We start from the raw sequence: 57,671 nt of genomic DNA, 5'->3' as shown, positions 1-57,671 counted from the left end.
AGATAGTTGCAACATTAACAAAGATTTAGCTTTTTTTCTATTATTGGAAAAGACACAGTAATATTAGCAAAGCTATAAGGTAATCAACTGATAGGTTATAGGCATAGGCCTAAAGTAAGAATTTGCTGCTATGTATTGTCATTTAATTTATTAAATTGAATGTCAGATTTTGTTTTCACTATTGAGGATAATCCCGATGCCAACGATGTTGGCGTTTTAATTAGCAAAATCGTTAACTTTAATAACAATAGCCAACAATATGAAGATATTGCTTATCCTCTAAGCGTTTTCATGCGAGATGCTAAAGCCGAAATTGTTGGTGGTCTAGTTGGGAAAATACATTGGGGATGGTTGTTTGTATCTCACCTGTGGGTAGATGAGACGTTGCGAGGTCAAGGTTATGGAAAGCAACTTCTACTCCAAGCTGAACAAGCCGCCAAGCAACGCGGTTGTAATTACGCTTATCTCGATACTTTTAGTTTTCAAGCCCTGGGCTTTTACCAAAGTTTGGGATACCAAATATTTGGCGTTCTAGAGAACTTCCCCCCTGGACATCAAAGATATTTCTTGCAAAAACAAATTTAGAAACTCCCTGCCATTATTTAAAATTCAGTAGCGTTAGCCTCTCATAGAGATGCTGCAAGCCATAGCAGTAGCCACATAGGTTAGGACATTGAGGAAACACAAAATCTTAATAATAAGCAGGTTTTGAACCTGTCACCCTCCGGGTTCGCCAGTTCCCTACGGCGGGAAACCCGCCTACAGGACTGGACTCACCTGTCCCCTGTCATATTACGAATTGTTTCCACCTCCGCTACAGTCAAGCTGAGGACTTGTGCAACCTGTTCTTGACTCATTCCCATCTCTAGTAACTGGAGTACAGCATTTAATCTAGCTTGGCGTTCAGCATCAGCCCGTTGTTGTTCAGCATCAGCCCGTTGTTGTTCAGCATCAGCCCGTTGTTGTTCAGCATTAGCCCGTCGCTGCTGTGCTTCCTCTGGTAGCTGAACTACATTACCCGCCTCATCGTAAAACCTTAGCCAAACAGCATTGTCATCTTCTACTTGACCTTGCCAAGTCCCCACCCACAAGCCTAAACTCTGACTCCACAACCAGCCTTGGGGGTTGGGGGTAATTGGTTGGTAGCCTTTATCACTATCTAAATGCCAACCTTGCAAGGAATTAACTTTGAACGGATGAAATACGAAATAATCTTTAGTTTTAAATACTTGTTCGTAGAGACGTTTTTTCTCTCCCAAATCGTTAGCTTCTGTTGAGTCGGAAAGTAATTCCACAATCATATCGGGATACCGACCATTTTCTTCCCAGACTACCCAACCCAACCTTATGGGATCATTTTCTACATCTAGAACTACAAAAAAGTCAGGGCCTTTAAAATCTCTATTTCTTGCCTGTTTACTGCTGTAGTAAATAAACATATTCCCGCCAGCAAAAAAATCCGTTCGTTCTGCCCAATGATGTTTGAGTGAACGAATTAATAAATTCATGGCGATGCGGTGGCGGTTACTTTCCAAGGGTTCTCCGTCGTCAAAAATTAAATCCGTGGGTGGCATGGGGGGTTCCCAGTCCAAGGATTCTACTGTAGGGTCTTGGGGTAGTTGCGTAGTTTCCATTGACATAAAGTCTACTCCCAAAAGAGGTAATTGGTAATTGGTAATTGGTAATTGGTAATTGGTAATTGGTAATTCTAAAATGTCTTACTTAACATATCCTGGTTTTATGGGCAATTCCTACCTATGTAATATATTTATTTTTGTTGACAGTTAACTGTTAACTGTCAACGGTCAATTTGGCTAAAGAGATGATGCACAAGAGGTCAATTTTGTTTGGAGAAATCCTTTTAAAATCCGTTTAAGAGAGTCCTTTTTAATCAGCTTGATAGCGTGATTTGCATCTAACCATCGTCGGTATCTTTTATCAGCCTCTGGATAATAATCGCTTACTTTCGCGACTGGTAATAAATACATTTTAACTCGGTAGACTTTGCCTCCTTTACGATACTTATAACTACCCAATTCATTATCATCTACCTCGCCAATGACTCCGGCTTCTTCCCAAGCTTCTTTGGCGGCTGATGCAGGGGGAGTCATACCATTCACGATCCCACCTTTGGGAATTACCCAATCTTGGAGATCGCGTGTTGTAATCAACAGTATCTCAATCCTGCCATCACGTTCTCTATAAGGAATCACTCCAGACTGCTTCAACACCTTGTTTATCTTTCTTCTCACGGGAATTGCCTCTAAGTAATAATTTTGACGTACAATTTTTACTTTGAAATATCAGGCACAGATTCAGGGTAAATTTTTGTTAATTTATGTTTTAGCTTATTAACTTTAATATAGTCATTAGTCCATAGTCTATAGTCAACAGTCCCCCTTCACCTTTCCCCTTTCCCCTTTCCCCTTCACCTTTCCCCCTTCCCTCACACTGGCTTTTGATCCAAACGAGTCGCCTGTTCCAGGGCGGCTTTTTCTTTAGCCCTGTGGGCGTATGCTTGTAATTGAGTGCGATCGCAAGCTGTGATAATGCTTAAATTTTCTAGACTCATCCCTCGCATTAACATCTCTACGCGCCAGGTATGTTTTGCTTGGTCAATTTCTGGGGGTTGTCCTTGGGGCGTTAATAATCTTTGAGTCCAGAATTGCCAACAGGCTAAAACCTCAGATTCAGATATGGGTTCCCCTGTGGCATTAATAAACATGGCTGCATAATTATCCTTACGAGTTTTCAACCATTTAGTTAAGGGATTATCTGTATAAGAACCATAGCGTTTACCCAAAATCCACTGATTTACAGGGACTTGGCGGACGAATCCGGGGATGGTAATCTGCAAAAAGTGACCCTGAGAATCATAAATTTGGTGGTTTCGTTGTAAGTTAACTATTTCTGCCGCAGATAAGCCAGACGCGAATAAAATGTATGCGATCGCGTAATCCTGTATACTTGATTTTCTGGCTACTCTAATAATTTCGTGGACTAAAGCAGCAGGTAAATCCGCTACTTCTTGATTTGCATCTCTTCTTTCTAAGCTATTGTGAGCTAATTTCATTGCGGGTGACATCGCCCCGTGCAGAAATAACCCCACCAAATTTTCTAAAAAATCGTCCCGACTTTCCCACAATTGATGAAATTCACTTGTCAACTCAATCACGGCGTATCCTAAAATCATCCCGTTGAGTAAACTGGCTAATTTTTCTGCGGGTAAATAGGCGTTTAAATCTCCCTGTTTAATGACTGTGGCTAAGTATTGGGCTACATAACGGTTAGCCTCTGTTAAGCCTCGTCCCAAGGCGCGGCGATTTTCTGTTGGAAATTGGTCAGCTTCACCTACTACAGACCTGACCAAATCTGGAACCCGTTCTAATGCTTGTAAGCTATCACTTGCGTAGTCTTTTAAAGCTTGATAAACATCCCCCGGAGGATTAGCCCGTTGTACAAGAGACTCACCTAAATTGATAAAAGCTGCTGATTCTTCCAATACAGCCAACAGCAATCCATGTTTATTCCCAAAATTTCGGAACAGCGTCACTTCATTGACTGCGGCTTTTTCAGCGATTTGGCGGGTGGTAGTTGCACTAACTCCCTGAGCAGTAAATAATTCCAATGCAGCTTGAATCAAGCGTTGGCGAGCTGAAAGCGGTTGAGGGGCCATAAATAAAATGCAAGTGCTACTTGCACAAAAACAAAAAGAGGTGCTAGGATGACGAATGTAAGTGATACTTGCTCTAATTTACTGTAACGCATGAGTCTAGATAGGTAATACCAATTCGCCAAAAGAAAATTACAAACACTTAATCACGAATTGGTCAATTCCTGTTGGACATTGAAAAGCACCAGAGACAAGAGCAAATCGCACCCTGATCCATTAATAGGAATTGTTATGACCGCAAAACATCTGGCGATCGCCCCTGATGCAGAGAAACCATTGCGTATACGTTGGTTAAACGTGATATTCTTTACTGCCTTTCACGTTTTAGCTTTGTTGGCTCCTTGGTTTTTTTCCTGGTCAGCCTTGGGTTTGCTGTTGTTCCTTCACTGGTTGTTTGGCAGCATTGGTATTTGCTTAGGGTATCACAGATTACTTAGTCACAAGAGTTTTCAAGTACCCAAATGGTTGGAATATGCGATCGCCACTATCGGCGCATTAGCTATGCAGGGAGGGCCGATTTTTTGGGTTGGGGGACACCGCCAGCACCACGCCCACACCGAAGATGTCAACTTAGATCCATATTCTGCCGAGCGTGGGTTTTGGTGGAGCCATATGTTATGGATTTTATATCCCCGGTCGGAATTTTTTGACTTTGAAATCTATCAAAAGTATGCACCTGACTTAGCTAGACAACCTTTCTATCGTTGGTTAGATCGTTACTTCCTCTTGTTGCAAATTCCTTTAGCATTGCTGCTTTATGCTGTAGGAGGTTGGTCATTTGTAATTTATGGAGTAGTTCTCAGAGCAGTATTATTGTGGCATTCCACCTGGTTTGTCAACTCTGCCACCCATATGTGGGGTTATCGCACCTTTAACGCTGATGACAATGCACGGAATTTGTGGTGGGTATCTATCGTTACCTATGGTGAAGGTTGGCACAACAACCATCACACCTACCCTAACGTCGCCAAAGCTGGGTTTCAGTGGTGGGAAATTGACGTAACTTGGTGGAGTATTAAATTATTACAGACTCTAGGTTTAGCGAAGAAAGTAGTTTTACCACCAGCAAAAAGTTTAGCAATTCAAAATACCCTACGGGAAGGTAAACCTACAAAATTCAAAATTCAAAATTAAAGACATTTTGCCTACGGTACACTACGTGAACATTCGGGTGAGTTAAAGCCCGAATAAAATCAAACTCTTTCATGATTGAGCAACCAACGCTTGCGTTCTAGCCCCCCTGCGTATCCTGTGAGTAAATTATTAGCCCCAATTACTCGATGACAAGGAAGAACAATTGCAATTGGATTAAGTGAGTTTGCCAAGCCGACAGCACGAGAAGCAGTCGGCTTATTAACTTTCGCTGCTAGCTGACCATAAGAAATAGTAGTTCCCCAGGGAATAGTTAGCAGCGCAAGCCACACTTGCTGTTGAAAAGGAGTTCCGCCAGTATCTACTGGCGTGGCAAGGCTAAAATAGTGCAATAAGTTTCCTCTCTAACCTCTGTGTCTCTGTGCCTCTGTGGTTAATTAATGCAACATTTTAGTCGTGTCAGTCCACTACGGTAATATTATCTAAGCTGTAGCGATCGCCTTCCAGATAACCTTGAACTAGGCTACTAAATCCCTGTGGATTCTGCGTCTGTTGAAAATAAAACCTAGAATAGCGTTTTTGCAAGAGTTTCCCCATTCTTTGCACACAATCAGCAAAATCAAGAGCGCAAAGTTTTTCCCCATCAGAAACAATTAAAATCGTGCCGATTGGTGAATTGATTTTGTCAATTAAGAGCTTCACCGAGTCTACCACGCGACTAGTCTTAAGGTAGTTCATTTTACGTAATCTTTATGGCATAAATATAGTGAGCAAATGTAAATATTTTTAGTTAATTACATACAAAATTTATATGCAATATCCCCCAGCACCTTGGACAGTAAAAGGTTATGCTATCCAAACTCTGCATTTAGTCAACATTGACCAAGTACGCTCACTCATTCCCCCAGAGTTAAACCTATTTTCTGTATGGCCTAGTAAAACAATCGCTAGTGTGTATTTATCCTATTACAGTTCTGAGTCAGTAATGGAATACAGCGAGTTAATTGTCGCTTTAGCTGTGACGGCTGATAATGGAAAATTGGGTGGTTGGATTCCTTACATTTATGTAGATAATGAGAATTCTGTCGCTGGTGGTCGAGAAATTTGGGGTCTACCAAAAGAACTGGCAGAATTTACTTGGCAAGAAAAATCCGTCACAGTCCGCCAAGGAAACCAACATCTGTGTACTTTGAACTATGGTCAAACCAGCTTCGCATGGCGACAAAAATTAGCTGCACCCGGTTTTAGTAAGCTAGATAATGATTTGTTAACCTTTACTGCTAATTTTGAAGGTTTATTTGGTTTTGTCGGCTCTAGTTTAATAGTTCCTAGTGAAAGTCCTTTTGCTGGCGTAGGTTTAGGTCAACCTTTTCTCACTGTGCGTTGCGATCAACTGATTCTACAAGTAGACGCACCAAAATACGGCAGAGTGTTGACAGTTAACAGTTAACAGTTATCAGTTAACAGTTATCAGTTGTCAGTTGTTCCTTCCCCTTTCCCCCTTCCTTTCAAGGGCAGGTTTTTTACACTTCGACCTAAAAACACTGATTTTAGGGTGTAGGGGTATAAGGGTGTAGGGGTGTAGGGGTAGATGAAAGTCTGATAATGAGCGTGAATCTTATAGTCCTCACTTATTACTTTATGAAAAACCTGCCCTTAAGAGTTTCCCCCTTCCCCCTTTCCCCTTTCCCCTTCCCCCTTTCCCCTACTTTGGATAAAACCCAACATCCTCACCCTGACCAGCGTGAACTAATGCTAACTTTTTGTAACGTTGGGCGTGTTCGATGAGGTCGGCGGCTTCTTCTGGGGTGACAGGTCTTAAAACTTTACCGGGAAGACCCACAACTAGAGATAAGGGAGGTATATTCTTAGTTACTACCGAGCCAGCACCTATGATGCTACCAGCACCTACACGGACTCCATTTAAAATGACTGCGCCGATGCCTATTAAACAGCCACGCTCAATGTGGGCAGAATGGATGACAGCACGGTGTCCTACTGTTACATGATCTTCCAAAACTGTGGGAAAACCTGGATCACCGTGTAAAATTGCTCCATCTTGAATATTTGTGCATTCACCAATGTCAATGCTTTCCACATCTGCCCTAACTACTGCACCGTACCAAATGCTTGCACCTGCTGCTATTTTGACGGAACCCATAACAACAGCGTTGGCGGCGATGAAGGCGGCTTGAGAAAAATCGGGAGAAGGCCAGTAAGAAGAGGTAGACACGATAGAATATGAATAAGGTACCCAGGAACACTGGAATAACTCCATCCTTGGAGGCTGGTTGCAAAACCAGAATATCACAGTGTCCAACCTCTCAGTTGAGGAAGACAACGGTGAAATTGTTTCTCTTGCAATACCCTATCGGTGCAGCAGTGAACAAATCCCCCAAATTGGTGGAGCCGAAGTGTAAAATCCAACGCACTGGTGCTGGTGAATACGAGACTATGTTTGTACGCACTTCATGATGAATCCAGGCTTGCAGTACCCTATATTTGGCCCTGATATTCAGTGTCCCCATTGTCGCCAAACGATTCCGGCGCTGACACTGACAGATACCTATTTGTGTCCCCGACATGGCGCTTTTGAAGCTAATCCCAAAACGGGAGAGTTAGTTCATCTACAGTCCGGTCGCCATTGGCGGAGATGGAATAACGAATGGTATCGACAGCATACTCATCCCGATGGGATTCGCTTTGAAATCCACGAAGCCTTAGATAAGCTATACACCCAAGGCTATCGAGCTACAAAGGTAATTATTGCCAAGCGTTATCAGGAATTGATGAGCGGTTATTTAGAACGCAGCACTCCTTGGCGTTCTGGACAGCCGGAAACCTCATCGGCAAGATTATACGGCTTACCTGTAGAATTTAGTCCCGACTCAACAGAAGACCCCTGCTGGGAAGTGATTAATTTCGATTTGGATAAAGAACCGGGTGTTCCTGTGCGCTACCCTTATTTCCGATTATTTGAATAAGAGTCCATAGTCCATAGTCCACAGTCAACAGTCCAGAGTCCACAGTTAATAATAAAAATCTGTTTAACTCACCAATGACTAATGACTATGGACTAATGACTAATGACTAATGACTAATTTATGCACCACGCCTCTATTCGGACTGCGAATATCCATCGAGCGATCGCCTTCTATGAAATACTAGGCTTTACGGTTTGTGAACGCTTCACAACAGGCTATACCCTAGCTTGCTGGATGGAAGGATTAGGCGGCAGAATTGAACTTATCCAAATTCCTGAACCTAAACCAGCAGCTGATGCTTTTGCAGATGAGCATTATGTGGGTTATTATCACCTGTCATTCGATTTAACTGAAGCTACACCAGATTTACCTGGATGGTTGACAAATTTACAAGAATGTGTATCACAAGTAGCGGAATTATCGCCGTTGAAGATACTTTTAGAACCGACACAGCAGCAGATAGGCGATCGCATTTTTGAAGTGGCTTTTATTGCTGACACCGATGGCTTACCACTAGAATTTATTAGAGTTTTAAAGTAGGGTAATTGGTAATTGGTAATTGGTAATTGGTAATTACCTATTCGCTACCCGTTACCAACTCAACCAACCAGATCGTCAGTCATTCGCAGGACTTGATATTATATCTGTCCTAACCTCTGTGGCGACTGCTTTCAGTAAAATAAGTTAACTTAATTGTATTTTGATATACAAGATGTGGTTTTTTTTGTCACCTGCGCTTCAAAGCATTAAACTGGGTTTGTTCATAAAAAACGAATAAACTCAACACATCAGTTAAATAAATGTCTGCATTTTCCGTCTTCTACCGTTACCGTTTTTATGTGTTATTTTTAAGTGTTTTTTTAATTACAATATTATCGTTTAGTAATAAGCCTACTGAAACTCAATACAAAACCACATTGATTCCAGACAATTCCCAAACAACATTAGTGACGCAAAATCCCCATCAATTTCAATTAACAGAAAATGTCCACAAGACAGTGCTGGACAATGGTTTAACCGTATTAATCAAGGAAGTAAATACTGTACCAATTGTGAGTGTACAGGTGTGGTACAAATTTGGTTCACGCCACGAAGAACCAGGAGACAACGGTATCGCCCATCAACTAGAACACATGATGTTCAAAGGGACACAAAGCCGTCCCACTCAATTTGGCACTTTATTTAGTGCTTTAGGTAGCGACTCTAACGCCTTCACCAGCTATGACCAAACAGCATATTATAGCACAGTAGAACGAGAAAAGCTAAAAGCGGTGCTAGTGCTGGAAGCAGACAGAATGCAAAATGCGGTCATTGACGCGGAAAAACTAGCCAGTGAGAAGCGAGTAGTCATTTCCGAGTTACAGGGTTACGAAAATAGCCCAGAATATCGGCTTAATCGTGCAGTGATGCAAACCGTATTTCCTCATCATCCTTATGGCTTACCTGTTGGCGGTACAAAAGCGGATGTAGAAAACTTTCAAGTTGAGCAAGTACAAAAATACTACCAAAAATATTATAGTCCTGATAATGCCGTCTTAATCATAGTCGGTGACTGCCAAGCCGAAAAAACCTTGGCAATGGTAAAAGAGATATTTGGTAATATACCTAAGCGTCAACAGTTATCAGTTATCAGTTATCAGTTATCAGTTATCAGTCAACAGTCCATAGTCAATAGTCAACAGTCAATAGTCAACAGTCAACAGTCCATAGTCCATAGTTCTCCCTCATCTCCCCCCACTCCCTCATCTCCCTCATCTCCCTCATCTCCCCCCACTCCCTCATCTCCCTCATCTCCCTCATCTTCCCCCACTCCCCTCATCCTCCGCGAACCGGGTGGCGCAGCACTACTGCAAGTGATTTACCCAGTACCACAGGTGACTCACCCAGATATACCAGCTTTAGAGGTTGTCGATTACATCTTGAGCGAGGGGCGTAATTCTCGACTGTATCAGGCGTTGGTAGAATCGGGTTTAGCTAGTGAAGTGGAAGCTTCTGTTGGCGGTTTGCAACAAGCTGGTTGGTATGAGTTGCAGGTGACGGCAGATCCAGACCAAGATGTAGGTAAAATTGATTTGGTGTTGGATAAAGCGATCGCTAATCTTGCCCGCACCGGTGTAAAATCAGAGGAATTAGCCAGAGCAAAAAGACAGTTAGAAGCTGCCACTATTTTGAGTTATCGCACCATCACTGATCAAGCTACGCAGTTAGGTAATGATGAGACAACTGCTGGTGATTATCGCTTTACTGACCATTATTTAGCAGCGATTAGACAAGTTAGTTCCCAAGATGTGGTGCGTGTAGTTAATAAATATTTACAGAAATCTCAACGGAAAGTAGGTATTTTTACACCCACATCATATCAGCAGCATCAAGTTAATAGCAAAAAGCCCACACAACATACACAAGAAAACCTCACTAGCGGCTCATCTGTGGCATCATCTGAGGTGATGAAGTATTTACCATCTCTAGATGCTACAGATACTAGCCAGCACAAATCACGAGTAAGTTTACCACAGCAGTTTACTTTAGCTAATGGGTTGCAGGTATTTTTACTACCCGATAAAAGTACACCCACTGTCACCTTGAGTGGCTACATCAAAGCTGGTACAGAATTTGACCCAGATGGACAGGCTGGTTTAGCCACTTTAGTAGCAGATAGCTTGATGAGTGGGACTAAGACTAAAAATGCTTTCACCCTAGCGCAAGTTTTAGATGACAGGGGTATAACTTTAGACTTTGCCGCTTATCGGAATGGGATGAGTATCCAAGGGGATAGTTTAGCTGAAGATTTTCCAGTATTGATTCAGACATTAGCTGATACGCTGCAAAACAGCACATTCCCCCAAAAAGAACTGGAACTAAATCGCCAACAGGCTTTAACTGCGTTGAAAATGGAATTAGATGACCCCGCAGAAGTTGCGAGAAGGGTATTTGTACAATCAATTTATCCGCAAAAACATCCCCTACATGAGTTTCCCACGGTGGAGAGTTTACGCAAGCTTCGCCGTCAGGATGTGATTGCTTTTAATCAAAAATATTATCGCCCAGATACTACCGTGTTGGTGCTGGTGGGAGATTTTGCACCTCAGCAAGTGCGATCGCAAATTGCCGCCGAGTTTAGTAATTGGCAAGCCACAGGGGAACCACCAACTATACAATATCCCCAAGTACCGTTACCAAAAACTATCACGCGAGTAAATCCCGTTCTCCCTGGGAAAACTCAAGCCGTTACCTACATAGGTTATGCAGGTATTAACCGCCAAGACCCCAGATTTTACGCGGCGCTGGTGTTAAACCAAATTTTGGGGGGGGATACCTTATCTAGTAGATTAGGTGCGCAAGTGCGCGATCGCCAAGGTTTAACTTACGGTATTTATAGCGACTTCCTAGCAGAGAGAGATTATGGTACATTCTGGATTGAAATGCAAACCAGTCCTGAAGATGCGAAGGCTGCGATCGCCAGTACCCAACAAGTGCTGACACAAATTAACCAAAAAGGTGTGACTGCATCCGAACTAGACACAGCTAAACGCACCTTAATCGGTAATTATAACGTATCCTTGGCAGACCCAGAAGAATTAACCCATAGAATCTTGATGAATCATATCTATGGGCTAGATCAGAGCGAACTGCACTCTTATAATCAGAAAATTGAGCAAGTCACCCTAGCCGAAGTTAATCAAGCAGCCCGTGAGTTACTCCACCCAGAACAAATGGTAGTAGTCACAGTAGGGACAGTTGACAGTTGACAGTTATCAGTTATCAGTTACCAGTTATCAGTTATCAGGTGACAGATGACAGGTGACAGGTGAAAAAGATTAAAGCCTTCCCCCTTCCCCTTTCCCCCTTCCCCCTTCCCCCTTTCCCCTACTCACACTCCCGTTTAGTGACAAAATGACGGTAGCGAAACATAGCTTCTAATTGCGCTTGCACTAGCCAACCGCTCACAAACTCTATTGTCTCACCACCAGGCATTAGGTATGTAATATCGTCAGTCAGCCTGGTTTGACCATTTTCTGACTCAAATCGATGGTGATGTATCCAATATTCAAAAGGCCCAGATATTTGTGTATCGGTAAACAAGCGATATTTCTCACACTGAGTATGACGCGCTAACCAAGTTAAGGGAACAGGGCCAAGGAATAACTTAAATTCTGTAATTGCGCCTACTTCTAAGCCTCCCTCTCGGCGGACTACTCGCACTGGTTGCCAAGGTGGGGTTAGTAGTTGTAAAATATCCGGTCTTTCGTGGAATTTCCAAACTACTTCCGGTGGCGCGTTAATTAGTGAGGAATGTTGAAAGTGCAGCATGGAAAGAAAAACCTAATCTCAACCTTCATATTCTGTATCAATTTCGATGTCTAGGGTATCTTCGTCAACCCGCACATATAAAATATTTGGACGACAGCAAACTTGGCAGTCTTCAACGTAAGATTGTTGTCCACCTGCACTTAAATCAATAAAAGTCAAGTTTGGTTCACCACAATATGCACAGTAAAATTCGGCTGTATTTTGCATTCAATTTCTAACTATTAATTTAATGGCTGTAGTTCTTCCTGGGAAATGACTAGTAGCTTCAGCCAAATGCTTTAGTAGTGTAGACTGTGGTAGCGGCCCTTGCAAGTGGCTCCAAGGTAGAACTTGCTCGGTTGACCAATTTTGATGCACATAAAATTCTAAGTCAGGGATTTGACCTTTGAGTTGTTTGAAGGCGCGTTTGTAACTCCCCAAGGAGTCGCCAAAGTTGCGGGTGAGTTCCAGCAGTTGGGAGATACGGCGATCGCCTCTAGATATCAAAGCCTGGATTATAGACCAATTATAACTTTCTGGGCGAAAATCTATACCTTGGGGTTTTAACTGTTTCTGCAAAAATTGTAAGCGCTTCTCTGCTTGGCGATTTACTCCATACCATTGAAATGGTGTATGGGCTTTGGGTACAAAGGTACTACAACCCAAAGTTAGCCGCAACCCTGGCGCAGCCTTTTTCACACTCCGCATCATCGCCACCGTTGCGTCTAAATCTTCTGCTTCTTCTCCTGGTATTCCCACCATGCCGTAGAGTTTCAAACCTGTCAAACCCCCAGCTTTAGCATTGACGGCGGCTTGGATGATTTCGTCGTTGTGGAGTTTTTTGTTAACGATTTGCCGGACTTTTTCTGAACCACTTTCTACAGCAATAGTAAGCGATCGCGTGTCTCGTTTTGCCAAAGTTGCCGCTAGCTGTTCTGTCACTGTATTTGTACGTACTGAGGCAATACTGAGGCGCACATCATCATATTTTGGTTGACTAATATAATCCAGCAAAGCAGAAAATTCTGGATGCTGAGTTACAGAAGCACCCAATAACCCCAAACGATTTGTTACTTGTAAACCTTTCTCAATAGCTGGAATTAGGGAACCTGCTAAACTAGCAGTTCTAAAAGGTAATGTTAAGTAACTAGCCAAACAGAAGCGGCACATTTCTGGACAACTCCGCACCACTTCCACCATGAAAATATTTTCCCAAGCCGCCTTTTCGGTGACTACAGTCGAGGCTGATAGGGTGTTTCCCCGGTAAGTCTGCTTTTGCACCACCGCCGGAATTTCCCCAGAAATTGGTTTAATAGAACTTATCGCCCCATCTGCTGCTGCATACTCCACCGCATATAAACTCGGAACATAAATTCCCGGTACTTGTGCGAGTGCTTGCAGTTGAGTTTGCCTAGAAGCATTCCTCACTTCTTTATAAGCATCAATAAAATCACCTAAAAGGTTTTCGCCATCCCCCAACAAAATCACATCAAAAAAATCAGCAAAAGGTTCCGGGTTAGCTGTGAGAACAGGCCCGCCACCGAAAATAATCGGCTGAGAATCATCACGATTAATTGCTTGAATAGGAATTGATAAAGATTCCAGCAAATTGAGAATATTTACATAATCTAGTTCCCAAGAAATGGAAAATCCCACAATTTCTGGATTTCGTTGTAATGGTTCGGAAGTATCAGTAAATAATCGGCTCACCTGGACATCACTACGCATTGCCAAAGTCGCCCACACTACCTGATATCCTAAGCTAGTAATACCCACCGTATACTCATTGGGGAAAGCAAATATCATTGGTATGGCGTTGCTTTCAGGCGTAGCGGGTGTAAATAACAGGCGTTCAGAACTAAATAAGGAAGATGTCACAGGTGTTGTATTAAGACATATCTATCTATATTTAATTTTAAGCCATAAAATTATAAAATTTAAAACTAAAGTTATACTGTTAGCTAGAATAATTGGTAAGGCGTTGAGGATAATTCCATAAATTAACCACAAAACAAGACCACTCATAAAAGCAATCAGCATGATGAAAGAGACATCTTTTGCTGACTTTGTTTTCCATGTCCGCCACACTTGCGGTAAAAAGGCAATTGTGGTTAATGTTGCTGCAACTATGCCTAAAATTGTCACAAAATCCATGCAATAAAATTGTCCATTGAATTAATATTGACCTAGTTAAATGATGATTGTGATTTTGGCAATGAAAAATTTATTTGCCATGTCCATACAGATTTATTCTCAGGTTGTGATGTAGCGATCGCTCTCATAATCCCTGTTTGATCCCAGAACATCACATAAATAAACTGACATTGCAGATACATTAGCAAGAAATTCGACAAATATCAAACTCTCCCTCATCAGGCGGACTATGATTAGCTTTTGCACTCTAATGTCATCATATAAACATAAGTTATTATTCTTACATTATATATGCTAGTATTTACTGAATTTTGCAGATGTTATGGTCATATTTCAATAAATCGCTAGTAAAACTGTAACGAGAGTATGATAACTCACCTTAGCTACTTCTCCACTGTGATACCATTTCACAAAAAATATTATATAGATGCAAACCCCCAAACCTAAGCTAAGTCTCACTTTCTTAATGAGCAAATTTTGAATTGGTATGAGGGTTTTAAGAAAGGCCACCAGAAGGAAAAACTTAACTTATATAGCTAGACAGGAAATTAGTTCATGAAACGCTTGATTGTCTTGGCAACTGGAATCGATGGCTCACCGAAAAAATGGAACTTATTACTGAAACAACTGAAAGAGGAAGAAGAATTTTCTGGTAGCGACTGGCTAGTCTTTACCCATTACGGTTCCTGGAATTTGCGTGCATTGAAAACTTTCTTCACACATTCAATTGAGACATTATCGTTAGAACTGAAAGCAGAAATCGAACAATGTTGGATCGAGTCAATTGCTAGTGGCGAACCCTACGAAGATGTGATTTGTATTGGTCATAGTGTTGGCGGATTGATGATCAGACAAGCTTATTTAGTAGCGGCTGGAGCTTACCCCAATATACCTAGCAGTGAGATCCATTGGACAGAAAAAGTCAGTCGTTTTGTTTTACTTGCATCAATTAATAGAGGCTTTGAACCTGAGAATTTTTTGGTATCTGCACTAGTCAATTTTTCCAGTGTTACAGGTTGGTTACCTAGCTTGCACGAAACCGTTCAAGGTTCAGCTTTCGTTACTAATTTAAGAATCAGTTGGATTCGCTATTTCTCCAATATGAAAAAGCCAGAGCCAGTAATGATTCAAGTGCTTGGTACTCAGGATGGAGTCGTCAAAAGGACTGACAGTATCGATATTCAGGCATTTCCTAATGGCGTGCAATTGGATATCCCTGGTGCAAAGCATGATGACTTTTATTATCCAAAAGGGCGTAATTCTGAAGCTTTGGCAGAATGGAATTTAAGATACAAATTGCTGAAGTGGGCAATTTTTCAATATGACCCGCAAAAATCTCAACTCATCCCTACCGAGCTTCAAGGGAACGTAACTGTTGATCCCGGAGAGCATATAACTAAAACTACAACTGTATTTATCGTTCACGGTATACGAGATAGTAATAGTGGGTGGGTAGGTCAGTTAGAAGAGCAAATCAGAATGCGTACCAATGGAAAAGTAGCAGTAGTGCGCTCTACCTATGGTTATTTCTCGGCATTTAATTTTTTCTTTCCTTGGCTAAGAAGGCGAAATATTAGATGGTTTCAAGACCAGTATAGTTATCGTTTTGCCTTAAATCCTCAAGCAGAATTTCATTTTATTGGACACAGCAACGGAACTTATATTCTGGGAGAGAGTTTAAAGAGAGTCCCAGCAATGAAGTTTAAGCGAATTTACTTAGCAGGTAGCGTGCTACCTCGTGAATACCCTTGGCAGGAGCGCTTTGATTTAGGTCAAGTTGAGGAACTGCGTAATGATAGGAGTTGTTGGGATTGGCCTGTTGGTTTGCTTTGCAGTGGGTTACGTGGAATAGGTATGAAAGACATTGGTACAGGTGGATTTGATGGTTTTCACTTTGACGATGACAGAACTGAAGAAGTTTACTATTACCAGGGTGGGCATGGAGAACCACTTGCACAGGAAAACCAGACTAGTATTCTTGCATTCACGTTAGACGGAGATCGTACTCGTCCTTCTCATCTCCCGGAAATCGCACAAATATCCGCCAAATTTCAATGGATTTCACGAGCTGCCCCCTACTTTGCGCCATTATTGTTATTATTGGTCTTGTTTATAGCATTTATATGGGTATGGTGGATTTTTCAGGGTTTTGTATGGAATAGTTTAGCATTTTGGCTCAAGCTCCTCATATCGTTCATAATTATATATTTGGCCTATGCTTTGGCTAAAACGGGTTGATTTGAGCAGTCCCATCTCGCTAACCTACAAAACAAGATACACAAAGCAAGATAGGAATATCAACGCTGCTATTAACCGCCAAAGGCTAGAACTATGAATGTTGACAAGTCAGTAGCGTCTCGTAGAGAGGCTACTGGCTTGAGCTAGGGGGGATCGAAAGACTTTGAAGACACGCTCTAGAGGTTTGTAACGAAATTGATTGCTGTGGAAGCGATCGCAGTAATCTTATTAAAAAACCCAACTGTATTACAAAAAAAGATATACCTAAAACTGATGACTAATGATTAATGAGTTAAGTGCTATTGTCTTAGCGGGTGGTCAAAGTTCCCGTATGGGACAGGATAAAGCTTTGATATCTGTGAATGGTGTGCCGTTGTTGCAATTTGTCTGTAATATTGCGGCAAGTTGTGCTAATAAAGTTTATATAGTCACCCCTTGGCCGGAACGCTATCAGCATTTAGTTTTACCCAGGTGCGAATTTATTCGAGAAGTTCCCTCTAACTCTGATGCGACGACTCACGGCCCTTTAGTTGGCTTTGCTCAAGGGTTAGCAGAGGTAAAATCTGAATGGGTATTGCTGTTAGCTTGCGATTTACCTAAATTACGGGTTGAGGTTTTGCAAGATTGGGCTGCTAGTCTTGAGATTGTACCAGAAGATGCAATAGCAGCCTTAGCCCATCACGCCAAAGGCTGGGAACCCTTATGTGGTTTCTATCGCCGTCGCTGTTTACCGCAATTATTAGATTTTATCAATCAAGGCGGGCGTTCTTTTCAGCAATGGTTAAATAACCATTCTGTACAACTGTTATCTTTACCTACGCCAGAAGTATTATTTAATTGTAATACGCCAGAAGATTTGATTTATTTGCAAGAATAAGTTTGTAGTGGGGACTTTAGTCCTCAAAAAAGAAAGGACTGAAGTCCTGACTACGAACTTTTAATTCTTTACATTGTATCACACTATGAGTTGGAGAATTGAGGCTTTGCAACTTCCTACCCTGCAAAGAGGTTCTGAAGGCCGAAATGTCACTGTTTGGCAAAGATTCCTATTAGATAATGATTTTCCCATTGGTGCGGTAGATGGTGATTTTGGCAATATTACTGATAAAGCTACCCGTGAGTATCAAACTAAAAATGGTTTGAGGGTGACGGGAATTGTCGATATTACTACTTATGAAAAAGCATTAGCACAAGAGTTTGCAGTATATATTGCTTTTTATGCCAATGGAGTGAAGAGACTTTTAGCTTATCTCAATTTTGGCGATAATGAAGTCAAAGATTTACAAAAAAGTTTAACTGCGATCGCCACTTTAAATCCCCCCTTAGTAGCTGATGGTGATTTCGGCAATAATAGTATTAGAGGATTAGCAGAAGCTTACAAAAAAAGAGATGTAAATTTTCCTGCTGATTTAACTCAACAACTTTCTAACGCCACAAAAGCCAAACTCGGTGATGATTTTACACCAGCTATAGACAACATTACTGAGTATGCTAAACGATTAAGACAACGCCTCAGTGGTAGAAATTGGGTGAATTTTTTCCCCGACAGAGATGCAATTGATGATTTAGCTTCCCCTTTCCGCCAGAGAGTACAAGCATTTGAACTTGCTTTACAAGATGCAGGCGCTACTATCAGTATAGCCTCCGTATTGCGTCCTCCAGAACGGGCTTATTTAATGCACTACGCTTTTAGAATTAGTAGAAATGAAATTGCTGCCCAAAATGTCCCACCCATGCCTAATGTAGATATTAATTGGGTACATTACAACAACGCCATTTCTATTCAAGCAGCCAGCGAAATGGTGTCTGCTTATAATATTGCTTTTCGTCCCGCGCTAACTTCTCGCCATACCAGAGGTTTAGCCATTGACTGGGAAATCTCTTGGACAGGAACATTAAAAGTGAAAAATGCTAATGGCAATATAGTTAATATTAATGAGCCGAGAACAAGCTACGAAAACCCTACATTATGGGATGTGGGACGCTCTTATGGTGTAATTAAACTAGCAAGCGATCGCCCCCATTGGTCTAGTGATGGGCATTAGATTCAGTTGACAGTTGACAGTTGACAGTTGACAGTTATCATTAGCAACTCTCCCTCATCTCCTCTTTCCCCTCCTCTTAGGGGCTAGGGGTGGGTTACTCCCTCATCTCCCAGTTGGTGAGTTTCGACTACGCTCAACTACCGCGCAGTCAAACCACATCTTCCCCACTAGCCCTTATTGCGAAAATCTACAAAATATCAACTTTAGTAAACAAACGCTGGCTTACCCTAAATTAGGTGCTAACTTAAATATCAAGACACCAAACAAAACCAAAGTTAAAGGGTAAATGACTCGGTGTCTCCCGTCATCAGCCCAAGCAAATTTCAGCATATTTTGATGTACTGTGGCAAAAAGCTTAAAGCAGGCAAAGCCAAATCCCAAAGCGGAAAAACAGAGATTGCTGAGTTTGTGAATTGTTAAGTCCACCCTATTTGTAAACTTTCTCAACTACTCTCTTATTAAATTAACCACTTTGAAATCCTGTGAATTTGAAGAACCTGGTCTACCTAGACCAGGTTTTTCAATATTTTAGTGTTTTGCAGATGAAGAAATGGTAAAGTATTATAAATAATGCAAGGAGTGTCATAATTTACGCTTGAGTCTCTAGTGAGAAAACTAGGATAACGCTACCATCTAAGATGGCGTACTCAAGAACCGAAATATTTTATTTAGGGTACTTTATGCACTTTAAATAATCTAAACAAGCCCACAGACGTGGGCTGCTTTTTTATTACCCTGTTTATTACCCTGTGGGTGTCAGTGGTCAGTAGTCTGTTGATCAGCCCTTGTATCTAGTCTACTACCTCACTGGTAAAGGTACTGTGTTGCATTGGCAAAGACTTTGTGATGACCGAAGTTCTGCACGGAAGAAACTTCCACCGAGAGTTCTCTGTGAATCCCCGTGCTTAGAGATGATTTATAAAGTAAACCTTAAATTGTAGTAGTGGACTGTCTAGACTATAAATTTGAAAAAAATCGAACGCAGATAAACGCAGATAAACGCAGATGAACAAGATGATAGATTGTTGGCTAATGCACAAAATTAGTCCGGTCACGCCACTACTTAATATTTACTTTATAAATAGCCTCTTAGGTAACATATTTCTTAAGCTAAGGCACGATTAACAAATTTCTTGTAATATCAAAAGACAAATCCCAAAATTGATATTTTCTGAAAATCCTATCAAAATGAATACTACTCAGAAATTGCGACTAGCTATAGTTGGGCCTTACCCAATTAATCCTAGCAAAGTTACAGGTGGCATTCAGGCTGTAGTCAAAAACTTAGTTAATGGTCTTAAGCATTTTGAAGATTTAGAAATTCATATAGTTACCGTAGACTTTGATCGGCAAGAACAATTAGTTTCTCAACCCGGTATAACGATTCATGTCAAACAAGCAGTCCAGGGAATTAGTCAACTTGCCTTTTATTATCAAGAACGTCAGTGGTTGATTCGCACTATAGAGAGGATTTGCCCTGACATAGTTCATGTTCATGGAACAAACTTCTACGGCTATGCTGCACAAAACTGGAGTTTTCCTACTGTCTTTACTATACATGGGATTTTGCAAAAGGAAGGTAGGCTTGACTATACAGAGGTAGGAATATTTCACCAGATTTATAGGAAAATTAAAGGTTATTTCAATATTTCTTTTGAAGTAAAGACACTAAAACATATTCACCATGTGATTGTTATTTCACCCTATGTTAGTGAAATGCTCAATAATTTTCCAATTCCTAAACATTACTGTATTAGTAATCCTGTGGATGAGGCTTACTTTCAATTAGAAGACTATTCCCAGCCCTATCGGATACTTTTTGCAGGTACTATTAATGTCCGTAAGGGAATACTCACCCTCATCAAATCCATAGAATTAGTTCGCCAAGTATATCCTGATGTAGAGTTACATTTAGCAGGAAATGTGCTTGAGCCTGAATATGAGAAATTGCTGCATTCTTACGTTGAAAACAATAAACTGGAAAAGCAAATTATTTTTCGGGGACATCTTCATGATGAGGAACTTTATCAGGCTTTTGCTGAGTGTCAGATGTTAGTTCTGCCTTCTCAAGAAGAAGTTTCACCTATGGTAGTGCAGCAAGCAATGGCCGCAGGTAAGCCAGTAGTTGCCACCGCAGTCGGCGGAGTACCTTATATAGTTGAGGAAGGAAGTTCTGGTCTGTTAGTGCCTTTTGGCGACCCTCAAGCGCTAAGTCAAGCTATTCTCAGGCTTTTAGCTAATCCACACCAAGCAAAGCTTTTAGGCGCTAGGGGTCGTGAGATTGCTAGCGATCGCTTTCGCATAGCATCCATTTGTAGCCAAACTCGTGCTGTTTATTATGAGTTAGTTAACTCATAACAAATAATTTACACGTTGAATATCTCAAAATCTCTCTTAGAGTACTTGACAAACTTATAGTTATTAATTGTATAGATAATTGATTTATTATTTATAAAATTTTTTAATGTAAAAAATATTATTTTAAAGAAAATCATAGTAATATAAGTTGAGAAAATTAAATTCAGAAAAAATTAATTACATCAGTCAGAATATTTCTGTTTGAAGTAGCTTTATTTTTTAATAGCAAAATATTCAATGATTTACAACCTTCTTTTATGTCTGGGTGATAGCCTAACTTTTGGTGCAAGAGACAGATATATGCGGAATTATCCGCTAGAACTTGCTAAAGAATTATCAGAACTTACATCTGAAGAATGGTATTGCATTACAGAAGCCGTTAATGGCATAACATCATCTGAAGTAGCGAGAACAGCTTACTCTATTGTTAGTAAATACCCAGATGTTTATGGAGTAATACTTCTCATAGGAACTAATGATAGTCGTAACAAGTTTCCAGTAGATATGTATATTGATAACGTTAAGCAAATAATACGTGTCTGTCGGATTTGCCGCAAGAAAGTATATCTCTTATCCATACCTCCTTTTTTCTATCATAGACATTTTTTGTGGTATGACAAGCAAGCAAGATTACTAATAGATGAATACAATGCAAAACTGTCCGAAATAGAAAATGTTACATTTATAGATTTACATAAACATATAGAAGAAAACGACCTTATAGATGGCGTTCACTTCACCCACGAAGCCAATATTAAAATAGCTAAATTTTTAGCTAAATCACTTTTAACCACATAAAACTATCAAATCCTAAATTTAAATTATGTCAACTATTCAAGAGCTTTCAATAGATGGACTAGACCTATCTGGTGCAAAAGCTTTGGTAACAGGCGGCGCTGGTTTTGTCGGTTCTCATTTAGTTGATTCACTAATTGAAATAGGTTGTCAAGTCAGGATATTGGATAATCTTTCTACAGGCAAAGCGGATAATATTAATAGCCAAGCTGAGTTTTTACTTGGTGATGTACGTAATCCAGAAGATGTCAAGTCTGCTGTAGAAGGAGTTGATTTTGTATTTCATCAAGCAGCACAGATTAATCCGGCAAAAGCTGTCCAAGATCCCATGTTTGATTTTGAAGTAAATGCAAAAGGAACATTGAATTTACTTTTCGCAGCACACAAAACAGGAGTCAAAAAATTTTTATTAGCCTCTACAAATCTATACGGTGATGCTACCAGTCCAACTCCTAAAGTTAGTGAGTCTTTACCGATTCTAGCAATGTCTAATTCGTTACTTTCACCTTATGCAGCCAGTAAAGCATCAGCAGAGGCTTATTTGAAAGTATTTAATGACGAGTTTAATTTACCAACAGTAAGACTAAGATATACTAATATTTATGGCCCCAGACAACAGTATCAAGGAGGTTCTGGAGTCCTAGCAATATTCACAGAACGAGCATTGCGAAATCAGCCGCTAAGTATTTTTGGTTCAGGTAATCAATCTCGTGATTTTGTTTATGTAAAAGACGTTGTTAGAGCTAATATTCAAGCAGCATTATCCAATCAAGCTAATGGGCAGAGTTTTAATATCGGTTCAGGTAAAGATACCACAGTAATAGAACTAGCAAGAAAAATAATTTACTTAACTAAATCGCAAAGTTTAATTGAATATTTGCCTACAAGAGTAGCTGACTTTCAAGAAGTGAATGTAGACATCACCAAGGCTAAAGATTTAATAAGATGGCAACCTTTAGTTTCCCTTGATGTAGGATTAACCAATTACATTGAGTGGTTATCGGCATCATGCTTAATTACTGAAAAAACTACCAAATAATATCATGTCCGCTTAATCACTTATCATATCTTCGGGGTTGGTAATCGGTAATTGGTAATTGCTAATGGTAGAAAACAATTACCTATTAGCTATTACCCATTACCGACCAAAACAACCATATTATAAGTAATTAGCCGAACTTGATATAATAGGTAAAGATATTATTGTCTAAGAGTAGTACCTCAGTAGATTGGGAAAGGCTATAAGAGATGACTAAATAGATGATAAAGCTGTAGATATTCAGTTTGTAGTAAGAGTTTTAGCCATTTCTAAGGACTAAAGTCCTTACTACAAACTTGAATTATTTACACTGTTTTACTTATGATTGAGAAATTGATAAAACCCAGTCTCGTAAAAGTGGGTTTACCTGATCTGGAACTTCATCATGGGGACAATGACCAGCCCTGAGAAAATGTTCTGTGAGTTCTGGATAATATAGGCGAAACTTTTGAGAACGTTCTTTAGCATTCATCCAAGGATCAGCCTCACCCCACAACAGCAATAGCGGACAAGTTAATTGCTTTAATAAAACATCAACTTTTTCCCCTTGAGGACTGCTAAAAACTGAGACAAATACATCCAAAGCACCAGCATCGTAAGCAGGACGGGCAATTTCTTCTACTAATTGGTCTGTGATTGCACTTTTATCAAGATATACCTTTTCTAAAGTTTGACGAATTACCCAACCTTGACGGACGTATTGAAATAAGAAGAATTGGGCTAAGGGTTGTTGAAAAATCCACTTAATACTATCACCTAAAAGTTTTTGTATAGGGGATGGTTGCTTGGGAGGTTGGATTTGTGATTGTAAAGCTTCTGGTTCCGATGTAGACTGAGTTTCGCTAAATGGCCCTGCGCTATTCAGTAATACTACACCAGCCACACTCTCAGAACGTTGAGATGCAGTACATAAGCAAGCATAACCACCGAGGGAATTACCCGCTAACACTGCTTTTTGACCGATGACTTCACTGATAAAATCGTGCAGTTGGTCACGCCACAAATCACCGCTATACTGCAACTTGGGTTTAGCTGAACGCCCAAAACCTAAAAGGTCGATCGCAAATACTTCAAAATCATTACACAATCCTGTGATATTCTTACGCCAGTGGTCTGTAGAAGCACCAAAGCCATGCACCAATAACAACGGTGGACGCTGTGGATGCTTTTCTCCCGCACGCACGTAGTAAATTTTATGCCCTCGCCACTGCCAATATTGTCCAGGTATCGGTTTTGTAGAAGGCGCTGTAGTTGCCTGCATATTCCTAAGAAATGTTAAGTAGCTTTTAATAATTGTAGAGTAGGTATTGGGGAAAGGGGAAAGGGGAAAGGGGAAAATAACAACTGATAACTGATAACTGATAACTGATAACTGATAACTGATAACTGATAACTGATAACTGATAACTGATAACTGATAACTGATAACTGATAACTGACTAAAACAATGATTACAGGCAAAACTAAACTATTAGGGGTAATTGGACATCCGGTGGAACATTCGCTCTCCCCGGTGATGCACAATGCAGCGTTAGCACAATTGGGATTAGATTATGTATATCTGCCTTTTCCCATAGCACCGGATAATCTAGAGGTGGCGATCGCAGGTTTAGCTAGTATTGGTGTAGAAGGGTTTAGTGTGACCATTCCCCATAAACAAGCTATCATTCCTCTACTTGATGAAATTAGCCCCATCGCCCAAGCTATCGGTGCGGTAAATACTGTTACCCGTCGAGATAATCAATGGGTGGGGACGAACACGGATATAGAAGGGTTTATTTCTCCTTTACAAACCACCTATAAGCAAGATTGGAGTCAAAAGACGGCTGTAATTTTAGGTAATGGTGGCGCTGCTAGGGCTGTGGTTGCAGGTTGTCATCAATTGGGTTTTGCAGAAATTCATGTCGTAGGGCGAAATGTGCAACGCTTAGAAGAATTTCGCCACAGTTGGGAAAATTCACCCATTGGGGAGAATTTACAGGTGCATAGCTGGGATCATTTAGCAAAGCTGATTCCGCAAGCTAACCTATTGGTAAATACAACGCCGATAGGAATGTATCCTAAAATTGATGAGTCGCCCTTGAGTAGTGAGGCATTGACAGATTTACCAGCAGGTGCTATTGCCTATGATTTAATCTATATTCCGCAACCGACGCAATTTCTACAAAAAGCCCAACAACAAGGCGCAATTGCTATAGACGGTTTAGAAATGTTAGTTCAGCAAGGTGTCGCCGCTTTAAAAATCTGGTTACAACAGGACAATATACCTGTGGATGTCATGCGTCAAGCATTGAAAAAACAACTAGGTTTGGGAGAATAGTCAGTTGACAGTTGACAGTTGACAGTTGTTATTCTCCTCTGCTCCCCCAGTCCCCAGTCCCCAGTCTCTAACATTACTTCTTCGGCCAGCGCCAATTGTAGCGATTCCAATCGTAAACGCCTTGGATTTCATACTCAGCGCCATTATAAAAGCGGACAACGCAGTTAGTAGCCTCACTAACTTCATTCATTTGAATGACGGTGGCGAGAAACCATTCGCGTTTGCAGGGGCCATCATCTTGTACCCATTCCCAAAGGGCATTGGAAACTTCAATGCGATCGCCTATCCTTAATTTCAGTGCATCCCCAAAATAAGCATACTTGTCAAAATGATACGACTCAACACTGTTTAACCACTGCAACCCATATCTTTCCCGAATAAACTGCACATTTCCTGAATCTTGGTTATGTAGCCAGTCGTTGAGTAATTGTACCTTCCAAGTACGGTTTTGTTGTTCTTCTGTTTTCACAAACGCTAAAAATACTTCTAATTCCTCCGGTGTCAGTTCATCCAAAGGATTGAGAGTATCTGACTTACCAGACAGAGATTTTCCTTTAACTTCCTCAACCAATTGCAATAATATCTCTTTCTGCCTATCAGTGAGAGGACAGCTAGCCGCATCACAACGCTTAAAAGCTTTTTGCAAGACCGTAGCAATCTCATCTGGAGTCATAACTTAAAATTGCGACAAGGGTATAATTTCATAATTATTACAAAAGTCAATAAAAGTCATTAGTCATTAGTCCATAGTCATTAGTCCATAGTCCGAAAAAAGGGGAAGAGGTAAGGGGTAAAGGGTTGAATTTTTCCCTTTCCCCTTTCCCCTTTCCTCTTTCTTCCACCCTACGGGAAGCAAGCTACATCTCCCCCACTGCCCACTCCCCGTTATACAGTTTAAGTATGTATCCTTGCTACCTTATACAGATATGCAAAAGAAAAACAGTAGAGCAATAATATTGAATGTTCAGCCTGTAGTTAGAGGCAAATATTCACGAATGATTGCAAGTATCATCATGTCCTGCCTCATAGCATTTATCTCATGGGTATGGACTCCGCCGGCTCTGGCGTTAACCCAAATTAAACTATTTGACCTTTCCTACAGTGAATGTCCAGCAGAATTGGCGAAGGGTGCTGTTACTAGTGGCGGAAGTGCGGCGGCGGCTAATTGCTTTATTGTGACTGGGAAAGCCGAAAATGGCACTTATAAAACTGTCTACGATGCAGATATATTCGGGCGCATTTATGATGCGAATAACGACCCGATAATACAAAACCGCACCCGTCTTGGTTCTATTGCTGAAGTTCCACCAGGAATTAGTGATTTTGAATTAAGAATTTCTGTACCTGCAAATCAGCCTTTACCTTTAAAGCTGAAGCAATTTAAAGCTTCTGGGTTTAGCGCCCAAGTGCGGCGATAAGGTTTTAGTAAGAATAATTTTAATTAGGGTGGCTAAGTCCACCCTAATTTATCTCGACGATCAAACACTTGCAGAGTTAATACGCTCCCAACAAGCGCAAAAGATAAGGGTTGGTGAGAAGTCCACTGACTACATTAAGTGCAAGAAAGGCCAGGATGGGAGAAAAATCCATACCACCCAAGGGGGGAATAATTGAGCGAAATAGATTTAAGTAGGGGTCAGTTATTTGGCTTAAAGCGGCAAATGGTTGATTGTACCAGTTGATTTGGGGGAACCAAGTCAACAGAACTCGGATAATCAGCAAATAGCTGTAAATGCTGATAAAGGTTATGAGTGTCTGAATCAGTAAAATCATTGATGGTTTGGTTTCCTGCTAAGTGTCAAAAGCGGTCTTATTTGATTTTAATTTAGTCTATGCTACGACGTATGTAGATAATTGCCGCGTTAACCGCCATTATTCAGGAACGGGGCGTGAGAAACTGAACTTCCAGCCTGTTCCCTGTTCCCTATCCCCTGTCCCCTGCTATAAATTTAAGCATCTTTGTTGAGTGAGCGATCGCCACTTGATTGACTAGGGCTACCATTAACATTTCCCAGATGCTTCCTCACATCGTCTATGGTAGCGTTAAGTTGGGCAATTTTATCTTCTAGCGATCGCCTTGCTAATTCCATGTCTTGGTTATCCTCATCTGAGGATAGCATTTGACGGCGTTTGCTTGACACTTTCTTACTTTCACCTGAGCCATTGATCAAGTCTTTCTCGTCTTCTGGCAATTCTTCATCCCGTCGGGAAGCAATCACGGCTCCTAGAATACCACCGACTACGCCGCCGAATACCGCCCCTGCAAAAAAACCGGTGGCAAAACCATCACGCTGATTCATAATACCGCCTTGAAGAAATTTTAATATGAGTTAAGTTATGTTCCTTTCTTAGCTGCATACTAGCTCATGTCCCAAAAATGCGATCGCCTGCATCACCCAAGCCTGGCACGATAAAGCCTTTGTCATTTACCGTTTCATCAATTGTGGCAGTGTAAACTATCAACCCAGAATAAGCCGCATTCAATTTTTGCAAGGCTGGAGGTGCTGCTACTACTGAAACAATTCTAACTAAAGATGGCTCTACACCACGCTGGGTTAACTCCGACATAGCTTTCATAATAGATCCGCCCGTCGCCAGCATCGGATCGGTAATTAACACCCTGGTTTGCGGGTCAAATTTATCTGGTAATTTGTTGAGGTAACAGGAAGCTGCCAATGTCTCCTCATTCCGTACTAAGCCCAGATGGTAAATTGAAGCCAAAGGTAGTACCGTTTGCGCCCCCTCTAATAAGCCTAACCCTGCCCGCAGTATTGGCACGACTGCCACAGGCACTTGGGGGTTAATTACCGTCGCTGCACAGACATCTAAGGGCGTTTGTACTGTCGTTTCTTCTGTAGGCAACCATTCCCGCGCCGCTTCATAAGTTAGCCATCTACCCAACTCGGTGATAGCGCTACGAAATAAGACTGAAGGTGTGGCAGCATCACGGGCAACTGCCAGCCAGTGCTTAATCAGAGGATGGGGAGGAACGTAAACACGCAGTTGTACCGTCATAGCCGGATATAGCCACTTTTTCTATGAGAACTGAAACATCATCATACTCTTTCTTGCAATTCGTAATTCATAATTCGTAATTTGTATTTCTTAATTGATGAGATTGTGCGATCGCCAACGGCGGGTGAGCTTATCGCACCTCAGCCATGAGAATTTAATGCAAAAAATTTTCATTAGTAGTTGACAGCTATTCTCAATCAGGGTTATATTATTAATCAGTGTTCTCCTCTCTTTAAGGATCGGCAGACGGGATTAGCCGGCGGTAGCAGGCTCGTCCCTCTTTTTTGTGTAAGTAGAAACACAGATATAGCAGGGGACAGGGGACAGTTAAATACGTTGGTGAAACACCACACCAATTAATGGAAGGCGTATTTCGGCGCTTCTTTATCCCCCCATACGCCGTCAGGACTGATAACTGATAACTGATAACTGATAACTGATAACTGATAACTGATAACTGATAACTGATAACTGATAACTGATAACTGATAACTGATTTAAGAAAAATGCGTAAAATTCGCTCAATAGAAGTATTATGAAATACGGTTTGGCTGGTTGATTTCATGGTAACGCCGCGTTTATGTCCGTAAAGACTAACTCCTGGGATAATTTGTTTGATGTCATTGTCATCGGTTCTGGCATTGGTGGGTTAGTGACAGCTACCCAACTTGCAGCCAAGGGAGCAAAAGTGCTGGTGTTAGAGAGTTATATAATTCCTGGTGGCAGTGCTGGTTACTTTGAGCGTCAAGGATATCGGTTTGATGTTGGGGCTTCGATGATTTTCGGGTTGGGTAGCCAAGGGACAACGAACTTACTCACCCGCGCCTTACAAGCTGTAGATACTAGTGTAGATGCGATCGCCGACCCCGTACAGATTCACTATCACTTGCCCAACAACTTAAACCTCAAAGTTGAGCGAGTTTATGATAAATTTTTGCAAAATCTTGCTGCTTACTTTCCTCATGAACAAATCGGTATACGTCGCTTTTATGACGAGTGTTGGCAAGTATTTAATTGCCTCAACCGCATAGAGTTGTTGTCACTAGAAGAACCTCGATATTTACTACGGACATTTTTACAGCATCCATTAGCTTGTTTAGGATTACTTAAGTATCTACCTCAAAATGTCGGGGAAGTTGCCCAACGCTACATCAAAGACCCCGAATTATTGAAATTTATCGATATGGAATGTTACTGCTGGTCGGTAGTTCCAGCCCAGATGACACCAATGATTAATGCAGGTATGGTCTTTTCTGATAGGCATTACGGCGGTGTCAATTACCCCAAAGGCGGAGTCGGTCAAATTGCTCAAAAACTGGCACAAGGGCTAGAAAAAGCCGGCGGTCAGATTAAATATCAAGCCAAAGTAACAAAAATCATCACCGAAAGCCGGTGTGCTGTCGGTGTGCAATTAACTAACGGGGAAATTTATCGAGCCAAACGGGTAGTTTCTAATGCTACACGGTGGGATACCTTTGAAAAATTGCTACCTGTAGAACAACTACCAACTAATGAGAAAAACTGGCAACAGAATTATCAAAAATCGCCCAGTTTTCTCAGCCTACATATGGGAGTAAAACAGTCAGTTTTGCCACAGGGAACAGAATGTCATCACATCATCTTGGAAAACTGGCAAGATATGACCAAACCAGAGGGAACCCTGTTTGTCTCCATTCCCACATTACTCGACCCAGAATTAGCCCCAGAGGGATATCATATAATTCATGCCTTTACACCCCACTGGATCAATGATTGGCAGGGGTTATCTGCAAGCGAATACGAAGCCAAGAAAGAAGAGATAGCCTGGTGCATTATTGACCGACTAGAGAAAATATTCCCAGGGTTAGATGCAGGTTTAGATTATTTGGAAGTAGGCACACCCCGCACCCATCGCCGCTTTTTGGGGAGAGATGATGGTACTTATGGCCCCATACCCAAACGGAAACTACAGGGGTTGTTATCCATGCCCTTTAACCGCACCGCCATCAAGGGGCTTTATTGCGTAGGCGACAGCACATTTCCCGGCCAGGGTTTAAACGCCGTCGCCTTTTCCGGCTTCGCCTGCGCCCATCGCATCGCCGCCGATTTGGGGATAAAGGTTAGGGACTAGTGGCGCAATAAAAAACCTCGGTGTTGAGTACCGAGGCTGATAGAAGAAGCCCGAATGACGATGAGATACAGCGATACCGAAATCAAAAAAGTTTAGCTAACACTAATACCGACTAAAACTAGAGCAGTAACTATTAAAGTAGCGAACAAGCCTTGTATAACGTATCTTCGTTGTTCCCAAATTGCTGGGTATTCAGCGTAGTACATCTTGGGTTCAGTTGCGTAGTTATTCAGAACGCCGTCTTCATTAACAGTGGTATACATAGTTTTTTTTTTCAGGATTTATTAACTTATGTAAATAAATATAACAGTATTGTTACAAAAAGTCAACAGGACTTGACAGAAAAAGGCTGATAGCGTTAATAACACTCACTTATGAGTAGGTAGTCTTGGCAATGACTTGACAAAATCTTTGTGGTGTGGTGTCATCATGCCAGGGACAGTTTCTCAAATGGCGATCGCACTCATTTTTCGGTCTACCGAAATTAAATTAAACCTTTGATACACATAGCGAAAACGCTCTGATGACAATTTACTGAACAGTGCATTGACCGAGCAGAATTGCTAAGTTACTTTGTACTTGCTCAAGTTGTTGACGCTTTTGATAAATAAACTCTTTTTCAGCTTCGCGTTGTTCCAGAGTTTCTTGATGAGCTTTTTCTTGCTGTTCTAGGAGGTTTTCATAAAGTGCGATCGCTTGCTCAATGATTCGACTCGCTGATTCAATGCGGCTATCAAACACTGTACTAATAATTTCTTCTAACTTTTCAGAAAGTTTGTCTATTGAGTTATCCAATTTTTCAAAACCTATTTCAAAATCCTTCACGCCAATTATTCCAAGTTTTAGCTGTTTCCTCATAAACTTGCTCTATTAGATTAGATCCTAATAGATTTATTCTGATACCAATTCTTTATGAAGCTGCGCTAAATAAAGAATTGGTATCAGATGCCTTTTCACCAAAAATCAGTCTGTTGCAAAAACTTCAAAATCGCCTGATTTACCACTTTTGCAGCACCAGTAGAAGCATCATGACAACAGTTCTCTAAAATTTGAAATTGGGAATTAGGTAATTGTTGATGCAATTTTTCGCCGTGGCTAGCTGGAAACCAACTATCTTTATCACCCCATAAGATTAATGTAGGACAATCAATTTCACTCAATCTTTTCTGAATCTGAGTTAGCATATTGGGTTTATTTGCTTGCAAATTCTCAATTTCTTTAGCTGCTATTTGCAAATCCTCAGCAACTTTTACCAAAGTACCAGGAATCTCAACAAAGGGGTAAGTAATCCAATAAACATCTTCTTGGGTAAGAATTGATGGATCAAATAACACTTTACGCCTTTCTATTGCCATGATTTCCCTGACTATTGGCGAAAATAAATAAGCTAGACGTAAAGAATCTATTGTTTGCAATAATTCTATTGGCATTTGAGACAGTATCGACATTGCCCAATGAGGTAACTTATCGGCAAAAATCGGGGCATTAATTACTACTAACCGCCCAACTAATTGGGGATTTTTTTGTGCTAGAGCGAGAGCAATTAATGCGCCTAAAGATTCGGACACAATCACTGCTGGTTCATCACATAATTGTTGAATTATTCGTTCTAATTCAATCACTTGATGCCCACTTTGTTCGCGCCGTAAACAAGGCTTCTCAGAAAAACCGAAGCCTTTAGAGTCTACACAAATAACTCGAAAATACTTAGATAATGGAGCGACGCTATAACGCCAATTATAGCTCCAGCTACCCATACCATGTAACAAAAATAGTGGTTTACCTGTACCCTTTTCACCGTATGCAATTTGTACAGGATAACCATGAACATCACTAATTATCAGACTTTGCCGCCCTCTGGGGAAAGTTTCTTGCCACCAATCTTTCATGTCTTTGCTCAATGAGTGATCTCAACACTCGTTAAGGCATTTTACAGCAGAAATTGGGGATTGGGTACTGGGGATTGGGGAGAGATGGGGGAGATGGGGGAGTAGAGGAGAAAAACTAATGACTAATGACCATTTAAGTATTTTTCTATTAGTTTGATGTTGTATTGATTCGCTGTCCAGGCAAAGTCAAAGAAGTCGCCTATGACGGGGAAGCTACCTACTAGACTATCAATCATAATATTGAATATCATCCTACCTAATATCTTTTTCGGCACGCCTAGCCGCGAGGCTTCAAACACGATGTAGCAGGACAGGATTAAACCTAAAGCATCGCCACCAATAGGTATTATTCCGATGATTGGATCTAAACCTACAGCTATCGGTGTACCGGGAATTTTGATGACTGTATCTAACAGATAGCTTAATTGACGTAGGCGCTTTATCGTAGCTGCTTGGGTATGAGAGTCAACGTCAGAGTATTTGGGAGAAGATTCAGGCATTCGGGCGATCGCTCGTTTTTTCGCTATAAAATTGTCCAATATTCTACTGCTTTTTGGCAATTTTACAATGTCTGTAACTATACTTATTGACTAACCTCTTGTGGTAAGTTCCGATATTTTTTCGCCTGCATATCTTCACCGACAGTTACATTTAATTGGTCGCCTACTAATAAAACAGCCGAACTCATCCACAGCCACAGCATTAAAACTATCACTGTCCCTACTGCACCATAAACTTTGTTATAGTTACCAAAATTTGCTACATATAAGCGAAATAAGCCCGACAAAATTGCCCAACCAACTGCGGCAATTATAGCCCCTGGCATAATTGGTGTGCCTCGATTCCACACACTAGGCCCGTAACGATAAATAAAACTAAATGCTGTAGCCACAATGCCTAACGCTAAAGGCCAGCGTAACAACTGCCAAAGATGCAATAAGAATATTAAATAACTATTCTCATTCACCACCATTCCCAACAACAAATCACTAATAAAAACTAAGAAGGAAGCCAGAACTAACAGCAAGATAGTACCCACCGTCAATCCTAAAGACACAAGTTTAGATTTCCAAAATGGGCGGATCTTTTCTTGAGGAATTTGATGGATTTGATCAAAGGCTGTCATGGCGGTATTCACTGCGCCTGAAGCCGTCCAAAGGGCGATGATAAAACTCAGAGAAAACAAGCCACTATTTTGAGAATTGGCAATTTCTTGGCTAGCAAAATCACGAATTAATACCATCGCTTCCTCTGGTACAACTTGACTCAATTGTCCAGCCATTTGCTTAAAGGTGTTCTGCAAGGAGTCAGCAAACAAACCAATAGCTGTAAGTACCGCGAGAATTGCCGGAAATAAAGATAACATAGCATTGAAGGCAATTTCTGAAGCCAGTCCTAAAAGTCGTCTTTCAGTTGTCCTAGTAAAAGTTTTCTGGATTGTACGCCAACTGATATGACGAAAGAAGCGAATAAAACGAGGCAAAGACATAATTTGAGTGATGGCAGATGATTTTCTCTAATTTGCCAGATTTATGGAGGCGATCGCATCTACCCATTTACTTTTTTTTACCTCAATAATACTTATAAAATGAGCTTGGGCAGAGGGAATAGTAATTAATCCCCAGTCCCCATTACCCAACCCCCACCCAATCTATGAGTCAAGACTTAACCCAACAGTGGCTAGCAGAAATCCAAACCCTCAAGCAACAGCTAATAGAAGAACAACAACAACGCGCTGCTGCTTGGGAAAGTGCTGAGAAGTGGCGGAAACTCTACAACACAGAAGCAGAACAACGCCGCACAGATGCAGATTTCTTCCGCCAAACGATCGCATCCCTGAAAACGGAAATTCAGCAACTCAAGGGGATTGATGGGCAAACATTACCCGATGCTAAAGCTAGCGTAGGTATTCAGCAAGAATTAGCCCAAATCCGGACTGTGGAGGACTTGAAAGCTAAACTAGTTGAGGTGATCAAAGAACGCGATCGCTTGCGTCAAGCTTTGAAAACTGAACAAGAAAACCACGCCCAAACCCGTAAAAGCCTCACCACCGCCCTGGGTGATGCAATTGATAGCTTGGCAAGGGAGAGAGCGAAAGGGAATGGGGAGTGATGTAAATTATCAATTAATTTGTCCACTTGACAAATTAATAACCCTGACTTGGTAAGGTTTTTACTTATTTAGCCTCAAAATAACTCCTAGTCTATTCAGGCTGTAGCAAATTCTGTAAAACCTCGCTTACTAGGATGATGGAAGCCTAAAACAATATCACTTTGAGGAATGCCTGCTGATAGTAAATCATCAACTACGCATAAATTAGTTGCGTCTTCTTCCACCCAAATTTTGCCATTTTTAATGCACAGATAGATGATAATGTGCTGTATCAGCTTTTTGTTATCCCAGCCAAACCGAAACCAAAGATATTGATTTCTTTCTTCATCAAAAGCCAAGCGTTAGCGTAGCTTACCGTAGGTATCGCTCACTTCAATTTCTCTACTGCTAATAACTTGAGTATTAGCCATTTCGTAATACTCAGTTAATATCTTCTTGATAATACTGCGATATTTATCTAGTTTATCCATTGTGATATATAAACTAATACCAACTATAGATTCCTCGGCGCTTCTACATCTTTGCCAAAATTTCTTTTATCCAAGCTTCTTCTTCAAGCGCTCGCCTGATTTTTAAAGGTTGTGTATAGTCAATTGCCAAGTCAAATCTAGCACGTTCATAAACTTCATTTAATAACCTTTGTAATTCAACAATTGGCTCAGTTTCACCCTTACGCAAAGGTACAGGAAAAGCAGGAATTGGATTTTTCAAATCAAAGGTATATAAATCTGCATCAGGTCTTTCGTAGCTGCGACTGACCAAGATACTATAATTTGTAGATTTCACTCCTAAAATAGGCATTGGCTCACCTTGTTTTAAAAGGTCGATTTCTACAAAATTAGTTGCAGAAGCTAAAATTTTGTGCCGTTTGTTCTCATAGGCTGCTCTACCTTCTTGGGAAACTTTGTTTTTGGGTGAAAGTATTTCAATTACAGCTACTACTTCTTTACTTTGAGTGGCTCGTACCTCTAAAAATCGTTCAGTTACTTGTTCAGGTATAGGAACTTTTACTTTAGTAGGTTTGCTAAGTTTCGCAGCCGTTAAAGTTGTGTTTGTATCTAAACTGTTACGGTTAGTAACGGCTACATCAGCAATTCCTACCAGTAAGATATCGTCTACGCTGGTGTAAACTCGCTCTTCTATGGAAACTCGATATTTAGGCGCAATTTGAGGAGTCAAATCATCAGCTATAGCTACAATTAAACGATTATGAACTTGATGCCAAAGTTCCGTCTGTTCTAAATACGGGTTCATCCCAGGAAATGGATTTCCCATTGCGCTTTACCTTAGTTATCGTAATTCCGAGGGTTAAAGACCCCTACGTCTGTACGTAGCAAATTTTCAGTTGGGGTTTAAATCCCCAACTGTTCGCGTAGCGTGCCGTAGGCAAAATGTCTTTAATGCGCGAATTTTGAATGCGCGAATTTTGAATTGTTATTGACTGCTCCCTGGAAAATATTTTATGCTTTTATATGTGTATAGTAACGAGCGCGGAGGGATTTGAACCCCCGGCCAACAGAACCGGAATCTGTTGCTCTATCCACTGAGCTACGCGCCCTCGTATTGAAAGATTATATCATACTCTAGAACATTTGACGCTACAAATAATCGGCTGGGTTGACTGGTGTACCGTTGCGACGCACTTCAAAATGGAGGTGTGGCCCGGTGGATAAGCCTGTGGAACCGACAGCCGCGATCGCCTGTCCTTTTTGGACTGTTTGCCCCTCGGAAACATATAATTCACTAGCATGGCCGTAAAGTGTGGTAACGCCACCACCATGACTAATAATCACAGTCCTACCATAACCCCCATACCAGCCTGCCATAATCACTGTACCCGAATCAGCAGCCCTAATTGTACTGCCATAACTAGCGGCAAAATCTAACCCAGCGTGAAAGCGACGATAGCCGAGAATGGGATGTACCCGCCAACCAAAGGGACTGCTTGTCGGTGCGCTGCTAGGAAGGGCAAATAAACCTGTTCCTTTGACGAGGACGTTAGTTCTGATGTTGGCTTTGGCTTGCGCTTCCTCTCTGGCTTGCGCTTCGGCTATCTTTTGTTGAATCAAAGTTTCCAAATTTTGGGAATCTCTTTCCAGTTGATTTTGTGCAGCATCTAAGGCGAAGCGATCGCTATTTAAACGCTGTATCAATTCTGACTGAGTTTGTGCTTGAGTTTGATAATCGGCTTTTTGCGCCAATAATTGCTCTCTAATCAAAGCAATCTCATTTTTTTGTTCTTCTACTTCTGTTTTTTGCTTATAAATTAAATCTGCTTGCTGGCTGAGTTTCACCAAAATTTGCTGATCTGCCTGATAAACTAACTTCAACTGATGACGACGGCTGATAAAATCACTAATATCTCGGCTTTGTAGCAAAACAGCCCATCCTTGACTGATAGGCGATCGCTGAAGATAACGCAACCGTGCTACAGTTGCCACTTGACGTTCTTCATAAGCCTTTTGTGTCACAGCTAAATTCGCCTCTAGCTGTTGTAGGCGCTGGGAAGCCTGCTGTAAGCGCAACTCACTATCTTTAATTTGACTGTTGGTGGTTTGCAAATTGTTAGCAATACCAGTCAGGCGATTTTGTGCAGCTTGTTGTAAATTATTTAGGCGATCGCGTTCTTGTACAACATTTTGCCGTTCTTGTTGAATTTGTTGTTGCTGCTGTTTTAGCGTGTCAATTGAAGGCGATGTATTAGCCAAGACTGGCACTAATGCTAATAACACAGACAAAACACAGCACAATACAATACATAATTTCCCAAATTTTGTTAGTCGGTCAATAGGCGCTTTCATGCCGTTATCTTCAGCCAAAGGATTGCAAGCATACTGCATTGTTCCCCAAACTTGGCAGAATCTAACATTGAAGGAGACAGTTGAAAATTTAAGAGCAGTGGTTCGCCTGCGCGGTAATCGAGTTTCGACTACGCGGTAGTTGACCGTTCGCCTAGCGTCTCGCAGAGAAGCCGAAACTCAACTGTCGCGGAGTCGAGATTCACCAACCGCAGCAGAGGAGCAGGCGAGAATAACAATTCAAAATTCAAAATTCGCGCATTAAAGACATTTTGCCTACGGCACGCTACGCGAACAGTTGGGGATTTAAACCCGAACTGAAAATTTGCTACGTACAGACGTAGGGGTCTTTAACCCTCGGAATTACGATAAAAACTGTCAACTGTCAACTGTCACCTGTCAACTGTCACCTGTCACCTGTCACCTGTCAACTAACCAATATTTGATAAATTCTAAAGAAAAACCGATCTCAACAATATTTTTGCTAAATTGCTGATGAGGTTGTAAGCGGGAAAATGCTTATGAGTAGCAATTTAGTCAATGATGCACACGATTTAAAGCTGCGTTTAGAGTGGGGTCAGCCTGGGTTTACAATTGTTGATGTGCGCGATCGCCACACATACAATCACGGTCACATCACAGGTGCAATTCAAATCCCCGTGGAAGAATTAGCCCAAAAGGCTAAAACTTCTCTACACAAAGAACGTCATATCTATATCTATGGGACAAGTGATGAACAAGCTACCCATGCAGTACAACTATTGAAAGACTCTGGCTTTGCTGATGTAGCAGTAATTCCAGGTGGTTTGGCTGCTTGGAAAAACGTCGGTGGCCCTACAGAAGGAGTCGCAGCTTAGATATAGCAGGGGACAGGGTACAGACAAGGGAAGCGCCTTGCTATAAAGACTTTATGATTCATCCATGTCCTAACCCATGTAGCTACTGCTATATATCGGTTTGAATTGTTTAGTTGCATTATCCTCTCTTGTACTGCACAATGTGCAGTACAGTTTTTTAGCTTGAACCAACAAAAGCCCCAGGTCTGACACGATAGTGCAGCGTGGGATGAATGGTGGGGTGATGACGAATTGACCTCCGACGACTATCAACCGCTACTGTTGATTAGGGAGTGGGGTCGATCAGGAATCATCATTTTTAACTTTGAGCGAGTCTAGAAAATCTTCAATTATATGAGTCATAGTTTTGTGATTCTGACTTGCGTATAACCGTAGTTTATTCAATCTGCGCTCAGATATCCTTAAATTCAATGTTCTATTTTTCCTAAATGCCAGCACAATGTTGTTACATTTATGTAAATATATAAACAGGTCGAAACTAAGGATAAAGCAGTGAAGACATCATACCAGTACAAAATTAAACCAAATAGAGAACAAGCAGAAAAGATAGATAAAACTCTAGAAATGCTGTGTTGTCAGTATAATTATCTGCTGGCTCAAAGATTTGACTGGTATGAGCAAAATCGCTGCCCTGTTGATAGATGTCCGTTAATTTGTCATTTACCAGAATTAAAGGAGCAACCCAATTACTACAATCAAAAAGCCTCTCTAGTTCAACTAAAGGTAGGCAGACCTTGGTATAAAGAGATTCACTCACAGGTGCTACAGGAAGTTCCTAAAAAAGTTGAATTGGCTTTTGATAGGTGGTTAAAAGGCGATGTTAATGGGAAAAAGTCTGGTAAACCTAGATTCAAAGGTAAAGAGCAATATAAAACTTTTACTTACACCCAATTTAAACAGCACCACTTTGTTAACAATAAAATCACACTGTCAAAAATTGGAGAAGTGAAAGTAATTGTCCATAGACCAATACCCGATGGATTTGACATAAAAACTGTATCCGTTACCAAGAAAGCGGATGGTTATTATGTCACCCTCAGCCTTGATGACAAAACAGTGCCAACTGTTAAGCCTGATTTCCATCCTGATAATATTGTTGGTATTGACGTTGGCTTAATTGATTTTTATGTAGCCTCTGACGGAGCTAGAATTGCCGCACCAAAGTATTTACGCAAAGCTGAACGTAAATTAAAGTCAGCACAGCGTAGAGTATCTAGACGTAAAAAAGGCTCTAATCGACGTAGAAAAGCTATCCAGAAACTAGGTAAACAGCATAAAAAAGTTGCTGATACCCGTAGAGATTTTCACTGGAAAACAGCTAAATCACTGCTTGATAAGTATGATGTTGTAGCTGTTGAAAAGTTGAATATCAAAGGACTAGCTAAAACAAGACTGGCTAAAAGTATTAATGATGCTGGATGGAGACAGTTTGTAAACATACTTTCAATCAAAGCCGAAAATGCTGGATTGAAGGTAATATCTGTAAATCCAAACGGTACTAGCCAAGAATGTTCTAGATGTGGTCACAAAGTTAAAAAGCCGCTATCCCAGAGAATACATAATTGTTCTGTTTGCCACACAATTATTTGCCGGGATTTAAATGCTGCTATAAACATAAAGAACCGTGGGACGCACGGTCTTAAAGCTCAATTAATGTCCGGAGTAGGAGTCATTGAGAAGCCCACACTCACCCTGAAAGGGGAGTGTGTGGAGTACATCACGGATATTCATGAGAAACAAAGGGAATGACGACTATTTCTCCCTCGCTGTCTCCCACCTGCACTTTTAAGCCTACACCCCCAGCTTTGCTGCGAATATATCCCAGTCCGAAATAACCATCGGGAGTTTCTGTGTAACTGGTGAGTTTACCGACTTTTTCTTCACCAATACTAATAGTATCACCAACTGCGGCTGGAGCATTGAGGCGAATACCCCAAAGATATTGTTTGACTCCTTTATAAGTATTTAATCTGGCGATAGTTTCTTGCCCAATATAACAACCCTTGTTAAAAGAAATAGTCTGCCATAATCCCACTTCCAAGGGATTGTAATCATCTGTTAATTCCGCATCTGGCGCTGGTCTTCCTTGTAAGATGCGTAAGGTATCCCAGGCGCGATCGCTCAATTCTACCACCCCTAATTCTATAATTTTTTGCCACACCTGCTGCTTTTGCGCTACTGGCAAAATCAAGGTATATCCAGGGGAAGCCAAACCACTACCCACTGCAACGATCGCACCGTCATCGATGGTAATGTGATTACCGTATGCTTGACCAACAATTGCCCCAGCACCCAACTTTTCCACTACTGCATCACTACCAGGGCCAATAAGACTAAAAGTAGCCGTTTCATCCGTCACATCAGTTAACTGCACCTGATCAGCAAAGAAGATGTAGCGGTCTAGCCATTGCAACAGCAATTCCCGCCGACTAGGTGAAACTAACAGCAGCACCGCATCATCCAGAACATACGCGCTTACCAAATCTATAGTCCGAGCTGTAGATGTCACCATCACCGTATCACAGCCCTGTCCTGACTTCAGCTTTTGGAAATCATTGGTACTTTGATTGTGTAAAAACCGCAGACGGTCATCATCCCCAACCCGGATGCGTCCCCAAAGTGAGCGATCGCATACAGCAACTTCTGCTGTTGCAGCTTGGATAGCGGCTGCGTCTTTACTGTCAATTGCAGATGTTGGCATGATAGTCAAGCTTTAAATTTAAATTATGTTAAATAAATCTAGAAGTAATTGCTTTAGATATATCCTAAGTTATGTTGACATATCGCAAAACATATTTAGTCAATTAAATGCTAACATTCACCCCAAAAAATTAATGCTCGATTTTTCAACTTTAGCTGAATTTTCCCGTGCCAACTGTATTGGTATTTGTGCCTTCCTTGTACCAGCCAATCTACTCACTACATTGTTCACAATTATCTTGGCTGTACTAGGTCGCCCCACACAGCAAATTTGGCAGAGCGTCAGCCTCGCCAGTATTTTTGCCACCGTCATGATTTATCATGTATATACATGGTTTATCATCGGCGTAGTCATGCTACCCACATATATCTTGTTAGCATTAGCCATCACCTGTTTGCTAACCAACCTCGTCACCGTCATCCTTTACAAACGCTACTTCCGCCCACAACATATTTCTCAAAACGCCTAACCTCAACAGGACTATCCCATTCTCAGCGTCCCTCTGCGTTTAACTCCCCCTCATAACCTCACCACGAGATTACGCAGAGTATAATAATTTTCATAATAAATTTATAATCCCTCTTGTGCGCTACATCATCAGGGGTATGTTGAAAGCTGATTAAATCAAGACTTTTGGTAACAAAAGGATACATAATTGGATGGGTGTTTCTTCCATGTAAATTTATTTTTTTAGTAAAAATACCTGTAAAATCTTCCCCTAAGTAGAGCGATTGTGTCAAGATTACTGAATTAACAAGTAAGAAAAATCCCTGGATAGCTCATATCTGAAGCGACGCATCCGCCAAAAGTCAGATATCTGATGCCCTAGTTTCCAGGGTATGTTCGGAAGCACCCATTGACTCACCGCCTAACTATCCTAGAAGTTGCCAATGACAAACGTCTCTACCCTGGTTGAACTACTACGCGATCGTGCTAATCACGAGCCGGACAAGCTCGCCTATACGTTCCTCGTTGACGGGAAAACAGAAGGACACCAGTTAACATACCAAGAACTGGATCGTCTAGCCCGTGCCATTGGTGCATTACTACAAAAACATCATGCTCAAGGTGAACGTGCTTTGCTGCTTTACCCACAGGGATTAGATGTGATGGCAGCATTTCTGGGAAGTCTGTACGGTGGAGTCATCGCCATCCCAGCACCTCCCCCTGATGCAGGCAGATTGAAACGCGCTTTACCACGGCTACGGGCAATTGTCAAGGATGCGAATGCTAAATTTGTCTTCACCACTCAGCACCTATTGACTGTTCTGCAAGCAGCCAAGTTAGACTTTCCCGAATTTGAGGAAATGACCTGGTTTGCTAGTGAAGACATCGACCTAGAACTAGCAGACCAATGGCAAGACCCGCAAATTACTCCCGAAACCCTGGCATATTTACAGTACACTTCAGGCTCCACATCCACACCCAAAGGTGTGATGATTAGCCACCACAACATCATGCACCACTGCGCCTATCTACAACAAGCCTGTGGTTATGATGCTGATAGCGTTTCCATCACTTGGATGCCATATTTCCATGATTACGGACTAGTAGAAGGGCTGACAGTACCCATCTACAACGGACATCCCTGCTACGTTATGTCCCCCATGTCCTTTGTTAAACAGCCTGTACGCTGGTTACAAGCAATTTCCCGCTATCGTGGTACTCATAGCCAAGCACCCAACTTTGCCTACGAGCAATGTATTCGCCGCGTCAGTGATGCACAACTGGCTACCCTGGATCTGAGTAGTTGGGTAGCAGCCGGGAACGCCGCAGAACCAATTAACCCCAGAGTTTTGGAAGAGTTTTTCGAGAAGTTTGCCCCCTGTGGGTTCAAGTGGGAAACCTTTGCACCTGCTTATGGGTTGGCAGAAAATACGCTGTTGGTTTCCACAAGCCCTAGAAATACAGCGCCTGTTCTCTGCTTGGTGGAAAAATCGCAAATTGAACAGAACAAAATTGTGGAAGCCACTCACTGGCATGATGGAGTCAGGGCTATCCCTGGATGCGGTCGCCTAGTTTGTCAGACGCAAGTGGCAATTGTCAACCCAGATACCTTAAAACGTTGTGCGCCTGATGAAGTGGGTGAGGTATGGGTAGCAGACCCTAGTGTGGCGGGTGGTTATTGGCAACGCCCCCAAGAAAGTGAAAGTACTTTCCGCGCTAGAATTGCCGATACAAATGAAGGCCCCTTCCTGCGAACAGGTGACTTGGGCTTTATGAGAAATGGGGAGTTATTCATCACCGGACGGATTAAAGATTTGATTATCATCCGGGGTACTAACCATTATCCCCAAGACTTAGAATGGACTGTGCAGCAAATTCACCCAGCCCTACGCCCAGACTACGGTGCAGCCTTCTCTATAGATGTGGATGGAGTAGAACAACTGGTGGTTGTTCAGGAAGTCAAACGCAACCCAGAAGAGTTTGACCCCGATGAGGTGTTGTGCAATATTAAACAAGCGATCGCCGAAATTCACGAACTCCAAGCATATGCTGTGGTACTTGTCAAGCCCGGTAATGTCCTGAAAACCTCCAGTGGCAAGATTCAGCGACGGGCTTGCAAAGCCAGCTTCCTGGCTGGTGAGTTGGAAGTTTTAGCCGATTGGAGCGAAAACCCCAAATATACAGCCAGTTATCGGCGCGTACAAGGGGAAGTAGATTCCTTGCTGGAAAAGGTGCAAGTTGCTCACTAAGGAGGAAATTATGCAGCCACTCAAGCAATATTGGATCGCCCAAGCATTAGAAAAGGACTTGGGCGACCCCAGTCAACCAGATAGTATGATGTCGTTCAAACAGGTCATCGACCTAGACGAACAAGAAGAGTTTCCCCATGAGATTATCAACTGGCTCTACAACTGGAAACTCCAACACTACTACATTCCTACAGATTGTGGTGGTGAATTTACCTCCTTTGATGAGTTTATCGCCTTTGTGAGGGTACTTTCCCGCCGGGATCAAACAAGTGCGATCGCCTTTACCACCATGTTCTGGTCATACCTGACATGGATGGCAGGTACAGACGAGCAGAAGCGCACCTTGGCGAGCTTCATGAAGGATGCCAACGGGGCAATGTGCCTCGCCTATTCCGAAAAAGCCCACGGTAGCGATTTGCTAGCTAGTGATGTCCGTGCCACAAAAGTCCCTGGTGGCTACATCCTCAACGGCGAAAAATGGCCGATTAACCGTGCTACCATCTCCGGCGTTTCCTTCGTCTTAGCGAAAACCGATGAAGCAGGGGGTGCGCGTAGCCTGTCCCTATTCATGGTGGAAAAGAGTAAAATCGACCCCGCCAACTACACCCACCTCCCCAAAATTTACACCCACGGCGTTCGCGGTTCGGATATGAGCGGTATCCGCTTTGAGAACTGCTTCATCCCCGAATCTATGCGCATAGGCGCAGAAGGTGCAGGACTAGAACTCGCCCTCAAAGGCTTCCAAATCACCCGCGCCCTCTGTGCCGCCTTTTCCCAAGGGGCGGCAGATACCGCCCTAAGAACTACCCTCAAATTTGCTTTGGGAAGGCAACTATACGGTAAAACTGTATTTGATATGCCCCAACCCAAGCGCACTCTCACAGATGCGTTTCTAGATATCCTGATTTGTGACTGTGCAACTATTGGTGTGGCACGTGGCTTTAACACCATGCCAGAGCAAATCAGCGTCTGGTCAGCAGTGGTGAAATACTTCGTCACCACCACCCTAGAAACAGTCGTGCAGAATGTCTCCGTCGTTTTGGGTTCACGCTTCTATATGCGTGAAGAACACGATTGGGGCATTTTCCAAAAAGTACTGCGGGATAATGCCATCATCAGTATGTTTGATGGCAGCACTGTAGTTAACCTCCATGCCCTGTTGCTGCAACTACGTCAGCTAACCAAGTCCCGCGCCAGAAACGCGGGACGCAACCAAGAAACCTTACAGGCACGTCTGTTCGCCACCTTTGATTTAACCCAGCCCCTACCCGCTTTTGATGGGAAGAAACTGGAACTAGTCAACCGGGGTGGAGACGATGTGCTGCAAGGACTAGAACTAGCGCTGACATCCCTATCTGATTTACAAACAGACTCCCACCTCAATAGTGAGGTGTTGCAGCAAATTATCCAACTGACCCAGATGGTACAGGAAGAGTTGCAGATTCTTGATCATCAGATTACAGAGTCTACCTTCCAGTTTGGGCATGAGCAAGCACCGGAAGTTTTCGACATGGCAAAACAATACTGCGTCCTACACGCGGCTGCTAGCTGTGTATATATGTGGCTATACAACCGCCATCATTTAGGAGACTTCTTTGCTAGTGGTGAGTGGTTGGCTGTTAGCCTCCGCAAACTGCTGCTCACCTTCCGCCCTGCCAAAGCATTGCCAGCGCGGCTCGACGACGGGGCAGTTGCCCAAGAGTTAGTCCGGTTGTACAACAACAATCGGATGTTTTCTATCGTTCCTTTCCAATTAGCACAATCTCAGCAAGAAGAGACTACAACCGATGCAACTCAAAGACTCCAACTCCAAGCCTAGTACCAATAACGCCGTTGATACTATCCAAGGGTGGTTAGTTAATCAGATTGCTAAACAATTAGGAATCAATGCCCAAACTATCAAAGTCACTGAACCCTTGACCCGCTACGGACTAGACTCCATTGATTCAGTTACTATTGTCGGTGAATTGGAAGACTGGCTCGATGCGGAATTGCCCTCCACCTTACTTTGGGACTACCCCACCATCGAAAAAGCCGCTAACTATCTGGTGAATGAAGTTGGTGTTACACCTGCCCAAACAGAGACTACCCAACCAGTAGCCGTTACCGAAAAAGCCCAAGCAGCCCCCAAAGAAAAAGCTTGGGGCGGTCTGTGGAACAAAATTAGTGGCAGCTAGGTAATTTGTAATACCCTGCGGTAAGACTAAAATCTACGTAATTCGTGAGGCAGTTCGGTCTTGGTGTTTCCCCAAGGAGGAACTGCCAAACCTGTAAGGGTAATTTGTAATTCAGCCTGTAATTACGAATTACGAATTAGCCATTATTAATTATCATGAGGGTGGATAATTGAACTTTTCCGAGTTTTCCTTCTGGTGGGTACTGCTACTATTTAGCATTCCTTATTTTACAGTTCGTTATGTTGCTAAGTCGTTGAATCTGTGGAGAAATTCCTTTGATACTGTCGGCATAGCGGCAATGTCTTTGCTGTTATTTGTCAACGCTTCTCGTTCTAGCTTTGTCATCTTTATCTGCGAAATTATCTTCAACTACGTGATGGTGTGGTTGATGTTGCGTCAAGAAGGATGGAAAGCTAAAGCGATCGCCACAACTGTAGTTATTATTGATATTGCGATCCTCGCCTATTTCAAGTATCTAAATTTCTTTGTAGAGGATGTTTTAGGTTTATTAGTACCGGGTTTAGCCGCCAACTGGCAAGGAAAAAGTATTCCGGGGATGGGTTCAATTCCTCCAGGTTTATCTTTTTACACCTTCCAAATGGTAGCATTTGTTGTTGATTCCTACACCAGTCGCAAAAAACGCGCCATTGGAGCATTAGATTACGTTAACTTCGTTTCCTTTTTCCCGCAAGTAGTTGCAGGCCCCATCGAACGCCGGGCAGATTTATTTCCCCAAATAGAATCATTCCGCTTTAAATTAACTTACGAGAACTTTGAAACTGGTTTTCGTTGGCTGTCTCTAGGGCTATTTATGAAGTTTGTCCTAGCAGATAATATTTCCCCTTATATCAAATTAGACCAAGCCCAAAACCCCTGGTTGGTTTGGTTTTTTGCATTTTTATTTACATTACAAATTTACTTTGATTTTGGTGGATACAGTTTTATTGCTCTGGGTTTAGCAAAATTTGTAGGTGTTAATTTAACTATTAACTTTTTGGCTCCTTATACATCCCAAAGCATTAACGAGTTTTGGCGGAGATGGCACGTTACTCTTAGCACTTGGTTTCGGGATTATGTCTTCTTGCCTTTGATGGGTAAGAATAAAAACTTAGCCCCATTTTATCTATTTATTACATTCACTCTTTCAGGATTTTGGCATGGAGCAGCCTGGAACTTTGTTTTCTGGGGAGCTTACCACGGACTGCTGTTACTGATTATACGTTACGCGGGACGACCTTTTTACAAATTTATTGGACAGCAACGTTTGCTGATGCCCCAGTTTATATCCTGGGCATTAACCTTTGGTTCGGTGATCCTGGGATGTCTGTTCTTTATGGAAACTAAGACCCCACGTTTATTAGAGAAGTTGCAAACAATACTTAATCCTTGGGCATATTCCCTGAGCAACCTGGGCGAAGCTATGAGCTTCTTTAGTGGTAACGAAGCGATCGCCCTGGGATTTACTCTAGTATTAGCCACGGCTGTATTGCTGATGGAACACATTGGAGTTTGGCAACAAAGGGAATGTGAATATGACTTGTTACTGTCTCCTTGGGTTTCGCGGGGGTTGTTGGCTTTAACCGTGTTACTAGCTGCGAATACACCATCGCCCTTTATTTATTTTGAGTTCTAAGCTATCTGGTGCTATGAAAAAATTTTTACAGCTTAACAGTTGGTTGGCGATCGCCGCTTTAGCTTGGGGTGTGGGATATATATATAATGCCCGGTATGGGGGCGAACTCAGTTGGCTAAGGATAATGTATGAACAGAAAATGGCGATCGCCAGTGAAGTTACAGCGCCCCAACGCATCTTAATTGTCGGTGGTTCTGGGGCGCATTACACAGTGGATGCAGGATTGATGCAGCAACAATTAGGCATCCCCACCCTAAATATGGCAACCGATGGGCCAGTGGGCTTAAATGTCATCCTACCCAGCGTTAGCGATGCGATTAAGAAAGGCGATATTGTTGTTTTAATTCCAGAGTATTTAATTTTACAACAAAAAGATGGATTTGGCGATCGCTCCGGTCAATTTGGTGTCGCCATTGGTAAACCCGGACTGGGGGGAGTTCCCGCCAAACAACTAGCCCAAGATATCATGTTGTTGGGCATTCCCACCTTGAAAGGCGTTACCAAGTCATCTGTAGATTTAGTAGAAAAGGGGCGCTTCACTGGCTATTATTCCGACCCCATCACCGCTAACGGAGACCCTACCGTACTCAAACAGCGCCTCAAATCAGATTGGTGGGAACTGCAAATTAAAGAACCAGTTTCTCCCCACGCCTTACAACGTATTCGCCAGTTTAAAAAAGAAGTAGAAGCCAAAGGCGCAACCTTAGTTTTGGGACTTTCTTGGATTTATGGCAGTACAGATAAGCAAACCCTTGGTAATATCAGTAAAACTGCTGAAAAGCTAGGGGAAATTGCCCCTGTACTTTACGACAAACAGAGTTTGAATGTAAAAACTGACTCTAGTCTATTTGCCGACACACACTATCATCTCAACTCATCAGGTCGCCGCACCCGTACCACCGAGTTAGTAGAACAACTCAAAGCTTTGAATATTGTTCGTAATTAGCCACAGGTTAGGGGATGAGGGAGCAGAGGAGCAGAGGAGCAGAGGAGCAGGGGAGCAGAGGAGCAGAGGAGCAGAGGAGCAGAGGAGCAGAGGAGGAAATAATTACTTACCCTTTCCCCTTTCCCCTTTCCCCTTTCCCTTTTCCCCTTCCCCCTTACCCTTTCCCCCTTCCCCTTTCCCCTTTCCCCTCTTTTAAATATGGTTAAGAAACTATTGACAAAAACGCTGGATGATGTATTTGGGCTGGATTTGCGATCGCTAGCAGCTTTTCGCATCGGTATAGCCTTAATTCTATTAACTGATTTAGGTATTCGCTTCGGTGACTACATCGCCCATTACACCGATGCAGGCGTTATGCCCCGCACCTTACTACAAGACATCAGCAAACCTTGGCATTGGTCACTACACGCCTTGAGTGGGGAACCCTCCTTTCAGGTGCTGTTGTTTGGGCTGGCTGCTATCATGGCAATACTGATGCTTGTGGGATATCGCACCCGCATAGCTACCATTGCCTCTTGGGTGTTACTTATCTCCCTGCATAACCGAAATCCCGCCTTAATTTTCGCCGCCGATGATGTGTTGCGGGCGCTGATGTTTTGGGCAATGTTTCTACCTCTGGGTGCTAGCTACTCCATCGAAAGCGCCCTGAATACTGCCACTCGCAAGTTACCCGAAAGAGTTGTTTCTGGGGCGACCTTTGCCTTAATTTGTCAGCAGTGCTTTATCTATATCTTCTCCGCCGCCTTCAAAACCAAAAGTCCGGTGTGGGTTGATGGCAGTGCTGTTTACTATTCTCTCAGTTTTGACCAGTACGTTACACCGTTTGGTCATTTCCTCCTCAACTTCCCGCCGCTTTTAACTCTGTTTACCTACGTTACCCTGGTGTGGGAATGGGTAGGGCCTTTGCTGCTGTTCATCCCCTTCCGTAACAGCTTCTTCCGTATGTGCGCTGTGATTACATTCATCTTGCTACACGCGGGATTTGGTTTAACGTTGAACTTGGGTATTTTCCCCTTCTTAAGCATCTTTAGTTGGTTAGCCTTCCTCCCCAGTTCCTTTTGGAATGGGTTACAAAAGCGCTTAGAAACAGCAGAACGTCAAGGCTTGACAATTTACTTCGATGCTGACTGTGGTTTTTGTAAAAAAGTAGTGCATCTGTTACGCACAATCTTGATTTTGCCAGGAACGCCTTTACTCATGGCGCAAGAGTACCCAGATATCCATACCGATATGCAAACCTACAATTCCTGGGTAGTGGAAGACTGGCGGGGAAATCGACATTTTAAATTTGCGGGAATTGCTTATATAGTCAGTCTCTCACCCGTATTTCGCTTTCTTGTTCCTCTACTTACTTGGAAGCCAGTTATGGCAGTGGGGACAAAGTTTTATGAGACAATTGCCTCTAACCGTAGGATTGCTGGTAATTTCACCAAACCCTTTAAATTCAGACCAATACAAATTCGCTCATCCAGGTTATTAAATATTCTGGCGCTGGTATTGCTGTTGTATACTTTCGTATGGAATATCAGCAGTTACTCCCCCGATGCTTTCAGACGTAAGGCTTGGCAAAGTACACAATTCATTGGACGCGCTACACGCCTAGACCAGTCTTGGAGTATTTTTGCACCTGCACCACCTAGAGACGATGGCTGGTATGTAATTCCCGGTCGTCTGCAAGATGGGGCGGAAGCTGATATTTTCCGAGGCGGAAGTCCGGTAAATTGGGATAAACCAGACTTGGGTTTACGCAGTGCCATTTACAAGAATATGCAATGGCGTACTTATTTTATCAACTTGAATCGGGCGATCGGTAAAAAGCTTTATCCATTCTACGCTCAATATGTTTGCCGCACTTGGAATGCTCAACATACTGATGGGAAAAGGCTGAAAAGCTTTGATATTTATTTTATGAGTGAGCGGACTGTACCACCAGGTCAACAGCAAACTGTTGAGAAGAAGCAGACTTGGCAGCAGTCTTGTTCTTGATGATAGGATTCCCATCTGTATATTTGCCGGATAATTTTGTTAGTTTTATGGGATGGGCATCTTGCCCGTCCTTTGTTTTTCTAGAACAGGTATGCTTACCCTACAAAAGTCATCGTTTGATTTAGTTGTAGTAGCGTGGCAAGGCTAAAATGTGGCAATAGGTTTGGGGAAAATTGAACGCAGATGAACGCAGATGAACAAGATGAGAGATTTTTAAATAATGCACTATTTTAGTTTGGTCACGCCAGTAGTGGCTTGGCAAGGTTAAAATGTGGCAATAGGTTTGGGGAAAATTGAACGCAGATGAACGCAGATGAACGCAGATGTTGGCGCAGTCTTAAGGCAGGTTACGCAGATGAATAAGTATTTGTAGGGTGGGTATTGTCCACCATATCATGGCTTTGGTGGGCAGTGCATCGGCCTACGTATATTTCAAAAATCAAGTATGAGTCCTTTATCGCCTGTGCAAATTAGGATAACATTCTAAAAATAGAAAAATGAAAGGGATTATTTTAGCAGGTGGTGCTGGCACACGTCTTTATCCCATCACAAATGTTGTTGGTAAACAACTAATGCCAATTTATGACAAGCCGATGATTTACTATCCCTTGTCTGTATTAATGTTAGCTGGAATTAGAAAAATTCTCATCATTTCTACTCCTCATGATTTACCTTTATTAGAACAACTTTTAGAAGATGGTAGTCAGTGGGGTTTAAAGTTTAGCTATATTGCACAACCACAACCAGAAGGTGTGGCGCAAGCTTTTATTTTAGGTAAGGAGTTTATTGGTAATGAGCCTGTATGTTTAATTTTGGGTGATAATATTTTTTATGGCAATGGCTTAATAGAAGTATTAATGCGTTCTGCAAGGTTAGATAAAGGTGGTTTAGTATTTGCCTATCAGGTAAAAGACCCTAGACCCTATGGAGTAATAGAATTTGATGTCAATCATCAGGTAATTAGTATAGCAGAAAAGCCTCAGTTTCCTAAATCTAAATATGTGATTCCGGGGATTTATTTTTATGATTCTCAGGTGGTAGAAATTGCCTCTCGTCTCCAACCATCTGCACGGAATGAGTTGGAAATTACGGATGTGAATTTAGCTTATTTACAACAAGGTCAATTGCAAGTAGAGATTTTAGGTAGAGGATACGCTTGGCTAGATGCTGGTACTCATGAATCTCTACATCAAGCAAGTAATTTTATCCAAACTTTAGAGGAAAGACAGGGATTAAAAATAGCTTGTATTGAAGAAATCGCTTATAATTACGGTTATATTGACGCAGCACAGTTACAACAATTAATTGCGCCGATGGCTAAGAGTAGCTACGGTCATTATTTAATGTCAATTTTAGAAGATGACTATTTTGGTGGGAGAAGATTTGCACCTGATAAATTATTCCACAGTGGTGACTTTCTGCGGCCATAGATAAATTACCCCAGAGATTAAAGTTAAGGCGACAGATACCCAAAAAGCAATTAAAGATGGTAATTGCCAAGCTGATGATAAAGGTGCAATTAATAGTGCGATCGCTACTATCTGACTCACCGTTTTTAGCTTACCCCAAATATTCGCCCCTGTAATCTGCGTTTGGTTCACTCGCCAACCTGCGATCGCCAATTCCCGCGCTAAAATCAAAAACACTCCCCAAGCGGGAATTTTCCCCAATTCCACCAACACCAACAATGGCGCTAGCACTAAAAATTTATCTACCAAGGGGTCAAGAAATTTACCCAAATCACTAATCTGATTCAGCTTTCTTGCTAAATAACCATCTAACCAGTCAGTTAATGCCGCAACTAAAAAAATAGCCAAACACACCCACCTAGCCTGCGGTGTAGGGTCGTATAAGCCGTATAGTAGAAATGGTACACCAAGAAGGCGAGAAAAAGTAATCCAGTTTGGTAAAGTCATGAATTTGGATAGTAAATTTTCTATAATTTCAACCAATCAAATAATTGTCCCAATGTCAAATGTAAATCTTTAACTAAATCGGGTACAGGTAATATATCTTCTTCATTTTCTAAATATATTGGTTGTTGATTTGGTGGATAAATCAAAACGCTAGATTCTTCTGGGTCAATTAACCAACCTAAACTAGTACCATGATTTAAACAATGTAAAATATTCCGAGTGACTCTGGTTGTATTTTGGTCAGGCGATAATATCTCAATTGTCCAATCTGGATAGGTATTAAACACATTGCCAATATTACCTTTTTCATCAACAGGAATCCTTGACCAAGCAAACACTGCTACATCTGGCACAATAGAACGTCCGCCAAAAGTGCAGCGTAATTCTGGTAAAGCTAAGGCAATTTTTTGGCTTTCTACCACATTATTAATTGCATTGGCTGATTGAATCTGTAGTCTACTATGTTTACCTTGAGGCATAGGTTTTTGAATGATTTCGCCGTTGATATATTCACTTGCTGGTTTTGTTTCTGGTAACTGTAAAAATTCCTCTAAAGTGATCCGGCGAGTTGGTGTTTTTATCATAATATTTCCTGGCTCGTATTAATAGCAGGTGACAGGTGACAGGTGACAGGCTTGAGAACTTCTCATTGCCGAGGTTTTATGATTAGTTTATGTCCTCATCTCTCTGGTAACAGCTATACATCCAAGTTTAGCCTAACTTAAAAAGTGAACCTATACGTAACCTTGTTATACTAATTTTTATGAGGTTGGACATAATGAGAAAATTCATTGATTTATCCGCGTTTATCTGCGTGCATCTGCGTTCAATTATCCTATGCAGCCTCATATTAATTTGGGATGAATTAGGAATTACAAATTTGTATTTAGTCTAAGCACATGGCATGATCTGGATCTGGGAATTATCTACACAATAATTATGACTAACAGTACAGATTTTCGTATTGAACGCGATTCAATGGGCGATCGCCAAATTGCCAGTAATGTATATTACGGTATTCAAACCCTACGCGCTATCGAAAACTTCCCCATTAGCGGCATTAAGCCCTTACCCACTTACGTAGATGCTTGTCTGTGGATTAAAAAAGCTACAGCAATTGTTAACGGAGAACTAGGTTGCATTCCCCAAGATATTGGTCAAGCCATTGTCCAAGCTGCTGATGAAATTCTCGCTGGGAAATTAAGAGATCAGTTTGTTGTTGATGTTTATCAAGCGGGTGCGGGAACTTCCCACCACATGAACGTGAACGAAGTTTTAGCAAATCGAGCTTTGGAAATTCTTGGTGAAGAAAAGGGTAATTACAAACGAGTTAGCCCTAATGATCATGTCAACTACGGACAGTCTACCAACGATGTGATTCCTACAGCAATCCGCATCGGTGGCTTGTTGGCTCTTACCAATACATTACAACCAGCTTTAGAAAAAGCGATCGCTGCTCTAGAAAACAAAGCTGTAGAATTTCAAGATATCGTCAAATCTGGCAGAACCCATCTACAAGATGCTGTTCCCGTGCGTTTGGGTGACAATTTCGCCGCTTGGGCGCAAATTTTATCAGAACATCAAAACCGCATCTACACCGCCTCTTCTGATTTAATGGTATTAGGTTTAGGCGGTAGTGCGGCGGGAACAGGGTTAAATACTCATCCCCAATACCGCGCCCGTGTGGTAGAAGTGCTAGGAGAATTACTCAACTTCCCACTGCAACCCGCACCGCATCTGATGGCGGCGATGCAGAGTATGTCCCCCTTCGTGAACGTTTCCGGTGCGTTACGCAACTTAGCCCAAGATTTAGCAAAAATCTCTCACGACTTGCGGCTAATGGACTCCGGGCCGAAAACTGGTTTCAAGGAAATTCAACTACCACCCGTACAACCCGGTTCCTCAATTATGCCAGGGAAATATAACCCAGTCATGGCAGAAATGACATCAATGGTGTGTTTTCAGGTGATGGGGTACGACCAGGCGATCGCATTTGCCGCCCAAGCCGGACAATTAGAATTAAACGTGATGATGCCCTTAATCGCCTATGATTTGATTCACAGCATCGAAATTCTTGGGTTAACCATCGCCGCCCTCACAGAACGCTGTATTCAAGGAATTACCGCCAACGAACAAAGGTGTTTAGCCTATGCTGAAGGTAGTTTAGCCCTAGTCACCGCACTCAATACCCACATTGGTTATTTAAACGCCGCCGATGTCGCTAAAGAATCATTAAAAACAGGAAAATCCCTACGGCAAATTGTTTTAGAAAAAGGACTGATGACTGAAGCAGAATTAGCCACTGTCTTAAATCTAGAACAGATGAGTAGTATTGTACCGCTTCATCAGGGAAGTGGAGAGTAGAGACTAGGGCAGGGTACAGGGGAAAAAGGAGAAGTCTTTGTTTCAATTTCCCCCCCTTGCTCTCTTGCTTGTTTACTCCCTGATCTTTCAAATCCCCATTTTCTACCTCTGCCGTCAAAACTCTCTTTTTGCAACAAAACTTCAATTTTTTACAAAATAGTAACTCTCGATACATCTACTTGAGAAAACCGCATATACCATTAAAAAAATCTTAATCTCAGATGAAAGTCAGGCACAAAAGCCTTATTTAGCTTATGAGCCTGATAACTAATCCAAATATCCACTCTATATTTAAGTAATTGTGCGGTTATCAATTGTACATATGTTGACATAACATCAGAGGAAAAAATTATCCCGCAAGGGTGATGCAACTATTGACAAAAAACTGCCAATATGCAATATATGCCTCAAGCAAAGGAGTTTGCCATGTATCGACAAATGTGCTGGATATCTAAGAGTAGCGGTGATGGTGATAAAATATTATATCTGCAAACTGCGCCCAGCCAACCGTGGCGACCATATACCCATTTCCCGCAATATTCAGTACCAGATTATCAGATACCAGGTGGCTCCAAAGGTTGGGCGACCTATCAGAAATTACTAAAAGCTGGTTGGACATTAGTCCCCAGCGCCCGCGCCAACGAATTTGGTAGCAGTGTTTATCAGTTGACAGTTGACAGTTGACAGTTGACAGTTATCAGTTATCAATTATCTTGATTTTGGAATACCTTCGCCGCGTGGGTCGGCTGCGCCTTCTAGGTCGCCTTCTTTGGTGACGACGATCGCATTAATATTGCCCCAAGGATTAATTTCCTGAATATTATGTCCGCGTTGGCGTAAGTCTTGCAGGGTAAGTGCATCTAAACCCCAACTTTCTACTCGCAATTCATCGGGTAGCCACTGGTGATGTATGCGTGGAACAGACACGGCTGCACCAACATCCATATTATATTCCAAAACGTTGAGTATAACTTGCAAAACTTGAGTGATGATGGTGCTACCACCGGGCGCACCTACTACCATTCGCAGGCGTTCGTTCTCGGTGACGATGGTCGGTGTCATGCTCGATAGGGGCGTTTTCCGGGGTGCGATCGCATTGGCTTCGTTTCCCACTAGTCCAAATACGTTGGGAACGCCTGGTGCAGCAGCAAAATCATCCATCTCATCGTTGAGCAAAATACCCGTCCCCGATGCAACTACCCCAGAACCAAAGCCGTAGTTAACTGTAAAGGTGAGGCTAACAGCGTTGCGTTCTTCATCGACGACGTTGAGATGGCTGGTTTCGGGAGATTCATAACCTGCATATATCCTTTGGGGTATCTCTGCTTGTCCGAACCTTTGTAAAATCTCTGGCGCTATGGGTTTGACTTGCGTTGAGGGTGTGGCTCTATCGAGATTAATTTCGCTACGGCGTTTTTTGGCGTAAGCTGGACTAAGCAAGGCTTGTAAGGGAATCTTGACAAAATCGGGGTCGCCTAAATATTGTGAGCGATCGCTGTAAGCAATTTTCATCGCTTCTGTTAATAAATGTAAAGCTTTTGGGTGATGCCAACCCCAAGATTTTAAATCTGTGTCACCAATTATATTTAACATCTGTATGAGCAGTACACCACCAGATGATGGTGGGGGCATTGAGCAGATTTTAGCTTGACGGAAGTTACCACAGACAGGATTACGCCAGATAGGCTGATAGGCTTTGAGGTCTGCTAAGGTAATTAAACCACCATTTTTTGCCATATCTGCGGCGATCGCACGGGCGATACTACCAGTGTAGAAGCTTTGGGGATTTTGGGCGATCGTTTCTAGAGTACGGGCTAAATCACGCTGTACCAACCTTTCCCCAGGCTGATAAAAATCGCCGTTGCGAGTGAAGATTTCCCTAGCGGCTGGGTTGTTGAGAATGGCTTGTTTGCGGGTTTCATATACGGAAATTGAACGCCAAGTTGGTTTTTCACTCAGAACGAAACCATTTTTAGCGAGTGCGATCGCAGGTTTTACCACCTCCCGCCAAGGTAGCTTACCATAACGCCGATGCACTTCATACATTCCGGCGATCGTTCCTGGTGTAGCCACCGCCAAATAACCGTTAACACTGGCATTCGGACGCACCTTCCCGGCTGCATCCAAGTACATATTTCTCGTAGCTTTCAGGGGTGCGCGTTCCCGAAAATCCAACGCCTTAATTTCTCCCGTTTTCTGAGAACGCATCAGCAAAAACCCCCCACCACCAATTCCCGCCGAAAAAGGCTCAACAACAGAAATGGCAAAGGTTGTAGCCACTGCAGCATCAACTGCATTTCCACCCTTACCTAACATTTCCACCCCCGCCGCACTCGCCAAAGGATGGGCAGATACTACCATGCCCTTTTTACTGCGTAGAGGTAAAGTAATAGTGGCTGAGGCTATCTGACTGTAACAGAGAACCCCCAGAGAAAAGAAGGTAAATACAACCCGCTTGGATTTTGCAAGGGTAAGCATTTGATACTTGTGCTGGCGATATATTTAGCCTACATTAATTGACACTCTCACCGCTAACCGCAAAGCGGTGTAGCGGGAGATTCTTGCATCTGTGAAACACGCTTTTTAGTACAAGTACCAACGAGTCTTACTGTTTCTCCGCAAGCTTGAATTTCTGTGTGTCCCACAGTATTTGTTGACAATATTCTTATTCCTTCTGCCCTCAAGTTCCGTGAAGCGTTTTCATCCCTATCATGAGTCGTTTGACAACTCGAACAAACCCATTCACGAATACTTAAATTCAGTAAATCATTTTTATGACCACAGCATGAGCAAAGTTTTGAACTGGGAAAGAATCTATCAACTTGAACAAATTTACCTCCCTCTCTATCCAGTTTGTAGCTGATGAAATTAAGCAGCATACCAAAACCAGCATCATGTATGACGCGCGCTAATTTAGTACGTGCTAATCCTTTAACACAAATGTTTTCAGCTACTATGACTTGGTTATCATCAACTAACTTTCGTGAGAGTTTATGAAGAAAATCTTGTCGAGTGTTTGATATTTTTTCGTGAACTTTGGCAACTACTTTAACTGCTTTACGCCTATTGTTAGATCCCTTGACTTTCCGAGATAAAGCTTTTTGTCTAATTCGTAGTCGCTTGGCATATTTTCTAGTTGGCTTGATTGGGTCAACCTTATAACAAGTTTCACCGTCAAACACAGTTATCAAACTGGTTAATCCTAAATCAATTCCTGATATCCTGCCTTTCTTGGTGTTTCTCAAGTCTCCAACTTCAAACAAGATTGCAGCAAAATATTTATCTGTACTTGTTTTAGAAACAGTTACAGATTTAATCTTGCCATCAACACTCTTTGAAAGACTAGCTTTAACAATCCCCAGCTTGGGTAGTTTTAATACACCATCTTTAATCGAACAACTTTCAGGAAATCGGATTGATTGTTTTGAATGTTTGCTCTTGAATTTTGGAAATCCAGTGCGCTTTGCAAAAAAGTTTTTAAAC

58 protein-coding genes and 1 tRNA gene (1 of these 59 only partly in view) are annotated in these 57,671 nt (G+C 42.0%); 28 read left to right on the top strand and 31 right to left on the bottom strand.

Annotated features, from left to right (window positions below):
* Positions 1-159: 159 nt before the first annotated feature.
* A complete protein-coding gene (locus H6G83_RS19275; protein ID WP_190475238.1) occupies positions 160-585 on the top strand; it encodes a GNAT family N-acetyltransferase in 426 nt (141 codons plus the stop codon).
* 188 nt (positions 586-773) lie between these two features.
* On the opposite strand, the gene H6G83_RS19270 is transcribed toward H6G83_RS19275, so the two are convergent.
* The 3 genes from H6G83_RS19270 to H6G83_RS19260 form a co-directional block, all read right to left on the bottom strand.
* Entirely contained in the window at positions 774-1,640 is an 867-nt protein-coding gene (locus H6G83_RS19270; RefSeq protein WP_190475236.1) for a Uma2 family endonuclease, read from the bottom strand.
* A 174-nt stretch (positions 1,641-1,814) separates the two neighbouring features.
* Positions 1,815-2,252 carry an NUDIX hydrolase gene (locus H6G83_RS19265; protein WP_190475234.1) on the bottom strand — a complete coding sequence of 146 codons (438 nt, stop codon included), beginning with the start codon at positions 2,250-2,252 and terminating at the stop codon, positions 1,815-1,817.
* Positions 2,253-2,446: 194 nt separating this feature from the next.
* Positions 2,447-3,676, bottom strand: a complete 1,230-nt coding sequence (locus H6G83_RS19260; protein ID WP_190475232.1) for a TetR/AcrR family transcriptional regulator — start codon at positions 3,674-3,676, stop codon at positions 2,447-2,449.
* A gap of 228 nt (positions 3,677-3,904) precedes the next feature.
* Here H6G83_RS19260 and H6G83_RS19255 point away from each other — a divergent pair, with 228 nt between their 5' ends.
* On the top strand, positions 3,905-4,807 hold the full coding sequence (locus tag H6G83_RS19255; RefSeq protein WP_190475230.1) for an acyl-CoA desaturase: 903 nt from the start codon (positions 3,905-3,907) through the stop codon (positions 4,805-4,807).
* Between the two features lie 59 nt (positions 4,808-4,866).
* On the opposite strand, the gene H6G83_RS19250 is transcribed toward H6G83_RS19255, so the two are convergent.
* Positions 4,867-5,157 (bottom strand): methylated-DNA--[protein]-cysteine S-methyltransferase, encoded by a 291-nt coding sequence (locus tag H6G83_RS19250; RefSeq protein ID WP_277876371.1) that lies wholly within the window; start codon positions 5,155-5,157, stop codon positions 4,867-4,869.
* Between the two features lie 67 nt (positions 5,158-5,224).
* Complete coding sequence (locus H6G83_RS19245; RefSeq protein WP_190475228.1) at positions 5,225-5,503, bottom strand: hypothetical protein; 279 nt, start codon at positions 5,501-5,503, stop codon at positions 5,225-5,227.
* A gap of 73 nt (positions 5,504-5,576) precedes the next feature.
* On the opposite strand from H6G83_RS19245, the gene H6G83_RS19240 reads away from it, so the two are divergent.
* On the top strand, positions 5,577-6,215 hold the full coding sequence (locus H6G83_RS19240) for an acetoacetate decarboxylase family protein (protein WP_190475226.1): 639 nt from the start codon (positions 5,577-5,579) through the stop codon (positions 6,213-6,215).
* Between the two features lie 255 nt (positions 6,216-6,470).
* Here H6G83_RS19240 and H6G83_RS19235 read toward each other — a convergent pair whose 3' ends face one another.
* Positions 6,471-6,998 (bottom strand): gamma carbonic anhydrase family protein, encoded by a 528-nt coding sequence (locus tag H6G83_RS19235; RefSeq protein WP_190475223.1) that lies wholly within the window; start codon positions 6,996-6,998, stop codon positions 6,471-6,473.
* 241 nt (positions 6,999-7,239) lie between these two features.
* Here H6G83_RS19235 and H6G83_RS19230 point away from each other — a divergent pair, with 241 nt between their 5' ends.
* The 3 genes from H6G83_RS19230 (at position 7,240) to H6G83_RS19220 (ending at position 11,498) form a co-directional block, all read left to right on the top strand.
* Positions 7,240-7,749 (top strand): TIGR02652 family protein, encoded by a 510-nt coding sequence (locus H6G83_RS19230; RefSeq protein ID WP_452038996.1) that lies wholly within the window; start codon positions 7,240-7,242, stop codon positions 7,747-7,749.
* 120 nt (positions 7,750-7,869) lie between these two features.
* Complete coding sequence (locus H6G83_RS19225; RefSeq protein ID WP_190475220.1) at positions 7,870-8,289, top strand: VOC family protein; 420 nt, start codon at positions 7,870-7,872, stop codon at positions 8,287-8,289.
* A gap of 260 nt (positions 8,290-8,549) precedes the next feature.
* A complete protein-coding gene (locus tag H6G83_RS19220) occupies positions 8,550-11,498 on the top strand; it encodes a M16 family metallopeptidase (RefSeq protein ID WP_190475218.1) in 2,949 nt (982 codons plus the stop codon).
* A gap of 118 nt (positions 11,499-11,616) precedes the next feature.
* Here H6G83_RS19220 and H6G83_RS19215 read toward each other — a convergent pair whose 3' ends face one another.
* The 5 genes from H6G83_RS19215 to H6G83_RS19195 are packed head-to-tail and all read right to left on the bottom strand — an operon-like array spanning position 11,617 to position 14,393.
* Entirely contained in the window at positions 11,617-12,060 is a 444-nt protein-coding gene (locus H6G83_RS19215) for an SRPBCC family protein (protein WP_190475215.1), read from the bottom strand.
* An 18-nt stretch (positions 12,061-12,078) separates the two neighbouring features.
* Positions 12,079-12,267 (bottom strand): CPXCG motif-containing cysteine-rich protein, encoded by a 189-nt coding sequence (locus H6G83_RS19210; protein ID WP_067772104.1) that lies wholly within the window; start codon positions 12,265-12,267, stop codon positions 12,079-12,081.
* Complete coding sequence (locus tag H6G83_RS19205; protein WP_190475214.1) at positions 12,268-13,917, bottom strand: B12-binding domain-containing radical SAM protein; 1,650 nt, start codon at positions 13,915-13,917, stop codon at positions 12,268-12,270.
* 21 nt (positions 13,918-13,938) lie between these two features.
* On the bottom strand, positions 13,939-14,193 hold the full coding sequence (locus H6G83_RS19200) for a SemiSWEET transporter (protein WP_190475211.1): 255 nt from the start codon (positions 14,191-14,193) through the stop codon (positions 13,939-13,941).
* 32 nt (positions 14,194-14,225) lie between these two features.
* Positions 14,226-14,393, bottom strand: coding sequence for a hypothetical protein (locus H6G83_RS19195; protein ID WP_190475209.1), 168 nt, complete (start codon positions 14,391-14,393; stop codon positions 14,226-14,228).
* A gap of 355 nt (positions 14,394-14,748) precedes the next feature.
* Here H6G83_RS19195 and H6G83_RS19190 point away from each other — a divergent pair, with 355 nt between their 5' ends.
* The 6 genes from H6G83_RS19190 (at position 14,749) to H6G83_RS19165 (ending at position 22,668) form a co-directional block, all read left to right on the top strand.
* Positions 14,749-16,431: an esterase/lipase family protein gene (locus H6G83_RS19190; RefSeq protein ID WP_190475207.1), complete on the top strand. Its 1,683-nt coding sequence runs from the start codon at positions 14,749-14,751 to the stop codon at positions 16,429-16,431.
* Between the two features lie 283 nt (positions 16,432-16,714).
* Entirely contained in the window at positions 16,715-17,308 is a 594-nt protein-coding gene (locus H6G83_RS19185) for a molybdenum cofactor guanylyltransferase (protein WP_190475262.1), read from the top strand.
* A gap of 85 nt (positions 17,309-17,393) precedes the next feature.
* Positions 17,394-18,476, top strand: coding sequence for a peptidoglycan-binding domain-containing protein (locus H6G83_RS19180; protein ID WP_190475205.1), 1,083 nt, complete (start codon positions 17,394-17,396; stop codon positions 18,474-18,476).
* 1,188 nt (positions 18,477-19,664) lie between these two features.
* Positions 19,665-20,834, top strand: a complete 1,170-nt coding sequence (locus H6G83_RS19175; protein WP_190475203.1) for a glycosyltransferase family 4 protein — start codon at positions 19,665-19,667, stop codon at positions 20,832-20,834.
* A 237-nt stretch (positions 20,835-21,071) separates the two neighbouring features.
* On the top strand, positions 21,072-21,632 hold the full coding sequence (locus tag H6G83_RS19170; protein ID WP_190475201.1) for an SGNH/GDSL hydrolase family protein: 561 nt from the start codon (positions 21,072-21,074) through the stop codon (positions 21,630-21,632).
* A gap of 25 nt (positions 21,633-21,657) precedes the next feature.
* Positions 21,658-22,668, top strand: coding sequence for an NAD-dependent epimerase/dehydratase family protein (locus tag H6G83_RS19165; RefSeq protein ID WP_190475199.1), 1,011 nt, complete (start codon positions 21,658-21,660; stop codon positions 22,666-22,668).
* 319 nt (positions 22,669-22,987) lie between these two features.
* Here the strand turns inward: H6G83_RS19165 and H6G83_RS19160 are convergent, their stop codons facing one another.
* Positions 22,988-23,929, bottom strand: a complete 942-nt coding sequence (locus H6G83_RS19160; protein ID WP_190475197.1) for an alpha/beta fold hydrolase — start codon at positions 23,927-23,929, stop codon at positions 22,988-22,990.
* A gap of 186 nt (positions 23,930-24,115) precedes the next feature.
* Between H6G83_RS19160 and H6G83_RS19155 the strand changes: the two genes are divergently transcribed.
* Positions 24,116-24,988: a shikimate dehydrogenase gene (locus H6G83_RS19155; protein WP_190475195.1), complete on the top strand. Its 873-nt coding sequence runs from the start codon at positions 24,116-24,118 to the stop codon at positions 24,986-24,988.
* Positions 24,989-25,061: 73 nt separating this feature from the next.
* On the opposite strand, the gene H6G83_RS19150 is transcribed toward H6G83_RS19155, so the two are convergent.
* The gene (locus H6G83_RS19150) at positions 25,062-25,661 is read right to left on the bottom strand and encodes a hypothetical protein (RefSeq protein WP_190475193.1); all 600 of its coding nucleotides are present in this window, start codon (positions 25,659-25,661) and stop codon (positions 25,062-25,064) included.
* Positions 25,662-25,983: 322 nt separating this feature from the next.
* On the opposite strand from H6G83_RS19150, the gene H6G83_RS19145 reads away from it, so the two are divergent.
* The gene (locus H6G83_RS19145) at positions 25,984-26,406 is read left to right on the top strand and encodes a biotin carboxylase (RefSeq protein ID WP_190475260.1); all 423 of its coding nucleotides are present in this window, start codon (positions 25,984-25,986) and stop codon (positions 26,404-26,406) included.
* A gap of 76 nt (positions 26,407-26,482) precedes the next feature.
* On the opposite strand, the gene H6G83_RS19140 is transcribed toward H6G83_RS19145, so the two are convergent.
* The 3 genes from H6G83_RS19140 to upp all read right to left on the bottom strand — a co-directional run bounded on the left by H6G83_RS19140 (position 26,483) and on the right by upp (position 28,003).
* On the bottom strand, positions 26,483-26,761 hold the full coding sequence (locus H6G83_RS19140) for a YggT family protein (protein ID WP_190475191.1): 279 nt from the start codon (positions 26,759-26,761) through the stop codon (positions 26,483-26,485).
* A gap of 176 nt (positions 26,762-26,937) precedes the next feature.
* A complete protein-coding gene (locus H6G83_RS19135) occupies positions 26,938-27,288 on the bottom strand; it encodes a hypothetical protein (protein WP_190475189.1) in 351 nt (116 codons plus the stop codon).
* A 64-nt stretch (positions 27,289-27,352) separates the two neighbouring features.
* On the bottom strand, positions 27,353-28,003 hold the full coding sequence (gene upp, locus H6G83_RS19130) for a uracil phosphoribosyltransferase (RefSeq protein WP_190475187.1): 651 nt from the start codon (positions 28,001-28,003) through the stop codon (positions 27,353-27,355).
* 580 nt (positions 28,004-28,583) lie between these two features.
* Here upp and crtH point away from each other — a divergent pair.
* Positions 28,584-30,113: a carotenoid isomerase gene (crtH, locus tag H6G83_RS19125; RefSeq protein WP_190475185.1), complete on the top strand. Its 1,530-nt coding sequence runs from the start codon at positions 28,584-28,586 to the stop codon at positions 30,111-30,113.
* Positions 30,114-30,205: 92 nt separating this feature from the next.
* On the opposite strand, the gene psb34 is transcribed toward crtH, so the two are convergent.
* The 5 genes from psb34 to H6G83_RS19100 form a co-directional block, all read right to left on the bottom strand.
* The gene (psb34, locus tag H6G83_RS19120; RefSeq protein ID WP_190475183.1) at positions 30,206-30,376 is read right to left on the bottom strand and encodes a photosystem II assembly protein Psb34; all 171 of its coding nucleotides are present in this window, start codon (positions 30,374-30,376) and stop codon (positions 30,206-30,208) included.
* Between the two features lie 268 nt (positions 30,377-30,644).
* Positions 30,645-30,971: a hypothetical protein gene (locus H6G83_RS19115; RefSeq protein ID WP_190475181.1), complete on the bottom strand. Its 327-nt coding sequence runs from the start codon at positions 30,969-30,971 to the stop codon at positions 30,645-30,647.
* Between the two features lie 95 nt (positions 30,972-31,066).
* Complete coding sequence (locus H6G83_RS19110; protein WP_190475178.1) at positions 31,067-32,002, bottom strand: alpha/beta fold hydrolase; 936 nt, start codon at positions 32,000-32,002, stop codon at positions 31,067-31,069.
* 122 nt (positions 32,003-32,124) lie between these two features.
* On the bottom strand, positions 32,125-32,541 hold the full coding sequence (locus H6G83_RS19105; protein WP_242044681.1) for a DUF4112 domain-containing protein: 417 nt from the start codon (positions 32,539-32,541) through the stop codon (positions 32,125-32,127).
* A 44-nt stretch (positions 32,542-32,585) separates the two neighbouring features.
* Complete coding sequence (locus tag H6G83_RS19100) at positions 32,586-33,491, bottom strand: YihY/virulence factor BrkB family protein (protein WP_190475177.1); 906 nt, start codon at positions 33,489-33,491, stop codon at positions 32,586-32,588.
* Between the two features lie 164 nt (positions 33,492-33,655).
* Here H6G83_RS19100 and H6G83_RS19095 point away from each other — a divergent pair, with 164 nt between their 5' ends.
* The gene (locus tag H6G83_RS19095; RefSeq protein WP_190475175.1) at positions 33,656-34,114 is read left to right on the top strand and encodes a hypothetical protein; all 459 of its coding nucleotides are present in this window, start codon (positions 33,656-33,658) and stop codon (positions 34,112-34,114) included.
* 95 nt (positions 34,115-34,209) lie between these two features.
* On the opposite strand, the gene H6G83_RS36440 is transcribed toward H6G83_RS19095, so the two are convergent.
* The 5 genes from H6G83_RS36440 to H6G83_RS19075 all read right to left on the bottom strand — a co-directional run bounded on the left by H6G83_RS36440 (position 34,210) and on the right by H6G83_RS19075 (position 36,915).
* On the bottom strand, positions 34,210-34,452 hold the full coding sequence (locus tag H6G83_RS36440) for a XisI protein (protein ID WP_390822331.1): 243 nt from the start codon (positions 34,450-34,452) through the stop codon (positions 34,210-34,212).
* Between the two features lie 3 nt (positions 34,453-34,455).
* A complete protein-coding gene (locus H6G83_RS36435) occupies positions 34,456-34,584 on the bottom strand; it encodes a hypothetical protein (RefSeq protein ID WP_390822329.1) in 129 nt (42 codons plus the stop codon).
* 43 nt (positions 34,585-34,627) lie between these two features.
* Complete coding sequence (locus H6G83_RS19085; RefSeq protein WP_190475172.1) at positions 34,628-35,389, bottom strand: DUF4058 family protein; 762 nt, start codon at positions 35,387-35,389, stop codon at positions 34,628-34,630.
* Between the two features lie 210 nt (positions 35,390-35,599).
* Positions 35,600-35,672 (bottom strand) — tRNA-Arg (locus H6G83_RS19080).
* A gap of 40 nt (positions 35,673-35,712) precedes the next feature.
* On the bottom strand, positions 35,713-36,915 hold the full coding sequence (locus H6G83_RS19075) for a murein hydrolase activator EnvC family protein (protein WP_190475255.1): 1,203 nt from the start codon (positions 36,913-36,915) through the stop codon (positions 35,713-35,715).
* Between the two features lie 518 nt (positions 36,916-37,433).
* Here H6G83_RS19075 and H6G83_RS19070 point away from each other — a divergent pair.
* Positions 37,434-37,769 carry a rhodanese-like domain-containing protein gene (locus tag H6G83_RS19070; protein WP_190475170.1) on the top strand — a complete coding sequence of 112 codons (336 nt, stop codon included), beginning with the start codon at positions 37,434-37,436 and terminating at the stop codon, positions 37,767-37,769.
* Positions 37,770-38,261: 492 nt separating this feature from the next.
* Entirely contained in the window at positions 38,262-39,518 is a 1,257-nt protein-coding gene (locus tag H6G83_RS19065) for an RNA-guided endonuclease InsQ/TnpB family protein (protein ID WP_190475168.1), read from the top strand.
* On the opposite strand, the gene ygfZ is transcribed toward H6G83_RS19065, so the two are convergent.
* Positions 39,487-40,470, bottom strand: coding sequence for a CAF17-like 4Fe-4S cluster assembly/insertion protein YgfZ (ygfZ, locus tag H6G83_RS19060; RefSeq protein ID WP_190475166.1), 984 nt, complete (start codon positions 40,468-40,470; stop codon positions 39,487-39,489). The genes H6G83_RS19065 and ygfZ overlap by 32 nt on opposite strands.
* A 133-nt stretch (positions 40,471-40,603) precedes the next feature.
* Here ygfZ and H6G83_RS19055 point away from each other — a divergent pair, with 133 nt between their 5' ends.
* The 8 genes from H6G83_RS19055 to rfbA all read left to right on the top strand — a co-directional run bounded on the left by H6G83_RS19055 (position 40,604) and on the right by rfbA (position 51,338).
* Positions 40,604-40,939, top strand: a complete 336-nt coding sequence (locus tag H6G83_RS19055; RefSeq protein ID WP_190475164.1) for a hypothetical protein — start codon at positions 40,604-40,606, stop codon at positions 40,937-40,939.
* A gap of 421 nt (positions 40,940-41,360) precedes the next feature.
* The gene (locus H6G83_RS19050; RefSeq protein WP_190475162.1) at positions 41,361-43,166 is read left to right on the top strand and encodes a fatty acyl-AMP ligase; all 1,806 of its coding nucleotides are present in this window, start codon (positions 41,361-41,363) and stop codon (positions 43,164-43,166) included.
* A 10-nt stretch (positions 43,167-43,176) separates the two neighbouring features.
* Positions 43,177-44,985, top strand: a complete 1,809-nt coding sequence (locus H6G83_RS19045) for an acyl-CoA dehydrogenase (protein ID WP_190475161.1) — start codon at positions 43,177-43,179, stop codon at positions 44,983-44,985.
* The gene (locus H6G83_RS19040; RefSeq protein ID WP_190475159.1) at positions 44,954-45,343 is read left to right on the top strand and encodes an acyl carrier protein; all 390 of its coding nucleotides are present in this window, start codon (positions 44,954-44,956) and stop codon (positions 45,341-45,343) included. The genes H6G83_RS19045 and H6G83_RS19040 overlap by 32 nt, the downstream gene beginning before the upstream one ends.
* 169 nt (positions 45,344-45,512) lie before the next feature.
* Positions 45,513-46,976 carry an MBOAT family O-acyltransferase gene (locus H6G83_RS19035; protein WP_190475157.1) on the top strand — a complete coding sequence of 488 codons (1,464 nt, stop codon included), beginning with the start codon at positions 45,513-45,515 and terminating at the stop codon, positions 46,974-46,976.
* A 13-nt stretch (positions 46,977-46,989) separates the two neighbouring features.
* On the top strand, positions 46,990-47,922 hold the full coding sequence (locus H6G83_RS19030; protein ID WP_190475156.1) for a hypothetical protein: 933 nt from the start codon (positions 46,990-46,992) through the stop codon (positions 47,920-47,922).
* Positions 47,923-48,120: 198 nt separating this feature from the next.
* Positions 48,121-49,908 carry an HTTM domain-containing protein gene (locus H6G83_RS19025; RefSeq protein ID WP_190475154.1) on the top strand — a complete coding sequence of 596 codons (1,788 nt, stop codon included), beginning with the start codon at positions 48,121-48,123 and terminating at the stop codon, positions 49,906-49,908.
* A gap of 497 nt (positions 49,909-50,405) precedes the next feature.
* The gene (gene rfbA, locus H6G83_RS19020) at positions 50,406-51,338 is read left to right on the top strand and encodes a glucose-1-phosphate thymidylyltransferase RfbA (protein ID WP_190475151.1); all 933 of its coding nucleotides are present in this window, start codon (positions 50,406-50,408) and stop codon (positions 51,336-51,338) included.
* Here rfbA and pgsA read toward each other — a convergent pair.
* Complete coding sequence (gene pgsA, locus H6G83_RS19015; protein WP_190475149.1) at positions 51,306-51,824, bottom strand: CDP-diacylglycerol--glycerol-3-phosphate 3-phosphatidyltransferase; 519 nt, start codon at positions 51,822-51,824, stop codon at positions 51,306-51,308. The two genes, rfbA and pgsA, sit on opposite strands and share 33 nt — an antisense overlap.
* A gap of 20 nt (positions 51,825-51,844) precedes the next feature.
* On the bottom strand, positions 51,845-52,408 hold the full coding sequence (locus H6G83_RS19010) for a Uma2 family endonuclease (RefSeq protein ID WP_190475147.1): 564 nt from the start codon (positions 52,406-52,408) through the stop codon (positions 51,845-51,847).
* Between the two features lie 355 nt (positions 52,409-52,763).
* Between H6G83_RS19010 and H6G83_RS19005 the strand changes: the two genes are divergently transcribed.
* Both H6G83_RS19005 and H6G83_RS19000 read left to right on the top strand, forming a co-directional pair.
* On the top strand, positions 52,764-54,188 hold the full coding sequence (locus H6G83_RS19005) for an aspartate ammonia-lyase (RefSeq protein WP_190475145.1): 1,425 nt from the start codon (positions 52,764-52,766) through the stop codon (positions 54,186-54,188).
* Positions 54,189-54,614: 426 nt separating this feature from the next.
* Positions 54,615-54,872 carry a hypothetical protein gene (locus H6G83_RS19000; RefSeq protein ID WP_190475253.1) on the top strand — a complete coding sequence of 86 codons (258 nt, stop codon included), beginning with the start codon at positions 54,615-54,617 and terminating at the stop codon, positions 54,870-54,872.
* Positions 54,873-54,896: 24 nt separating this feature from the next.
* Here H6G83_RS19000 and ggt read toward each other — a convergent pair whose 3' ends face one another.
* Both ggt and H6G83_RS18990 read right to left on the bottom strand, forming a co-directional pair.
* Positions 54,897-56,666: a gamma-glutamyltransferase gene (ggt, locus tag H6G83_RS18995; protein WP_190475143.1), complete on the bottom strand. Its 1,770-nt coding sequence runs from the start codon at positions 56,664-56,666 to the stop codon at positions 54,897-54,899.
* Between the two features lie 53 nt (positions 56,667-56,719).
* Positions 56,720-57,671, bottom strand: the 3' portion of a protein-coding gene (locus H6G83_RS18990) for an RNA-guided endonuclease InsQ/TnpB family protein (RefSeq protein ID WP_190475141.1). Its footprint extends 260 nt past the window's final position; the window shows 952 of its 1,212 coding nt (coding positions 261-1,212); its start codon lies beyond the right edge, outside the window — the gene reads right to left on this strand; its stop codon occupies positions 56,720-56,722.

Origin of the sequence: Anabaena azotica FACHB-119, assembly GCF_014697625.1 — a bacterium.
Classification (GTDB): domain Bacteria; phylum Cyanobacteriota; class Cyanobacteriia; order Cyanobacteriales; family Nostocaceae; genus Trichormus; species Trichormus azoticus_A.
The sequence above is the reverse complement of the archived record's forward strand: the minus strand, read 5'-3'. Positions and strand labels throughout refer to the sequence as shown.

Coding starts and splice junctions, on each gene's coding strand:
- H6G83_RS19275 (WP_190475238.1), top strand. CDS start 160: ATGTCAGATTTTGTTTTCACTATTGAGGATAATCCCGATGCCAACGAT.
- H6G83_RS19270 (WP_190475236.1), bottom strand. CDS start 1,640: ATGTCAATGGAAACTACGCAACTACCCCAAGACCCTACAGTAGAATCC.
- H6G83_RS19260 (WP_190475232.1), bottom strand. CDS start 3,676: ATGGCCCCTCAACCGCTTTCAGCTCGCCAACGCTTGATTCAAGCTGCA.
- H6G83_RS19255 (WP_190475230.1), top strand. CDS start 3,905: ATGACCGCAAAACATCTGGCGATCGCCCCTGATGCAGAGAAACCATTG.
- H6G83_RS19245 (WP_190475228.1), bottom strand. CDS start 5,503: ATGAACTACCTTAAGACTAGTCGCGTGGTAGACTCGGTGAAGCTCTTA.
- H6G83_RS19240 (WP_190475226.1), top strand. CDS start 5,577: ATGCAATATCCCCCAGCACCTTGGACAGTAAAAGGTTATGCTATCCAA.
- H6G83_RS19230 (WP_452038996.1), top strand. CDS start 7,240: ATGAATCCAGGCTTGCAGTACCCTATATTTGGCCCTGATATTCAGTGT.
- H6G83_RS19225 (WP_190475220.1), top strand. CDS start 7,870: ATGCACCACGCCTCTATTCGGACTGCGAATATCCATCGAGCGATCGCC.
- H6G83_RS19220 (WP_190475218.1), top strand. CDS start 8,550: ATGTCTGCATTTTCCGTCTTCTACCGTTACCGTTTTTATGTGTTATTT.
- H6G83_RS19215 (WP_190475215.1), bottom strand. CDS start 12,060: ATGCTGCACTTTCAACATTCCTCACTAATTAACGCGCCACCGGAAGTA.
- H6G83_RS19210 (WP_067772104.1), bottom strand. CDS start 12,267: ATGCAAAATACAGCCGAATTTTACTGTGCATATTGTGGTGAACCAAAC.
- H6G83_RS19200 (WP_190475211.1), bottom strand. CDS start 14,193: ATGGATTTTGTGACAATTTTAGGCATAGTTGCAGCAACATTAACCACA.
- H6G83_RS19190 (WP_190475207.1), top strand. CDS start 14,749: ATGAAACGCTTGATTGTCTTGGCAACTGGAATCGATGGCTCACCGAAA.
- H6G83_RS19180 (WP_190475205.1), top strand. CDS start 17,394: ATGAGTTGGAGAATTGAGGCTTTGCAACTTCCTACCCTGCAAAGAGGT.
- H6G83_RS19175 (WP_190475203.1), top strand. CDS start 19,665: ATGAATACTACTCAGAAATTGCGACTAGCTATAGTTGGGCCTTACCCA.
- H6G83_RS19170 (WP_190475201.1), top strand. CDS start 21,072: ATGATTTACAACCTTCTTTTATGTCTGGGTGATAGCCTAACTTTTGGT.
- H6G83_RS19165 (WP_190475199.1), top strand. CDS start 21,658: ATGTCAACTATTCAAGAGCTTTCAATAGATGGACTAGACCTATCTGGT.
- H6G83_RS19160 (WP_190475197.1), bottom strand. CDS start 23,929: ATGCAGGCAACTACAGCGCCTTCTACAAAACCGATACCTGGACAATAT.
- H6G83_RS19155 (WP_190475195.1), top strand. CDS start 24,116: ATGATTACAGGCAAAACTAAACTATTAGGGGTAATTGGACATCCGGTG.
- H6G83_RS19150 (WP_190475193.1), bottom strand. CDS start 25,661: ATGACTCCAGATGAGATTGCTACGGTCTTGCAAAAAGCTTTTAAGCGT.
- H6G83_RS19145 (WP_190475260.1), top strand. CDS start 25,984: ATGATTGCAAGTATCATCATGTCCTGCCTCATAGCATTTATCTCATGG.
- H6G83_RS19140 (WP_190475191.1), bottom strand. CDS start 26,761: ATGATTTTACTGATTCAGACACTCATAACCTTTATCAGCATTTACAGC.
- H6G83_RS19135 (WP_190475189.1), bottom strand. CDS start 27,288: ATGAATCAGCGTGATGGTTTTGCCACCGGTTTTTTTGCAGGGGCGGTA.
- upp (WP_190475187.1), bottom strand. CDS start 28,003: ATGACGGTACAACTGCGTGTTTACGTTCCTCCCCATCCTCTGATTAAG.
- crtH (WP_190475185.1), top strand. CDS start 28,584: ATGTCCGTAAAGACTAACTCCTGGGATAATTTGTTTGATGTCATTGTC.
- psb34 (WP_190475183.1), bottom strand. CDS start 30,376: ATGTATACCACTGTTAATGAAGACGGCGTTCTGAATAACTACGCAACT.
- H6G83_RS19115 (WP_190475181.1), bottom strand. CDS start 30,971: ATGAGGAAACAGCTAAAACTTGGAATAATTGGCGTGAAGGATTTTGAA.
- H6G83_RS19110 (WP_190475178.1), bottom strand. CDS start 32,002: ATGAAAGATTGGTGGCAAGAAACTTTCCCCAGAGGGCGGCAAAGTCTG.
- H6G83_RS19100 (WP_190475177.1), bottom strand. CDS start 33,491: ATGTCTTTGCCTCGTTTTATTCGCTTCTTTCGTCATATCAGTTGGCGT.
- H6G83_RS19095 (WP_190475175.1), top strand. CDS start 33,656: ATGAGTCAAGACTTAACCCAACAGTGGCTAGCAGAAATCCAAACCCTC.
- H6G83_RS36435 (WP_390822329.1), bottom strand. CDS start 34,584: ATGGATAAACTAGATAAATATCGCAGTATTATCAAGAAGATATTAACT.
- H6G83_RS19085 (WP_190475172.1), bottom strand. CDS start 35,389: ATGGGAAATCCATTTCCTGGGATGAACCCGTATTTAGAACAGACGGAA.
- H6G83_RS19075 (WP_190475255.1), bottom strand. CDS start 36,915: ATGAAAGCGCCTATTGACCGACTAACAAAATTTGGGAAATTATGTATT.
- H6G83_RS19070 (WP_190475170.1), top strand. CDS start 37,434: ATGAGTAGCAATTTAGTCAATGATGCACACGATTTAAAGCTGCGTTTA.
- ygfZ (WP_190475166.1), bottom strand. CDS start 40,470: ATGCCAACATCTGCAATTGACAGTAAAGACGCAGCCGCTATCCAAGCT.
- H6G83_RS19055 (WP_190475164.1), top strand. CDS start 40,604: ATGCTCGATTTTTCAACTTTAGCTGAATTTTCCCGTGCCAACTGTATT.
- H6G83_RS19050 (WP_190475162.1), top strand. CDS start 41,361: ATGACAAACGTCTCTACCCTGGTTGAACTACTACGCGATCGTGCTAAT.
- H6G83_RS19045 (WP_190475161.1), top strand. CDS start 43,177: ATGCAGCCACTCAAGCAATATTGGATCGCCCAAGCATTAGAAAAGGAC.
- H6G83_RS19040 (WP_190475159.1), top strand. CDS start 44,954: ATGCAACTCAAAGACTCCAACTCCAAGCCTAGTACCAATAACGCCGTT.
- H6G83_RS19030 (WP_190475156.1), top strand. CDS start 46,990: ATGAAAAAATTTTTACAGCTTAACAGTTGGTTGGCGATCGCCGCTTTA.
- H6G83_RS19025 (WP_190475154.1), top strand. CDS start 48,121: ATGGTTAAGAAACTATTGACAAAAACGCTGGATGATGTATTTGGGCTG.
- rfbA (WP_190475151.1), top strand. CDS start 50,406: ATGAAAGGGATTATTTTAGCAGGTGGTGCTGGCACACGTCTTTATCCC.
- pgsA (WP_190475149.1), bottom strand. CDS start 51,824: ATGACTTTACCAAACTGGATTACTTTTTCTCGCCTTCTTGGTGTACCA.
- H6G83_RS19010 (WP_190475147.1), bottom strand. CDS start 52,408: ATGATAAAAACACCAACTCGCCGGATCACTTTAGAGGAATTTTTACAG.
- H6G83_RS19005 (WP_190475145.1), top strand. CDS start 52,764: ATGACTAACAGTACAGATTTTCGTATTGAACGCGATTCAATGGGCGAT.
- H6G83_RS19000 (WP_190475253.1), top strand. CDS start 54,615: ATGTATCGACAAATGTGCTGGATATCTAAGAGTAGCGGTGATGGTGAT.
- ggt (WP_190475143.1), bottom strand. CDS start 56,666: ATGCTTACCCTTGCAAAATCCAAGCGGGTTGTATTTACCTTCTTTTCT.